This is a genomic window from Mesorhizobium amorphae CCNWGS0123 (assembly GCF_001686985.1).
GTDB lineage: Bacteria > Pseudomonadota > Alphaproteobacteria > Rhizobiales > Rhizobiaceae > Mesorhizobium > Mesorhizobium amorphae.
Genome location: NZ_CP015318.1, coordinates 3276282 through 3330928 on the forward strand (window position 1 = coordinate 3276282; position 54647 = coordinate 3330928).

Below are 54647 nucleotides of genomic sequence, written 5' to 3' on the forward strand. Positions count from 1 at the left end.
ACCGACAATCTCGGCACGCTGCGCCTCGTCGACGAAGCCTATCGCTGGCGGCGCCCGAGCTGAGCCGGGAGGTGCCTGTTGCTGTTCCCGCGGCGGCGGGCACCTGCCTGCGCATCGGCGCGTCGGGCCTTCTCAGGCAAGGCGTTCGATCTTGGCGCCCTTGCCGATCATCGCCGTTGCCACCACAATTTCTTTGATTTGCCGACGTCTTGATCAGCATGGGAAATGATCAAGAAGAACGCGGCCCGAACGATATTCTTCTTCGAGGCGTGTGGATGCACCTTGCGTGCCGCTTTGATCAATTGCTTGGGAGTCATCTGCGGCGTCACTATCCGGATGAGAGTGTCGCTAATCGCCCGCAATTCGGCTGCTTCCATAGGACATCTCCATCTCTTAGCTCGGGTGGGCTGGCGAATGGCGCGATGATCGTAGAGACCCAAAGTCCGGCAGGGAACTGCAAATTCTTCAGCCTAAGATACGGCGCCCCTATCATTTTGGCTGAATTGTGCGCTCGAAAACGCACCGATAAACTAAACGAAGCGGAGGGGCGTACACAGAGCGCCGGTTTGTCGATCCTTGTTGGCTGTCCGATCGGCAGCCGGCGTCGTGCCGAGGCGTACCTCACGGATGCGCCTCTGGGCTCATCCGATTTGACGCCACAGAGGAACCAAACACCGCCGTTTTGCCAAGTAGCCCCGATGCATGGCCGGCCTGTAAATCGCCAGCCGGCGAACCTACCCCGTTTGCTGGTTAGGCCCGGCGGTCGACCCCAGCCGCCGCGCCCCGGACGCCGGGCCGCTGGTCGTAGCTAGCCGATTCAGTTGTTCGTGGGACGCAGAATCCGCTGAACAATCGCTGCGTCTTTTCTCCTTCCACCTTAAGCCTTCGGCTTTGTAGCCGCCGACATTGCCCCCCGGCCACGGCTGGGGGACACGGATCAGATCCACCTCGGCCCTCCCGGTGGTGGTACGAGGAAAAAATAACCACGTCCTCCGCCGAGATGTCGCCGGCCTGTTTCGAGCGGAAGCGACAAAGGAAGCCCGGTTTTGCACCGGGCTTTTCTCTATTGCCATCGGCGCTTTAGGCCGAGTGAACCAGGGCATTCAGTCTTAATTGAGCTGTTTCTAATATATCTATAAATTGATCCGCGCGGGGGGCTTCTTCCTATCCCGCAAATGGCCGGTGCGGTGCGATAGATCTAGCAACGAGCGCCCGACCGCACCGGCCATTTCATTCCTTTGAGCGGAGTGTACCTGGGAAGACAACCATGTCCGGCAAGCCAGCTGTCTTTCCAGCGCTCGATCACTTGCCGACCCAAGCTCGAGAGCATGTTCCGCCGGTTCCTTTCGATATCGATACTGCGTTGGCAGCAGCGAGACCGACAGAAGCGCCTAGGCTCATCCGATTGGATGGTTGGGAGAACCGAAACACAGCCGTTTTGCCAAGTGAGCGGTAATGCACGGCCGGACTACAATCATTTCAGCCGGCGAACCGTTGCTGGTCAGGCCCGGCGGCCGATTCGAGCCCACGAGCCCTCCCGGCCGCTGGGCGGCTCGGTCGCCGAGCCTCAAGCCTCGCCAGCGCGCGTTTCGGCCAAAGTGCCGGAGAACGCATGATCGCTATCTGGACCAATGCCGGAACAATCATCGTGTTCGATCCCGAAGTCGGCACTGCATCTGGCCGTTCCGAGCATGAAGCATGGAAAGAGATCGAGCGCCGCAAGGCGATGAAGCAGGAACGGCGAGCAGTCCTACAGTGCTGAAGCGCAGGTTCAGAGCGCGGGCACTAGCGGGAAGGATGCAGCTTTCATTCAATGGCGCGGGACAGGGCCGGTAGGCTGAGGCCTGATGGCCCGGTCTGCTTCGTTGGGTTGCCACAGGATTTGCAGGCCGGGCCGCGCCCCCCGGCGGCCTCGAAAGCCGGAGCCCCGAAAGAGATTGCTCCTTATTCGGCGGTCAGACAAATCACGGTTGATTGCGCGATGGAGAGGGCGGAAACCCGCGTCTCTCCTTGTACGGGGAGACGCGGGCCAGGTTGCCACCTGTTGCACGTCACCAGCGGTGAAATGCAACCGGACAGAACCATTACCCATCGCTAATGTCTAGGCCGGGATTGCGCGATCGAGAAGGAGCAGCGGGGACCGGGTGGGGGCTAGGGGTAGGTCCCCGCTGCCTTGAGCTGCCTTCGCAGGGTGCAGTGGCAGCACAACCAAATAGGCGACTGAGCAATGAAAGAACGAATGACAGGGAGCCGTTTTGAACGTCCTGTCAGTCCTCTTACACCGGCCAATGCTGGGGCCGGTGTCTCAAGGAGTGCGGCCGGGGACGGACCTTCAAGACGTTGCGATTTCCGTAACCCCAACCGCACACCCGGCCTGACGTACGTGCCCACCCAATTGACCCCAGCGTCAAGCGACAGATCGATAGTAGCCGATGTGGATCGCCCCCAAATCGGCCGCTTGAGCTAGCGCGGATAGACAATTCGGGTCAGCGAGGTTCGACGCGGAGAAAAGAAGGTCGCAATATCCGTGCCGCCGCCAGCGCGCGTCCTTGCCGGCCCTGTAGGCAACTGACTTCAGTCCCAACTGCACCGGCCGTTTGTTAACCTCTACCGCTGGGCAGCGCTAACCCATCACGCCCCATCGCGATGCGCACTCATTGACCGCGTTGCAAACAATTTTAATAAATTAGCTACAGCTAATAAAATCCGCTACAATGCGCAATCAGCCGGCAACCTTCTACCCCCCGTTTGCTGGTTAGGCCTGGCGGCCGATCGAGCCCCCCTCACGCGGCCGCTGGGCCGCCCTGGTTGGCCAGCCTCTGGCGCAGTTCGAAAACCGATTGGAGAAGGGAGGGCAAGGGGATGGCTGCCTATCTGATTGCAGATGTCGATGTCACCGACGCTGCCACATTCGATGAATACAAGCGCGAGGTCCCGGCGACCGAAGCGCGCCATGGCGGGCGATATCTCGCGCGCGGCGGCGCAACCCAAGTGCTCGAAGGCGATTGGGATCCGCATCGGCTGGTCATCGTCGAATTTCCCGACATGGGCGCGCTCACTGCCTGGTACGATTCTCCGGAGTACGAGCGCCTGAAGGAAATCCGCTTCCGCAGCGCCAGGACGCGCATCATAGCGATCGAGGGAATGCCGCCAGGCTCCCGCTAGCGCCTCGGTTGCCGGCCCCGGTAACGGATTCTTCTCTGCTTTTGTGCACATTGTCCGCGACAGGGTGGACAAAAGCCGGGCATGGCAGACGACAAGACACGCAATGGAGAGTTCTGGGCGCTGGCGCTCGAGCGCGCCCATCTCGGCGTCTGGGACTGGGATCTCAAGAGTGGCGCCTGCTATTATTCGCCGACCTGGTCGAAGATGCTCGGCTATGGCGAGGGCGAGCTTGCCGACGCAGCCGACCTCTGGCTGCAGTTGACGCATCCCGACGATCGCGAGCGGGCGAAGGCCAGCGGCGACCGCCACATCGCCGGCCTGACCCCTTCGATCGAGACCGAGCTTCGCCTGAGGCACAAGGACGGCCACTGGGTCTGGGTGCTGGACCGGGGCGGCATTGTCGAGCACGATGAAAACGGCCAACCGCTCAGGCTGATGGGCGTGCAGACCGACATCACCAGGCAGAAAGAGGCGGAAGCCGCGCTCGAACAGGTCAACATCCGCTTCCGCCTGGCGCTCGCCGCCAGCGGCACCGGCATCTGGCACCATGATATCGGCACCCACAAGAGCTATTGGGATGCCCGCACCAGGGAGATTTTCGGCCTCGTCGCCGACACCGACGAGGTGACGGCCGACCTCTGGCACACCTATCTGCATCCGGACGACAAGGACGCCACCGAGCGCGCCCACCAGGTGCCTCTCGGCTCGGATGCCGTCATTGCTTCGCAATACCGCATCGTCAAGCGCGACGGCGAGATCCGCCATGTCGAATCCCTGGTGCGCTTCATCGCCACCGGTGCGGCGGGCCAGATCCTCGGCACCGTGCGCGACATCACCGAGGACAAGAAGCGCGCCCAGGAACTGGCCTATGCCGCCAACCACGACGCACTGACCGGGCTCTTGAACCGCGCCGCCTTCGACAGGCTGCTGGCCGACCATATCGCCACGTCGCGCCGGCTGCCGCTGGCGGTGTTCTATGTCGATCTGGACTACTTCAAGGCGCTCAACGACTACGCCGGCCATGCCGCCGGCGACCTTGCGCTGAAGGGCGTTGCCGCCGGCATCGTCGGCAGCCTGCCGCCATCCGCGCATGCCGCGCGCCTCGGCGGCGACGAGTTCGCGCTGCTGGTGCCGAATTGCGCAACGAAGCAGGCCGAGCGGCTGGCCGGCGCCGTTCTCGCCGCCGTCCGCGACGCCGATCTCGGCACGATGACTTCACGCAAGCTGGCGGCCAGCGTCGGCATCGCCTTTGTCGCCGACCACAACACCACCGTGGCCGACGCGCTGGCCTGCGCCGACGACGCCTGCTACGCCGCCAAGGCTGCCGGGCGCAACCGGTTTGCCGTGTTTTCGCCGGAGACGGCGTCGGGCTCCGGCGGGCTCAACGCGGCACGGCTCGCTGCCGATCTGGTCGACGCCATGGAGGACGGCAGGCTGAAGCTGTTCGGCCAGCAGATCCATCTGCTCGGCAAACCCTGGCAAGAGAGCCGTCATGTCGAGGTGCTGGCACGGCTGATCGGACGCAATGGCCGGATGATCCCACCTGGCGAATTCATCCCGGTGGCCGAGCGCTTCGGCCTCGCTTCCAGGCTCGACCGCTGGATCATCAGGACGGCGCTCTCGCTGCATGGTCAGGCGATGCGTTCGAGCGCGATTTCGCTCGGCTTCAACCTGTCGGCGCAGACGCTGAGCGACCCGCAACTGTGGGACTTCGTCGACGCCGCCATCGCCGAGACCGGGGCGCCGCATTCGGGCATCGGCTTCGAGATCACCGAGACTGCCGCGGTCACCAATTTCGACGCCGCCGAACAGTTCGTGCGCAAGGCGCGCGAGCGCCGTTGCCGCGTCAGCCTCGACGATTTCGGCGCCGGCATGAGCTCGTTCGAATATCTGCGGCGCTTTCCCGTCGACGCCATCAAGATCGACGGTTCCTTCATCGAGAACATCGCCCAGAACAGTTTTGACCGCGAGATCGTCTCGGCCATCTCAGGCATTGCCAGAAGCCTCGGCTGCTCCGTGGTGGCCGAGAAGATCGAGCAGCAGGCCGCGCTCGAAATCCTCGAGGGCATGGGCGTCGCCTACGGCCAGGGTTTTCTGCTGCACCGGCCCGAACCGCTGGAAGCGATTGTTTCGCGAGCGACGTCTCAGGCGGTTCTGCCGAAGAGGCGGCTGGCGTAACCCTCTTTTTGTCGGCTTTCTCGAACGTTTCGGAATTGCGCAGCCTTGACGACACCTGTTGACTCCTCGACATTATACATTATATGCAATTGTATATTGAAAAGAGGAAGCGCATCGATGCAGCCAGTCAGGATCATCAACAATCTCCCGGTCACGGGACAGCCGCCCGTCGCGCGGCCCGTCGTCTGGGGCCTGTTCGATCCGCGCAGTTCGAGCATTCAGTATGTCGTCTCCGATCCGGCGACCAGGCGCTGTGCCATCGTCGATCCGGTTCTCGACTTCGACGAGAAATCCGGCGCGACGGACACCCGCAATGCCGATGCCATCCTTGCCTATGTTGCGGACAATGGCCTGACGGTCGAATGGATCCTGGACACCCATCCCCATGCCGATCATTTCTCGGCGGCCACCTACCTGAAGGGCAGGACGGGCGCGCCGACCGCGATCGGCGCCCGCGTCGTCGACGTCCAGCGTCTCTGGAAAAATATCTACAATTGGCCCACGCTGCCGGCCGACGGCTCGCAATGGGACCGGCTGTTTGCCGATGGCGATCGCTTCAAGGTCGGCTCGATCGACGCGCACGTGCTGTTCTCGCCGGGCCATACGCTGGCCTCCATAACCTATGTGGTCGGTGACGCGGCCTTCGTGCACGACACGCTGTTCATGCCGGACAGCGGCACGGCGCGGGCGGATTTTCCCGGCGGCAGCGCGAAGGTTCTGTGGGGATCGATCCAGCGGATTCTTTCGCTGCCGGACGGGACGCGCCTGTTCATCGGCCACGACTATCAGCCGGGCGGCCGCGAGCCGCGCTGGGAAAGCACGGTGGCCGAGCAGAAGCGTTCGAACCCGCATATCGCCGGGATCGACGAGGTGGCCTTCATCGCGCTTCGCCAGGCGCGCGACCGCACGCTGCCGATGCCGAAGCTCATCCTGCACGCGTTGCAGGTGAACTTGCGCGGCGGGTGCCTGCCGGAACCGGAAGACAATGGCCGGCGCTATCTGAAATTCCCGCTCGATGCGCTTGCCGGCGCGGCCTGGGGTTGATCATGACGATGCTAGCCAAAGCCGCGATGACTCGCGCCGACATGGAAGGCAAGGCGGGGGAGGTCGCCGGCCTGCTGCGGACACTGTCCCATCCCGCCCGGCTGATGATCGTCTGCACGCTGGTCGAGGGCGAATACGCCGTCGGGCAGCTCGAGGAGGAGCTCGGCATCCACCAGCCGTCGCTGTCGCAGCAACTCACCGTGCTGCGCGACGCCGGCATCGTCGAGACGCGGCGCGAGGCCAAGCAGATTTTCTATCGCCTGACGGAAGCCAGGGCCGCGCGCCTCGTCGAGGCTCTCTACACGATCTTCTGCGCGGAGGCGGCCGCCCCATGACGCCCTATTGGCCTTCGCTTTTCGGCGGCATGCTGATCGGCCTCTCGGCCAGCCTGCTGTTGCTCCTCAACGGCCGTGTCGCCGGCGTCAGCGGGATCGTCGGCCGGCTGCTGCTGGCGCGCGCTTCGACGAACGCTGCCTTCGTCATCGGCCTGCTTGTCGGCCCGCTGCTGTTCCTCGCCGGCTTCGGCCGCTGGCCGTCGGTGACCATCACCGCCTCGCTGCCGATGATCGCCGCCGCCGGGCTGCTGGTCGGGTTCGGCTCCCGCATGGGCTCCGGCTGCACCAGCGGCCATGGCGTTGCCGGGCTCTCGCGCCTGTCGCCGCGCTCCTTCGTTGCCGTGCTGACCTTCCTGTCGGCCGGGGTCGCGACCGTTACCCTGATGAGGAGCGCCGGACTGTGAATCTCCAGACACTGCGTTTTCTTGCCGCCCTGGTCTCGGGCGGGATCTTCGGTTTCGGCCTGTCGCTTTCCGGCATGCTCGATCCCGCCCGCGTGCGCGGCTTCCTCGATGTCGCGGGCGACTGGGATCCGAGCCTTGCCTTCGTGCTCGCCGGCGCCGTCGCCGTGGCGATGCTGGGCACGTTGCTGTCCAGGCGCATGAAGCGGCCGGTTTTCGACCCGGCATTCCATCTGCCGCCGGATACCGGCATCGACCGGCGGCTGATCCTCGGCTCGGCGCTGTTCGGCATCGGCTGGGGCATGGCCGGTTTCTGCCCCGGCCCCGCGCTGGCCAGCCTGACGCTCGGGCTCGCGCCTGCCGTCCTGTTCGTCGCCTCTATGGTTGTCGGGATGACTGTCCACGACCGCCTCGTTGCCGACCGCAAGGATCAGGCGGGCTCGCGGTAATTTCCATTGAGGATATCGCGTGCAGCGTTACGAACGCCCTCTTTGGCGGAGCCATTGGCCGCGAGATGCTCAAGCTCATCCGTCAGGCAGCCGGCGAGGGCAGGAGAGTAGGCAACGACGCTGACGAGTATCCAGTATATCCAGATGTCGTCGTTACCGCGCAGGATCTGGCGCAGATGCGGCGCGAGCGGTGGACCGATGCCGGCCAGGAGCGGCTGCAACACTTGCGCTACCGGCCAATTGATGTCCTGAAGCCATTCGAGAAGCTGCGGCAGGATCGGCTCGATTGCTGGATAGCCGAGCGCCGTCAGGGCAGAGGCCTTGTCGGTATCGAGCTTGTCGACAGGCACCAGATCCGCCAGGTTTTGTTCAAACGAGTTCACCGGGCAATCCTACCGTCGGCATCGGAGCAAACAGGTCGACCTAACGCCCTCTTGCAGCCACGCCGGCCTTTTTCGCCTCTCCATCACCTGCAAGGTGGTAAGGCTGGATAAGCACCTCCGCAGGGATGCGCCAGTTCTTGTGAATCCGGTGCGCCATGTCCATCGTCAGCAAGCGCTTCCTGTTCAGGATTTCCGAGGCCCGGGACGCCGATCCGATGATCTCGGCGAGGGCCAGTTGCTTGAGCCCCGCCATTTCCATGTGGGCGCGAATGGCTGTGACCGGGTCGAGTGTCTCGATCGGGTAGTGCCTGGCCTCATAGGCCTCGATCAGATCGGCCAGCACGTCGAAGCGATCGCCATCGGGAGAGCCGACCTCGGGCTCGTTCTCGAAGTATTTGGTGATCTCCGCGATGGCCCAATCATAGTCGTCTTCGGTTTTAAGAGGGCGAATGTTTTCCATCACACTGTCTCCGCATCGATCCTGTCGTACTCGGCGTGGGTGCCGACGAATTTGATCAGCACCCGCTTGTAGGTATTGCTGACATGCACGATGACCCGATATTTGTTGCCGGCGATGTCGAAGATCGCGCGGTTGTCGCCTACGAAATCCACATTCGCACCGGGAACAAGGGGAAAGTTCCCAAAATGGGAAACCGTTGCGGCTTTGGCGGACGCTAAGGGCTTATGCGACCCGTCCGGCGCGGGCACCGCGCGCGGAAACTACTTCTTGCGCCGGCCGCCGGAAGCCTTCGCCATGCTCACCGAACCTTGCGCCTCGCGCATCATCCTCAGCGCTTCGTCCCTGGTCAGCCCGCATTTGCGCGCAAAATAGCTCGCCTCCTCATAGGCTTCCGCCTGGGAGACCGCCGATATGCCGGAAGCTGCCGGCTTGGATTTCTTCTTGGCCATCGCATCGTCAACGCTGAATCATTTTAGTCAGCTAATATAGTATCATTGTTTGCCAATGCAAAAGGCGGAGATTGTGATGCCTGATGGCGGGCAGGGCCATCCGGCGGGCCCTGCCGGTGATCAGCGCCAGGCGTTTCCGGCGCCGCCTGGACCTCCGCCGGACACCGGCGCCGGCAGCCCATCCTTGAAGGCCCATTGAAGCGTAATTATATCAATGACTAAGCGTGCGGTGCACGCGAAACGCAGTGCTTTTGTCAAGCTTCTCTATGGAGGTTGTCATGGCAATGAAACTGATGGAAGGAAGAAAGGGCCAGGATTGGATCAATCTGGTCCTTGCGATCTGCCTGTTCATCTCACCCTGGATCATCGGCTTTACCGCCGAAACCACGCCTGCGTGGAATGCCTGGGTTGCCGGCTTCGTGCTCGGCGCCCTGGCCCTCGCGACGCTTTCGGCGTTCGCCGAATGGGAAGAGTGGGCGAACCTCGTTATCGGGCTTTGGCTGATCGTTTCGCCCTGGCTGCTTGGCTTCATGGCCAGCACCAACGCGATGGCGACCCATGTCGTCCTCGGCGTGCTGGTGGTTGCCGCGTCGGCCTGGGCGGTCTGGGACTTCCGCCACCCGCACGCGCATGCGTGACCGGTGACGGCAGGCTAGGCGGGGCCCGGCGCGGGAGCGGCGGGCTCCTTGGACTATCGGGGCAGGGCTATAACCGGAGCGGCTTCACGAATTGCTGCAACCGGAAACCGTTTCGTGCATTCTTGGGAATGGCCTCGATGCTCCACTCCGACAACCCGGCAAAATGCTGCTCCTATTGCGGCGGGCGAGACCATGACTACGAGGACTGCCCGAAGCGCAAGGCCGACGCCGAGAAGGAACAGGCTGCGCGCGAGCCCGGGCCGGCTGCTCGTGTGGAGCCTGGCCTGAACTGACCTCCGAACACCGGCCGCAGCCTTCCTTCGCGCCCCTTGTCCTGCCCGTCCACAGGCGAGAGTCGAGGCCCGACTTTTTCTGGGATGGCTTGAAAAACGGGCGTCGAACCGGTCTATAGTCGGGCGGGGGTACGCGGGTGGCGGATATCGTCTCAATCAGAATCGGTGCGGAGCCTGCCGGGCGGGTCTCGGCAGGACGCCTGCGGTTTTTCGCATTCATGGCGATCGCCGCATTCATGATCGCCGGTCCGGCGGCGGAGCAGGTCTTCGGGGTGCGAACGGCAGTGCTGCGCTCCTGGACCATGTTCAGTGCGATCGGGCTCGGTGTGATCGACGCTTCCTTCGAAATCCGTCGGCCCGACGGAACGCTTCTCCCGCTCGACCGGTTCGAGATGCTCGGCGCTCCTCGCGACGGCAGGCTGAAGCGGATCGAAAGCCGCGACGAACTCGCTTCCGTCATCAAGCGGCTCTGCACGGCCGCCGGGCAGGGCGCCGACATCCGTGTCCGCGCGCGGCAGGCCACGCGCAGTGGCTGGCAGATTATCCATGCCGATGCCGAAAATGCCTGCGCCGACTGACGCCATCGCTGACTGGCCCGGCTGGCGTCTGATGCACGCTGTTGCCGCGCGGTTCGTCGACTGGGCGGCCTATACGGAGGGCTCGTCGCGTTCGTCCGCGCTGGTCCGCATCGGCCTGGCGATGCTGTTCTGGTCGCGTTGGGCGGGCGAGTTGCTGCTCTACAGGGACCAATCGCCAGTCGGCCTGTTTCTGGCCGTCAACTTCTTCGTCGCCACAGCGCTGCTCTTCGTTGGCTATCATAGCCGCATCGCCGCCGTCTGGGCGGGCTTGGTCGGGCTGGCGATGTACTATTATTTCGGCCACCAGCTTGGTCGCGAGCCCTGGACTCACCATCATATCTATTTGCTTGCCGTCGCAGCACTTCTGATCGCGCTCACCCCCTGCGGCCGCTCCTATTCGCTGGACCGCTACCTGGCGGTGATGCGCGCCGGGCGCACGGGCGTTGCGCCGCCGGTGGAACGCGGCAATCTGTGGGGGTTGCGGCTGATCGTGGTGCAGCTCTCGGTACTCTATTTCTTCTCCGCCTTCGACAAGTCGAACTACGCCTTTCTCAGCGGCGCGCGGATCGAGCAGATATTCCTCTGGTACTACGCGGGTTCGGACTATCCAGCGATCCCCGGCCTTGCCTGGCTCGCCACGATCGTGTCCTTCGCCGTGGTCGCGCTCGAATATTGCCTTGCCTTTGGCCTGCCGTTTCGTCGGACAAGGCGCTATCTGGTCGTGCCGGGCCTGGCCTTTCACGCCATCATCTATCTGACGCTGCCGGTCTATACGTTCAGCGCCACCATGGCGTTGCTTTATCTTGCCTATTTCGATGCGGATGCCGTCGACAAGATCATCGCGCGGCTGCAGGGGAACGGATTGGCAGGGACTGCCAGGGGAATGTCGTGAAGCGCGGTTTGTTGTTTTCCTCCGTCGTCGCGGCGGCAATCGGTCTGGCCATGTTCTGCGGCGCGGCGCGAGCCGGCAGCGCGAAGGACTATTATCCCAGGCGCGCATGGGGCTCCTTCAACGGTGGCCAGATGAACACGTCGGTCCTCGTGTTCCGCGACCTCAACAGGAATGGGGTCTACGATCTCGGCGACCGGCCGATGCCGCATGTGGCCGTCGAACTCGGCAAGCCGAATGGCAACACCGTCATGAAATGGACCAATGTCAGCGGTTTTGCCAATTTCCGGATGTCGGTTATCCAGCGCGATCTCGAGGTTGTCGATCCCGGACATTACTCATTCCGGGTCGTGCCTCCGCCAGGCTGGTCCGTCACCACGGGGAACGCGTCGCAGGAAAGCGATTATGTTGTTTCACCTGGCTCGCCAGGCGACATGATCGCAATGCGTACGACGCACCCGGTCGGGCTTGCGGCAGATCTGACGATCAGCGGGGCGGTCACCGCCGGGTCGCGCATTTCCCTCACAGGGCCGGACGGAGCAACTGCCGCCGCCAAGGTCGACCCGGATGGGCGCTTCAGCGTACCCGCGACATCAGGCGAATGGCTGGTCGACGTTTCGACCGACGGGGCGACGCAGCGGCGCAAAGTTGTGGTCGGCTCGGCGCCGGTCGTGCTCTCCGCGTCTTCGGACAAAGGCGCCGAGGAGCCGCTGCCCAATCGGCATGTCGTCGGCTTCGACGACCTGCTGACGACGTCGGGCGTGTTCGAAGTTCCGTCCGGCTATGGCGGGCTCGACTGGTACAATCTCGTTGCCATGCACCAGCGCTTCACCGACGGCCCGGGCTACATCAACACCACCATGTCGGGCGAATTCATCGCCTACAACAGCTCGGGACACCCTGCGCAGGTGTTCAGCGACAAGCCGTTCGATTTCGCGGGCGCCTATTTCGGCGCCGGCTGGAACGACGCGGAGGGCGAGACGCTTGTTCTCAAGGCTTGGCGGGGCGACCAGCCCGTATATGAGGATTCGGTTGTGCTGTCCGCGAGCGGCCCGGTCTATTTCGCGGCCGACTACATGCGCATCACGCGGCTCGAGATACGGACACAGCACCACTGGCAGGCCGCGATCGACAATTTCGCCTACCGCACCGGTCCGTAGCGCGGTCCATGCAGCAAGCTGACGCTGCATTCCGACCGTCGCCGGTGGTTTTGAAGCGGCCTAATGCCTGTCGCCCAAAAGTGCGCAGCGGTTTTGGGAGAACGACATGCATAAAAACAAAGACTTAAAGCGCGTCGCCTGAATCCACTTCAGCGCGACGCGCTTTAAGGTCAAGCCGCGTCAGCAAGATCTCTGGGAGGTCCCGCAGGGGCGGCCACTATCCGAATGGCCGGTGCTGTCGTGATGGCTGTGGCTGCCGCCATTGCCGCCGGAGCTTCCATTTCCGCCAGAGCTGCCATTGCCGCCAGAGCTGCCGTTTCCGCCTGAGCTGCCGTTGCCGCCGGCGCCGCCATTTCCGGCACCACCGTCGCCGCCATTTCCACCGGCGCCGCCATTGCCGCCATTTCCGGCGCCACCGTTGCCGCCATTGCCACCGTTGCCGCCATTTCCACCGGCGCCGCCATTGCCGCCATTTCCGGCGCCGCCGTCGCCGCCATTTCCACCGGCGCCGCCATTGCCGCCATTTCCGGCACCACCGTTGCCACCATTGCCACCGTTGCCGCCATTTCCTCCGGCGTCGCCACCATTGCCACCGTTGCCGCCTGCGACTTGCGCCAGAAGAGCGCGCTTGCCCCTCTGCATTTGGGCTGTCGAACCTATCGACCGGTCGAATCCGTCTAGCCGCTCCGGCAAGACCGACGCCGCGCGGGTTGCCACAGGCAGCAGCATGGTCGACGCGAGCAGCGCCGCCGCCAGAATACTCCTGAACCGTGGGAAGGAACGGCGCGCGACATTGGCATTCGCCATGAATGCGAAAAACCCTAGGCGTCCTGCCGACAGCCGCCAGGCCGGCTCCGCACCGGTTCTGATTGAGACGATATCCACCACCCGCGTACCCCCGTCGCGCGTATCCCCATCCCGACTATAGACCGATTCAACGCCCGTCCTTCAACCATCCCAAAAAAAGTCAGGGCTCGACGCGCCTCATCTCCTCAGCGCATGCCCGACCGCATCGGCGAACGAGATATCGCCCTTGATCTCGCGCATCGCCATCGAGGTGATCGTGCGGCGCACGCCGGGCAGGCGGCTGAGCTCTTCGCGCAGCATCCTGTCCAGCGCCATCATGTCGACGGTCACGATCTGCAGCAGATAGTCGGCCTCGCCGGTCGTGGCGTGGCAGCGGCGGATCAGCGGATGGTTTTTCACCGCCGCCTCGAAGGCGTCCGACACCTCGAAGTCGATCGACACCTGGATGAAGGCCTCGATGCCGAAGCCGATGCGCGCCGGATCGATGCGGGTCGAGTAGCCGCGGATGATGCCGGCGTCCTCCAGCGCCTTGACCCGCTTCCAGCACGGCGTCTTGCTCAGGCCCACCTCGTCGGCAAGCACGGCAAAGGAGATTCGCGCATCCCGCTCCAGCGCCGCGACGATCCTTCGGTCGAGAGCATCCAGCACAGATCGTTCTCCCAGTTTTCAAAACAGGCGAACATCGTACTCCATTTCTTCTTATTCGGATAACAGAAAGGAACAATGTTCGAGCCGAAAGCGTCTATCATGGCGACCTGAACCGAATGGATGCCCCGAGCCGGAGGCCGGGCAGGGGAGAACACCATGCACAAGCCCGATTATCATGCCCGCATCGAAGCGCCGGAGATGCGCGACTACGGCGTCTACCTGCAATGCGACAAGCTTCTGCAATGCCAGAAGCCGCTGGCCGAAATGGTCAATGCCGACGAGCTGCAGTTCCAGATCGTGCACCAGGTCGAGGAGCTGTGGATGAAGCTCATCGCCTACACGCTAGTCGATGTCCTCGACTATCTGGAGAGAGAGGACACCCACCGCATCGTCACGCTGATGGGCAGGGTGCACCGTCTCATGCGCATGATGACGGCGCAGCTCGACCTGCTCGAGACCATGTCGCCCAAGGAGTACCAGCAGATCCGCCTGCAGCTCGGCAATGGCAGCGGCCAGGAATCGCCGGGCTTCAAGCTCATCTTGCGCCTGCCGCCGGACCTCTGGCGGGCCTTCAAAGCTTCATACCTCGACGGCCGTGGGCTGACGGTCGAGGACGTCTACGATGCCCATTACGACCATGGCGACGCCTATGTCGTTGCCGAGGCGCTGATCGAGTTCGACGAGCTGTTCCAGAAATTCCGCGCCAACCACCTCTACCTCATCCACCGCTCGATCGGGCTCGGCTCGAAATCGCTGAAGGGCCGGCCGGTCGAAATGCTGGAAGGCGGCGCCCGCCACCGCTTCTTCCCCGAGCTCTGGGACATACGCTGCGACATGACCGACCGCTGGGGCGCGGAGTACGGCAGGGTGAGGGACTCGATCAGCCACCCGGAGGCGAAGGCGGGGTAGGGGCTAGCTTGGGTTCCTCGCCCCGCGCGAAGCGGGAGGGTCCGAAGGACGGGCGAGACCCATGGCTCGCCCCGGCAAGGTGGCCGCGAAGCGGCCGGAGAGGGGCCTTCGTAAGGCGCCAGGGCCTGACACGTTCCCAACTGCTTCATTTTGCTACCGTCGGCGCAATCCCCCTCTCCGTCGCGGCTTCGCCGCGCCACCTCTCCCCCGCTCTGCGGGGGCGAGGAACTAGGCTTCGCCAAAACAAATTTCCCCACCCCTGTCGGAACCACCGCCCGTCCTCCGTCCTTGAGGCATAACCGCAAAACCCGGAGGACATCATGGAAACCACCCAATCGACCTGGCAGACCGCTGCCATCCTCATTGCCCGCCTGATCTTTGCCGCCAGTTTCGCGATGGGGGTGGCCTTCAAGTTCATGGACATGGGCATGACCGCCGGCTACATCGCCGCCGCCGGCTTCCCGTTCCCGCTGTTTCTGGCCTGGTGCGCCGCGATCCTCGAAACGCTGCTGGTGATCGCCTTCCTGACCGGCGCGTTCCTGACGCCGGCAGCGCTGATCGGCGCGGTTTACGTGGTCTTCCTCGGCTTTGCCTTCCACGGCCCGTCGCATTGGGCCGGCAACCAGGCCGAGTTCGGCGCCTTCATGTCTCATTTCCCGTTCGCCGCCGGCCTGCTTTACGCCGCCGTGCATGGACCGGGCAGCGTGCTGGCACTGCGCCAGGGCTGGCCGGGCAGGGCGTGAGGAGCCCGCATCGGAAAGGCGGGACGGGCCTCACATCTGATCGTTATAAGGTTCCTTCATCTGGCCGACCATGCGCGCCAGTTTCGAGAAGGACGGCATGTCGGCTTCCGGCTGGCACTGGTTGGCGAGTTCCAGCAGCCGGATCGGAAAATTGACGGCATCGCGGCTCGATGCCGACATGCCGCCGGAGCGCTCCTCGCCGGTTTCGCAGGCCTCCGCCTTGCGCAAGGCGATGTCGATCTCCTCGACCGAAACCAGCCCCTTGCGGACCAGCACCTGGTTGATCGACGCGACGGCCATCAGCAGGCCCTCAAGTTGCAGATTGGCGACGTTCATGGCTGTGTCTCCCATTGGTAAGGTTTCAACGCGCGAAGGCCTGATACGATCCGGAGCGGCGCGGATCGACTGCCTGCCGGCCAACGCGGATTACGCTCTACGGCTCCATCCAGCGTTGGCCATATTCGGCCCATAGCGCCTTGATCTCACGGCCGCCAAGCGGCGGCGTCGAGCGGTCGCCGTAGCTGATGGCGACGGCGCTGAGGTCGTACTGGCCGTCGGCCTGGACGATGAAGCGGATCGCCTGGCCGAGCGGCTTCGAGTGGAAGATCGGATCCGCCTGGCCCGTGCCAAGGCTGCGGACGCCCGAAATGGTTGCTGGCTGATGCCGCATCCTGAAGACGGATGCCATGGCAGGTTTGTCCATGCCGCTCTCCCCGAGTCCCCGGCGGAATGATTCCATAGGCGCCGGCTAATGGCCAGACGGGGAGAAAAGCTTGTTGTGAATACCCGGGCCGGCGGGCCTATCGGGCGGGATAGGAAAAAATACCTAATTATATACGTGACAAAGTATGTGTGATTTGATACCCAAGCCGGGACAGGCCGGCACTGAAAAGGTAAGGGAAGTCGAGGTCACGCCTCAGATGTTTCGGGCGGGCGTGGCACGTTTTTGCGATCTTCCTTTGGAAGAAGTTGATCCCACTTACGTGGTTTCGGCGGTACTGGAGGCAATGGGACTGGAGTTCGAGCCGCCAGCGGAATAACCCTGCCGAAAAGGGCGATATCGGCCATTTCCTGCGCCATTCGCCTCAAGTCCGCAACGCTGACATGGAACACGTAGTCCTTGCCCCCGAACTGGTTGGCCCGCTTGCTAACCCTCATGGCGCCGACCTTGCCATCGCTTATGATATCGGCGTGGGCAATGAAATTGCGGTTCTCTGCGCATATATTCGCATAGTGTAGGAAGGTTCCTATGGCTTCATGCATCTCTGGGCGGGTTCGCCTCAGAAGTGCGGTTGAAGTTCGGATAAGCCCGACCTTTTGGGAGTTGGTGAGCGTTGCCCTCAGGAAGCCGACCTGAGAGAATTCGAATTCATGATAGAGGAACTGCTCATAAACATTCTCGATCCGCGCCCACCAGGATGTGATACATCCAACGGCGTGCATCGCGTTGTCTTGGTCGCTAGGATAGTCAGGCCAAATAGCCTGCCCATACATGGAGTCCTTATCTCGCATGGATAAGTCTGCCCCCTCAGACGAAAAGCGGTTCAACGAAACCCTGAAGCGGATGCTGAAGACGCCGCCGAAGCAGCATGCGCCGCAATCTGGCAAGCCTCGCGCAAGCGAAGCAGGACATAAATCGAAACCGGGTGGCCATCCCGTCAAGAAGGACCACCCGGAAGCTCCGTAGCCAAGGCTACTTACTTTTTGACCGTTTCCACAACGTGGGTTCTCGGATGGGTCACTGCGGTTTTCACCGTCGTGAAGCGCCCAGAACCGGCGTTGCGGCCGATCTTGACTGACTTGCTCATAGCTTTCACCTCCTTCCCCCAGGTTTTGCCCGTGCGTAGTGGCGCCCTGCGGGTCAGAAGGAATCAGTCAGTCAGATACAATGTAGATACAGAATGGGGGAGAGTCTAGCGGTCAGCCGTCGATGCAGAGAATTGCCTCAATGCGCCCGACGACCTCCCACATGAGTTCTTCATTGGCTTTTGAATGGAAAGAAGCGTTTCGCGCTATCCAGTCCAGCGTGCGGAACTGATACGATTGAATGACGCCAGTCAGTTTGACGCCGCGAGGAACCGGAACCTCGAACTTGCTCCCGGTCAACGTGTTGGTGATCGGACAAACGGCTGCCAAGCCCGTTGCGATGTTAAAATCGCGAGGAGAAATGACGAGAGCAGGCCGGCGACCGGCCTGCTCTGTGCCTGACTGCGGATCAAAATCCAGATAGATAAAATCGCCTCTGTCAGGCTGATAGGCTACGTCGTCTACCAAACTTCGTCACCCTTCGGTTGACCCCAATCAACTTCACGGTTGCCAGTCTCTTGACGAGTTTCGCCTTTCAGAAGTTCGGAAAGCTGAAAGCGTTTGCGTGTCGGTGTTACCCTGATTGAACCGTCTTCGATTTCAACGTTTACGCAAACTCCTTCGACCAGCCGTACCTCCTCTGTCACGTGCTTTGGAAGTCGCAGCGCGAGGCTATTGCCCCACCTGCTGATCGTTGTTTGCATCTGCCCATGCTCCTCATTTTGCCACGGTTGGCTTGATATACATAGTAGATACGCGCCAGAATGGCTAGAGGTTCCTTTAGGTTCGGTTAAGATTGCGACACTTTGCGCTGCTTTTTGCGTATGCGCATTAGCTTTCGTGCCTTCTGCCTAGGCGTTCGAGGCTTCACCAATCCGCCGATAGGTAAGGCGCTTGCCTTCGATCATCGCAAGCAACTGGTCATGGCGTTCGGTGTCGGTCACCTTGAGCGCTGCACGGCGATTGTAGCGGAAGTCGAACTCGGCAAGGTAGCGATGCAAATGAGCTTCGCCGCAATGCTGATAGACGCCAACCATGCCGCGCTTGAAGACTGAGAACACGCCTTCAATGGTATTGGAGTGGATCACGACATCGCCTTCGCGGCGGGCGTATTCGCCAGCGGCGTGGTTGGTCGTCTTATGCGCAGCGTATTCCTCGCCAGTGCGCGTGTAGATGCGCGAAGAGTCGGTGAACAAGGTGGTGTCGCGAGACACGTTGCGAACCAGAACGTCGCGGACAGTCGTGGCCGTGGCGTCGTTCAGATGGAACATGCGGGACTGTCCGCCACGCTCGACCAGACCAACCACGATGCGCTTCTGCGCGCCACCGGACTTGCCCGACTTGGTGTAGGTAGGAACGCGACCGCGAGCGAGTTTGCGAGGTGTCTCACGCTTGCCGATGTAGGTCTCGTCGGCTTCAACGATCTTGCCTTCGCCGCCAATCGGGCCGCTCGACTTAACGTCTTCCTTCATAGCTTCGCGGATACGGTGCGCCATGAACCATGCGGTCTTGTAGGTGACGCCAAGCATACGGTGCAGCTGGTGGGCGCTCATGCCTTTCTTGGACGAAGCCATGAGGAACGTCGCTAGAAGCCACTTGTTCAAGGCGATCTTGGAGCGCTCGAACACGGTGCCGACAGTGACGGTGAACTGTTCGCGGCATTCCATGCAGTTGTACAGGCCAGGACGATGCGCCTTGCCTTCCATCTTGGTGATGCGGTCAGGACGAGCGTTGCCGCAATGCGGGCAGTTAGGACCATGCGGCCAACGCTGCGCTTCCAAATGGATGCGGGCGGCTTCGGCGTCTTGGAAGATTGGGCTGTCGAGTTTCATGGCTAGGTGCTCCCTGCCATCTTTCTAGCAAATCGCCCGTGCTTTGTCACGTATATAATTAGGAAAAAATACCTTGCCAGGTGACGGCAGCTATGCTACTATCTTGTCCATGGTGCTGATTTGCGCCAACGACCCGCCGCCGAGGCGGGTTTTTGTTTTCGGCTTCCCTTCGAACGAAAGTGCATCCTGGCCGGTGACGTGACCGTGCATGAGGGCCGTCCGCGCCCCTGGACCTTGGCAACCGCAAAAATGGAACTAGATACTCCGCTATCGCAACGTAACGGAGAGTGTCCAATGATCTCGCGCGAAGGCCTGATCGCAAGGCAAGAGGACGCGAATGTCCGGTTGCACGAAGATACTCAATCCGTGCCGGAACATCCTGACGAGGTTCGCGCCACCGATAACGACAAGTGTGTGAACCTCAGTGAGGAAATCATAGCTGACAATCTCAGGATGATCGCGAAGCTTAGAGGGGTCATAGCTCGTGTCGAGGATGACGACCAAGCCGCCTTGCGACGCCGCCAGTAGCCGTTAAAATCGACTGAGGGCTTTCGCTTTAAGGCGTTGCCGGCGACGCGCTGGACCTGTTGGCCGTTGGTGCTGCGGCTGTTCCTTCGCGCGCCGTGCCGCTCTCCCCGAGTCCTCGGCGGAATGATTCCATAAGCGCCGGCTAATGGCCAAACGACCGGAAAAGCTTGTTGTGAATACCGGGCCGGCCAGGCTGCGGCAACGCGGCGAACGCAATGGAGGCGAATAGGAAAAAATACCTTGCCGGGTGACGGCAGCTATGCTACTATCTTGTCCATGGTGCTGATTTGCGCCAACGACCCGCCGCCGAGGCGGGTTTTTTGTTTTTAGTTTTCCTTTCGAACGAAAGCACCTCTGACGCCGACATTGAACGCTGGCGGGACAGCGCCCCCCTCTGTCCTGCCGGACATCTCCCCCACGAGGGGGGAGATTGGCGGCCTCATCGCTCCGCTCAATCCAGCAAACGTTGGCGATTGGCGAAAGCGGCGACGACAGTCGATCTCCCCCCTTGAGGGGGAGATGTCCGGCAGGACAGAGGGGGGCGTGACGGAACGCCATCCTTCGCCGCCAAGCCGATGACACATTCCGCAACACCCGCGAGAACCCCATGCCACGCTACGCAAGCATCATCACCGGCGATGACGGCCAGGAAATTGTCAGCGCCATCGGCGAATTCGAGGCCGCGCCGCGGGCACGCGCCGGCGGTTTGGAAGCCGTTCCCGCCGGCGTACTGATCGGCATGGTTCGTGGCGGTCCGGTCGATGCCGCCGGCGGCTTTGGCTTTCCGCCGGGTTCGCAAGGCGCGGGTGACAGGGCGGTCGGCGTTGCCGCGATCCAGAAGGCCAGGGCCGGCCTGGCAAGGGCCGATGCCGTTCAGCGCGAGGCCGCCCCGACTGCACCGGCGACATCGGCGACATCGGCCACGGCAAAACCCGAGACGACCAGGCCCGCCCGCAAAGCCGCAAAGGCCAAGGGGCGCCGCAAGCCCGGCAAGGCCAAGGCGGTGCGTGCAAGGCAGGCGAAGCCGGCGGGCAGGGCAGGGCTCGACGGGGTAACTTATGGCTGACGCCACGCCGCCTCGGCAGCGCAAGCCGAAGGCGGCCGCCGCCGTTATCTCGTCCCGCCGCAAGCGGCCGAAGAAGACGCTGGGCGACGATTTCGTCGCTGCCGTGCGCGCCGATTTCAAGACCCATGGCGCCGGCGTCATCGCTTCGGTGCGGGCCGACAAGCCCGACCAGTATCTGAAGATCGTGCTGTCGGTGCTGCCCAAGGATTTGCATGTCAACATCAACGAACTGGACGCACTGAGCGATGACGAGATCCGGAGCCGAATCCGCGGCCTCGAAGCCGTCCTCAAGCCTTTCCTCGAAAGAACGGGCCTCGAAAAACCGGTCGCTGACAGGCCAGTCCTCGAAGAGCCGGGCAGCGCTGATCGCGGCGCGCAGCGACTATCTGGCGCTGCTGAGGGAGCTGGACCGCAGGCGCCGCACTAACCAGCTGGCCGCCTACCGGCCCTATCCCAGGCAGGCCGAATTCCATGCCGCGGGCGCGGCGAACCGCGAGCGCCTGTTCATGGCCGGCAACCAACTCGGCAAGACCAGGGCCGGCGGCGCGGAATGGGCCATGCACCTCACTGGCCGCTACCCCGACTGGTGGCAGGGCAAGACCTTCGACAGGGCCGTGCGGCTGTGGGCGGCCGGCGTCACCGGCGAAGGCACGCGCGACAACCCGCAGCGCGTGCTGGTCGGCCCGCCGCAACAGCAGGCCGCCTGGGGCACCGGCATGATCCCGGCCGACGCCATCGTCCACACCACCATGGGACGCGGCGCGCCGGGTGCGCTCGACAGCATCGTGGTGCGCTGGGGCGGCGGCGGCGATATCCAGGCCGACGAAAGCGTGCTGTCGTTCAAGAGCTACGAAAAGGGCCGCGAGAAGTGGCAGGGCGAAACGCTCGATGGCGTCTGGTTCGACGAGGAGCCGCCGCTCGACATCTATTCCGAGGGCCTGACGCGAACCAATGCGACAGGTGGCATCACCATCGTGACGTTCACGCCGCTCTTGGGCATGTCGGATGTGGTGCTGTTGTTTTTGTCGGCGAGAGAGGTGGAGGGGATGGGCAAGTCGTGAGCGGCCTGCCTTTCTTCTCCCCTTGCAAGGCAGGGCAATCGCATATGGCGCTCCCCCACTCCGTCTCGGCTTCGCCGAGCCACCTCTCCCCCACATTCGTGGGGGAGAGGAAACGCCAACCGCCGAGGTCGCGGCCTTGAAAGGCTTGGGTTTCCTCTCCCCCATGGACATGGGGGAGAGGTGGCCGCGCAGCGGCCGGAGTGGGGGCTGGCGCCACCATATGCGATTGCCCTGCCTTGCAAAGGGAGAAGGAAAGAGTGCCGCTCCTGTGCAGCTCCTGGGATGACGAAGATTGGCGGTTTCGCTCAAGGGTCAAAACCCGATCCGCATATCGCGCACGCCCCCAATATGCCATAGTGGGGACGTCGCGAACCAGCCTGTTCGCTCCCACCTTCAAGACCGCGATCACGAACGCTGGCCAACGGAGGAAACGAACCATGAAACACGGATCAACAGACACAGCGAGGGTTGAACCTGCCGCTGGTCGGCGACCGATGAGTCGCCGCGATGCGCTCAAGGCCGCAGGTCTGGCTGGAGCCGCCGCCCTGTCAACGGGTGCCGTGTCGGTCTGCGCCGCCGCGGCGTCCGCCGACCCAATGGAAGACCTGGTTGCGGCCGCCAAAGCAGAAGGGCAGCTTACCGTCATGGGTTTGCCTCGCGACTGGTGCGGATACGGCGTCGTCATGGACCGGTTCAAGGCGAGATACGGTCTGGCAATCAACGAACTCCGGCCGGGAGCCAGCTCAGCCGAGCAGATTGCGGCGATCAGGCGAGGCAAGGCCGACGCCCCTGACGTGGTCGACGTCGGCATGCCCTTCGCTTCATCCGCGATGAAGGATGGCTTGTTGCAGCCGTACAAAGTGTCAACGTGGGACACGATTCCGGAAGCGGCCAAGGATGCGCAAGGGTATTGGTATGGCGGCTATTGCGGTGTCCTTGCGTTCGAGATCAACGGCGACCTGGTAACCAGAATGCCGCGGGATTGGGCGGATCTTGCCGCGCCCGAGTATAGGAACTCGGTCGGCCTCGCCGGCAATATTTCTTCAAATCAAGCGATCCAGAGCGTGTACGCCGCGGGCTTGTTGGCGGCAAAGGGCAATTTCGAAGAAGCCGCTGATCAGGGTCTGAAGTTCTTCGCCAATCTCAATGAAAAGGGCAATTTCGTTCCCATCATCGGCGATGCCAACTCGCTTGTCGACGGCCGCACGCCGATCCTCGTTCGCTGGGATTACCTCGCGCTCGGCGACCGCGACCGCCTTGCAGGGACGAGGATCGAAGTCATCAGGCCAAAGACCGGTGTCGTTGCGGGTGTCTATGCCCGGGCGATCAGCGCCCATGCTCCACATCCAAATGCTGCTCGGCTGTGGATGGAGTATCTTTGTTCAGACGAGGCACAGCTCACCTGGTTGAAAGCCTCCCACCTGCTCGACCTCAAAGGGGACGATGTCGCCCCGGTCTTTCCAACACTCAAGGACCAGGAGAAGGCGAGAGACATCATAACCAACGGATGGGACGATATCGTTGGCGTCAAGGTACAGTGCTTGCCTTCTGAGGAGTACCTTGGCCCGATGTCTTTCAACAGCAGCACGGCCAGGCGAAGCGCCGGTTCCTAAGTAGCCCATCTGAGGTTGGCGCCAGCCTGCGCCCGGAAACCGCGCTGAAACCATGATCTGCAATGCCGCTTGGATTGCAACCGAGAGGCGAGTAGCTTCCGGCGACTGTCGGAGGCCTGACATGCACGGACATGACTTGCGTAGGCTGCTCCTGCTTTGCGGGCTCATCGGTCTCGCCGCCTGCACCGAGAAGGACTGGCGCGCTGCGGCGATCGCCAAGGCCGAAGACGAGGTTCGTGACCAGGTGAACGATCCGGTGGCCCAGTTCAGCCATGTCCAGGTCACCGGCAACAGTTCGACCGGGCAGACCTGCGGCTACGTCATGGCCAAGAGCGGCATCTTCATCAAAGGCGGGCACTTCATCGTCTATATCGATGGATCCACACCGCGTATCGAGGGCGGCATGGGTCGGCAATCCTGGTCGAAGCAGGAGTTCGACTTTCAGTGGCAGAATGACTGCCTCAAGGAAGGCTACAAATCCTGAGCGGACATAGCCGGACCTGGGTTCCTCGCCCCGCGCGAAGCGGGGAGCAACAATTTCACGTCTGCCGCGCTGCCCCTCATCCGCCTGCCGGCACCTTCTCCCCGTATAGTGACGGGGAGAAGGGGCTTGCCGCAACCTTGGCGCCCCGCCCACAACGCTGGTGACTGGCGAAACCGTCGATGAGAGCGCCCCTCTCCCCGTCACTATACGGGGAGAGGATGCCGGCAGGCAGGTGAGGGGCGGCGCCAACGCCGACGGAAATCATATGCAAAAACAATGCGCTACAACCGCATCCTGAATCGATCCGTGCGGAGAAACAATGACCCGTCACGTCACCTTCATGACCATCGACGACGCCGAGCACTATTCGCCCGGCCAGCGCGCGGCGATCGTTGCCGCCTATCCCGCGCATGAGCGCGAAGCCCGCGCAAAAGGCATTCCAGTGCTGGGCTCCGGCCGCATTTTTCCGGTGGCCGAGCAGCTGATCGCCTGCGAGCCGTTCCGCCTGCCGCGCTACTGGCCGCGGCTCGGCGCGCTGGATTTCGGCTGGGACCATCCGTCGGCTGCGGTCGAACTCGCCTGGGATACGGAGGCCGATATCGTCTATGTCACCAAGGCAGCCCGCGCCGCGCAGCAGACGCCGGCGATGCAGGTGCTGACGCTGAAGCCGTGGGGCGAATGGCTGCCCTTCGCCTGGCCGCGCGACGGCCGACGCGAGACGCTGGAGGGCGCTGGCGTGGCGCTGGCCAAGCAATATGCCGCGCACGGGCTGAACATGCTGTCGCGCCACGCCCAGTTCGCCGACGGCTCGGTCTCGGTCGAAGCCGGGCTGATGGAAATGCTCGACCGCATGCAATCCGGCCGCTTCAAGGTGTTTTCGACGCTGTTGCCCTGGTTCGAGGAGTTCCGCCTCTACCACCGCAAGGACGGCCAGGTGGTGAAGCTGCGCGACGATCTGATGGCCGCGACCCGCTATGGCGTGATGATGTTGAGGGAAGCGGTGGTCGATCCGGCGGAGTTCAGGAGCGCACGGCGGCCGGCGGGGCAGGCCGATCCGCTGGGGGCTTTTCGGTAGGAGGCACAGTTTTACCGTCGGGAGGAATGAAGACACGACAAACGCTCAGCAATTTGTGCAACTTTTTCCGAGCCCCGCCTATGCACCATCGTTGGGATGTCCCATATCTCGGACAGGGTAGGTGTGAGTTGCGAGGCCTTACGCTATTGTGCCGGAACTGGGATTGTTTTTTGTAGGATCTGTGTAATCAATAGCCCTAACTCAGACGATTGCGACCGCCTCGATGAAACGCCCCAAGGATCTTCCTGAATTCGACAAGCCCCCGCTAGATGAGCTAGTTCTAGGGGTTCAATTCACACCTCCGTTCACATATAACGACACCTATGCTCAACGCGTCTGGGATCTCTTTAAGGCCGATTTTCCCGTGTACGCGGAGCAGCCTCGGCTATTGCCCTCTTTTGAAACCTTTGGAGGTAGTGGAGCGGAGGGCCTATCTCTCCAAATAAATCTTCAGGGCCAAGTTAATCGAAACAGATATTGGTTTTCATCGAAAGACGAGACCCACCTCATTCAGTTTCAGGACGATCGGTTGCATTTGAATTGGCGGCGAAGGCCTGCCAGAGAAAATCAATACCCTAGATTTGATCGCATTCAAACAATCTTCCAAGGACTGCTAGAGAAGCTTTCTTCTTTCTTTGAGGGAGAGGGCTCTCGGTTAATCATACAGCAGTCCGAGGTTTCGTACATAAACGTCATTCTTTTCGATGATGGTGTTCCCCTGCGAGACTGGTTCACGTTCATTAACCAATCCCCGTTGAAACTAGAGTCTCTAAATGCCATCTTTACTGAGGTTGTCAGGTCGGAGACGAATCAGCCTATTGCTAGGATGTCCTATGAGTTGAATTCAGTGGTCTCCGTACCAGAGCGAAAGCCAGCAGTTCGGCTCGCTATTACGTACAGAGGAAAGCCTGCGGGGGAGACGACTATTTCGGCCAGAGATTTTCTCTTCACTGGTCGAGAACGGATTGTCCGCAGATTCTGCGAACTGACCAGCGCAAAGGCTCACGAACGTTGGGGAAGAAAAAATTGAACAGAGCCCTGCAAACCGCTGCATTTTCCCGCGAAGTTGGCCCTGCCGGCGCTTTGCCGTTTGGGAATCGTGATCGCTCCTCAGTGAAGCGTCTCATTGTCCAGGGGTTCGAATTCCCGTGGCGTGAAAGGATAAATGCTCGCTTGACCGCCTTGGTCCAATTGCCAAAGGGATGGGACGGTTACCAAGGTCGACCCGTCAGCTTTCCGACAGCATATTTTTGTATGTCGATCCTCGAGAAGATCGCCGCCCCAGGCACGCCGCCGCCTACTTTGGTGCCTGGCTCTGATGGTTCGCTCCAAATCGAGTGGCATGCCCACGAGTTCGATATTGAAGTCGATATTCTTCGCGTCAATGAAGTGAGTGCTTGGATGTTTGATCATCGCACTGACGTCGAGACCGAGCTCGAACTCACGAACGACTTTGCAGAAGTGGCGAAATGGGTCGAGGATCTGGCACGCAGAGCGACAGGCAATGCTATCGCAGCCGCCGCGTGATAATGCCGGTGTTGTGAACCCTCACGACCATGGGGAAATCCTCGGGGATGACGTCATAATTCGGCGAGTGAACCCCGCCGAGCATGTGTATTTCGACGAAAACCATCAGGTGAATCGGCTGTCGACTAAGGTCATGCAGCCGTCTAGTGAGCCGAAGGGCGGTATGTCGATCGACCACGAACCCACGCTTGTGGAAATGGGCATTGATCCCAGAGCCTTCGTCACCAGCCCTCCAATGACAGCTTCGGTTTGGCTTCGAGCCGGCGCTGCTCGCGAAATAGGGCTTCAGGTCGGATACGATCCGATTGATCCCCACAACATGGCGCATTGCGAGGTTTGGGGGCCAATTGAGCGGCCGAACAGGTTCAGTAAAGGCCAGCAGCGAAAGCTTCTTGCGACCAGTGAGTGGTACGTCGAACTTCCCGGCGTAGTGGTGTGTTTAGCTGACTCTGGTCAGGATCAGTGAACATCGACAGATAGGGCAAAAGGGGGCGTCCGTCTTTGCTCTCGTTTGATGATGGCTTCGCTTCTGACTGATGCAGGTCCATCCATGACCGTCCGCATCAATCCCGCCACGCTGTGCGACCTCAGCTACATCGCCACCAATCTCCGGCCTAATGACCATGCCGAGATCGACTGTCAGCTTGACCACTGGACGCCGGGGCTGGCGCCGATGCCGACCAATGGGCAAACGCCTACTCCACAATCTTCCAATAAGAATCCTTGCGAGTCACCTTGCCGTCGCGGAACGTGTAGAAGTCACAACCCCGCACTTCCTTCTTCACCCCCTCGCGGGTGGTGCCGGTGAGGGTCCATTTCGACATGCCGGTGTCGGCAGCCTCGTCCACGAAATGCTCTGATTTGCCGTAGTGGACATCGGGCAAGCCTTCAAAGCGGGTTGCCAGCGCTGCTCGGACGTCTGCTTTGCCCTCGAGACGAGAGCCCCAGGGCTTGCTCCCCCTCGGCATCTCCAGGACACAATCGTCGGAAAAGCACGCCATGATGCGATCGAGATCATGCGCGTTGAAGGCCTCGCATAGCTCGATCAGTGTCGATCGAATGTCCATTCGCCCGCCCCCCGTCCAGTTGCATGGCCATTATGCCGATATCGGCACAGCGATGGAACATTTTAGCCTTCGGCTGTCGCCAAATTGGTGCTGAGCTCGAAAGCCAGTCCCGATCCATCGGCGTAGGGGTGCAGCGCGGGCGCACTTTCGCTCACGATGGCCTCCACGACGCGCTTGCGTTCCTGATCGCCCATGTCTTTGCCGACAGCACTCATGCCGACCAGCGCCATCGTGTTCAAGCGCAGGAAGGGTGCGCCGTCCTGGAAGCGTATTGTGCGCGATATCGTCGCTGACCGGACTTCGTGGAAGCCGGCGTCCCGGAGCAGCGCCTCCAGCGCGGCTGCGTCGCCAAAGCTGTACCGCTGATCCGCGATGGCGCCCAGGTGGCGCTCCGCCACCCGGCGGAGCTCCCGAAAGAACGGGATTTCATCGTCGGATCGCCATGTGGCTACCGCCAGCCTGCCGCCCTTCGCCAGCGCCCGCCGCATCTGCGCCGCCGCCGCGGGCTTGTCGGGAAAGAACTGCAGTCCCTGCTGGCAGACGACAATGTCGAACTGCTCTCCGTCATGCAGAGGCAGGGCGCCGGCATTGCCTTCGCGCCAGTCGATGCCCGGTGCCACGGCGCGCGCAACGGCAAGCATATTCGAACTGACGTCGATGCCGACGACGTATCCGGCGTCACCGAGCCGCTCCCTTGCAACGCGGGCCACTATTCCTGTTCCGCAAGCGATGTCGAGGACACGATCGCCTGGAGACAACTCCACCTCTTCGAGAGCCAGTTCGGCCCATGGCTGGAAGAGAGGGCCCGCGAGCCACCGCTCGTACATCTCCGGGAAACTTGCCTGGCTCATCGCGTAATTGGGCAGGGGCATCATTGCCTCCAATGGATCGATCCCGAGATTGGCATATTTTATGCCGACATGCCGCGCCGGAAAGTCCCGGCAAACTGCGGGTTCCAGCTCCCGGCATAATCCGGCACTCGGCATCATGTTCGTGCGCGTTCGACCTACGAAGTTAGCTCACCAGCGATTGCGCCGGTCAAGGCCGCGGGGGGCTCCGCTGCCAAGATGAGGCGCCCCCTTATGGCTGTGGCCCTTGCATGACCCTCCGCATCATCCCCGCCACGCTGCGCGACCTCTCCTACATCGCCGCCAATCTGCGCCCCGAGGACCGGGCCGAGATCGACTGCCAGTTGGACCACTGGTCGCCGGCGCTGCTGGCGCTGACGGCGCTGCAGGGCTTTGCCTATGTCGCCGAGCTCGACGGCAATCCGGAGGCCGGCTTTGGCGCCGCCGAACAGCGGAGCGGGCTGTGGATCGCCTGGAGCTGGGGCACGCGCCGCATGCGGCGCTGTGTGCCCGGCATCACGCGGTTTTTTCACGACGTGCTCGCCCGCCAGGTCGCGGCGCGCGGTGCCTGGCGGGTCGAGGCGAGGGCGCTGGCTGAAAACGAATTGGCGCTGCGCTGGCTCGGCCGGCTCGGCGCCACGCAACGCTGCCTGCTGCCGGGCCACGGCCGCAACGGCGAGGACTTTTTTCTCTACGACTGGACAAGAACCTCTCAACCCGGGGAAAGCCATGTGTCTCTTTCAAAAGCCACCGGAACTGAAGCCGCTGCCGCCGACACCGACGGCGCAGGACAAGGACGTGCAGGCGCGCGAAGCTGCCTTGCGGGCTGAGCTCGAACAGCGCCAGGGCACGGCGAGCACGGTGAAAACCGATCTCGCGCCCGGCGATCTCACCGGCCGGCGCCGCGTGCTGCTGGGAGTGTGACGCGATGACCGCGATGAAGCGCAGTTTCAGGAAGCGCGTGCTGGCGTGGTGGTATTGGCGGCGGCATGCGCGGTTGCTGAGGCGGCGGTGATTAGCCAATCTCCCCCCAAGTGGGGGAGATGCCCGGCAGGGCAGAGGGGGGCGCGAAGGAACGCCGACGGTCGCGTGTTTCTGTCAAGAATATCGCTGTGGGCGCGACCAGGATACAGGTCGGCGGGACAGCGCCCCCTCTGGCCTGCCGGCCATCTCCCCCACGAGGGGGGAGATCGGCAACTTCACCCTACATCTGCCCGTCCAGCCACTCGCGCAGGGCCTTGTCTTCTTCGCTTTCGGCAACAGGCGGGGTGCGCCGTCTCCAGACGTACCAGAGGGCGGCAAGCACGCCGGCGCCCCACAGGCCGGCGAACAGGTTTCCGATGAAGTCGATCTGACGATCCTCCCAAGCCGGGCAATATTAGCACGGCCTCAATGAGGAGGACAGGATCGACGTCGATTGCGCGGCCGCGGCTGCCTGCCGCGCCCGAGGCCGGATCAGCTTGGTTTGCGGGCGAAGGCCCAGACCATCAGCGGGTATTCCTCGTCATTGCTGAGGTCGCGCCAAAGGCCGTAGGCGCGCACCGGCCCGCCGATATGGGCTCTGGCGCAGGCCTTGTTGCCCCAGCCATGCACCTTGATGTTCGCTTCGGGAAAACCGCCCTCGACCATCAGCTGCTTCAGCCCGGCAGGCGTCCAGCGGTTGTAGTCGTGCGGCCTGGCATGCACGCGGAACAGGAAGGGTGTGGCCACCATCGCCCAGCCGCCCGGCCGGGTCATGGCATGGATGTTTTCGGCCGCAGCCAGCGGTCGCTGCACATGCTCCAGCACCTGGTCGGCGATGACGATGGAATACTGCTCTTCGGTGCGGTCCTTGCAGATGTCGAAGTCGGGGAAGTCGACCGAGGTGTAGTTGGGGCAAATCGTCTTCCAGTAGCGGTTCCAGCCCGGCGAAATCTCGATCACGTCGGAGGATTTGCGCCCACCGGCCTGCAGGAACTCGGTGAACGCCTCGATCTGGCGGATGCGCAGCCAGTTGCGCGAATCATAGCCGATCAGCCGCTTCACGGCGCGTTTGCTTTGGTTTGTCAGGGTACCGGCAAGGCTTGTCGTCACAATCGACCTCCTCCAATGCCCCGCCGCGCTGCCTCCTTAACATGGCAAAGCGCAAGAAATTTGACTGCTCGCAAGCAAGTGAACGACAGCGAAGAAAGATTGCCACCATGAGCGATTCCCGTGCCCGCGATATCCTGTCGCGCCAGGCCGAACTCGAGAGCGAACGCGCCGAATACGAGCCCGTCTGGGAGGCCGTCTCGGAATTCTGCGATCCCGACGCGCCCGATGTCTGGAGCGGCCGGTGGCAGTCCGGCCGAGGCTCGCAGGCCGAGCGGCAGGAGCGGCGCGGCGCCCGCGTCTACGCCAACACCATCAACTCGGCCGCCAACCGCCTGGCCGCGGGGCTCGAAAGCCTGATCATCCCGCAGTCGGAGAAATGGCACGGGCTGACCACCGCCGAGATGAACGACGAGGAGACCGACGAGGAAAAGGAATGGGCGGAAGCCTTGCGCGATTTCCTGTTTGCGCTGCGCTACTCCGCCAATTCGAATTTCGTGCCGGCAACGCAGGCCTGCCTGCGCAACGTCGTGCGCTACGGCCCGGCCTATCTCTATGCCGAGGAAGGCTTTGGCGGCACGCTGATCCGCTATGCCTCCATCCCCGTGGTCGAGGGTTATCTCGCGCGCAACCGCTGGGGCCAGGTCGACACGTTTCACCGCCGCTACGAGCGCACGGCAAGGCAGGCTGCGCAGCTGCTCGGCTACGAGAAACTGCCGGCGCGCATCAAGATGCTGGTCGACGACCCCGCCAAATGCGACGAGAAGATCTCGCTGATCCAGTGCATAAAACCGCGCGACGAGCGCCGCATGTACCGCAGCGGCGGCGCCTACCAGTATCTCGATCAGGCCTTCGCCTCCTGGCACGTCATCGAGGACGAGGAGGAGATCGTCAGGGAGAGCGGTTTTCGCACCTTCCCGGTCTCGACGTTCAACTGGCGCCGCTACGAGGGCGACGCCTACGGCATCTCGCCGGCCATCGAGGCGCTGACCACCGTGCGCGAGGAGAACGCCGTGCGCCGCTCGGGGCTTCGTGCGCTGCAGCAGGTCACCGATCCTGCGACCGCCTCGAAAGCCCGGCTCGACTATGTGCCGGTGCTCAATCCCGGCGAGAACTATCCCGGCCTGATCGACGACAATGGCCGGCCGCTGATCGCGCCGATCTCGACCGGCCAGAACCCGACCTATGCCTTCAACTATGCGGCGAGCCGGGCCGAGGAAATCCGCGACATGATGTTCGTCAATTTGTTCCAGACGCTGGTGCAGAACCCGCAGATGAGCGCGACCGAAGCGCTGATCCGCCAGGAGGAAAAGGGCGCGCTGCTCGGCCCCTCCGGCTCGATCATCCAGGCCGGCTTCGCCACCAATCTCGACCGCGAGCTCGGCATTCTCGAGGACAAGGGCCTCTATGACGAGGACAGCCGCTTCCTGCCGCCGGCAAGTCTTGCCGGCAAGGCGGTGCGGCCGACCTTCACCGGCCCGCTCGACGTGCTGAGGCGCTCGGCCGAGGCGCGCGATACCATCCAGGTGGTGACCACGGCCATGCAGATGGCGCAGTTCGATCCCGGCATCATGGACAATATCGACGCCGACGAGGCGCTGAAGATCGTGCAGAGCGCCGGCCGCAGCCCGCAGCGCATCTTTCGCCGCAGGCAGGAAGTGGCCGGCATGCGCGATGCGCGTGCCAAGGCACAGCAGGCACAGGCCGGCATGGCGGCGATCGCCACCGCCGGCAAGGTGGCCAAGGACGCCGTGCCTGCCGCGGTGCAGGCGCGCGACAGCGGCCTGCTCGACAGCTTGCAAGGCATGCTGATGGGCGGGCAGGGGGCGCCGGTCGACGCAACGGGCGGTCAGGTTATGGCGGCGGCTGGTGCTGGCACTGGTGGTCCTGACGTGGCAGGCAGCGCATGAGCCGCAAGCGCTTCGCCCATTCCACGCAGACCGGCGGCCCGGCCAGGGCGCGCGACGCGCTGGCCAAGGCCTATCTCAGGGTCTTCTCCGGCGAGGACGGCGAAATGGTGCTGGCCGACCTCGCCGCAGTGACCGGCTACTACCGCCGCCCGTCCTACGGCGAGTGGATGGCACGGACCAAAACGCCAAACGGCTTCGAGCTGCACAGCGCGCTGAGCAACGCGCGGGCCGAGGTGGTGCAGCACATTATGAGGTTCCTGACGCTGGACGAAGCGCAACTCGTGGCGCTGGAGAAGGCGGCGAGGATGGAGGAGAGGTAGGCGCTGAAGCTGCGTCCTTCGCCCAGTTTACGGGGAGAGGACGTGGGTCCACCCTCCGCAATTGCAACGGAACGCCATCCGCTGGGCGCTTCTCGGGCTTGACCGGCTTGACCCGAGGATCCAAGGCCGCGACCGTCGCCAAAGATTGCAACGCATCAGAATTCTGAATCGCTGCAACGCTCGAAGGTCACGGAGAGGTTGTTGTCCACCATGCTGCGGAGCGACAGTTATGGACCAGATATCCAAGCTTCGTTGCTGAAGACGACGAGCACTCTCTTCAGAATCTTCGCGGCATACCAAAAGGACTAGATAACCTTTTGCACAAGGTCATTTTCCGGTTCGAATGGGATCAATTTTACGGGTCGCATCCTCAGCCAACTCGTCAGCAAGTACTGGACTACGTGAGTTACATCGACAAAAAATACGGGCATCTGTTCAATCCTCCAAAAGGTGAATGATGGAATATTTTAAAATACGGCCAAACGTGGCTGGGGGGCTCGGCAAAAACACCGTTCTCGAACGGAGCGTCCATCCTCCGATCGTAACGAAGCTCCACTACGAGGTTGAGGGCTGGTTTGGTGATGTGATCGTTGCGACATTCCCCTGTTTCCTCGTCACTGAAGAAACCCAACACGCACTGCAGAAGATGGGCTTTTCAGGTGCGACGTTCGACGATGCCGAGGTGACTACCTCGGAAGAGTGTCAAGAGGATCAACCCGGCCTGGAGCTGCCACCTTTCGTCTGGTTGAAAGTAAATGGAAAGGCTGGCCGCGACGATTTCGGGATCGCAGTGCCCTTCCGCCTCGTCATCTCGGAACGCATTCTCGATTTGTTAGAACCGTTGGGCATTCCGTTTGCGGTGGTCGAACCTTACGACGGCGACTAGCAATTGGATTGGAGGATAGCCGCATAAGCCGCGCCGCTTTAACAGTGCCTGCACAATTTGAGCATGGGACGGCAAGCGAACTTCAGCTTCGCGATAGCGCGTGACCTCACCGATCTATTTGCTCGGTTGGCGGACTGAAAATGAGCGACCAAAATAGATGTTTGCGCCGCAAGGTCATCGCCTTGCGCATGGACTTGGCTTTTGAGCGATGTCTTGGCGGCAATGGCGTGTGCGGCATTCTCAAAGCTCGGTGACGGTCGAGGAGAGCGCCCTACGGCGCCCCCCTCTGTCCTGCCGGACATCTCCCCACGAGGGGGGAGATTGGCAGCTTCGAGGTGCCGCCTCAATAATCGCCGTTGTAATAGCGGTCGTCGCAGGGTGCGGTGTAGATGCGGCCGTAGCGGTCCTGGTAGCGGCAGAGCTGTTCGCCGCGCCGCTGCGGCGTGGTGGCGCTGCCGACGACCGCACCCAGCAGGGCGCCGCCGGCGGCGCCGATCACCGTGCTCTTGGTGTTGCCGCCGATGGCCTGGCCGACGAGAGCACCGCCGGCACCGCCGAGCAGCGCGCCCGTGGTGGCTCTCTGCTGCCCCTCGGTCTGCGTCTCGCAGCCTGCAAGTGCTGCAGTCATGAGCACGGCCAAAATGGCTTTCTTGATGATCATCTTAAGGTCTCCTTTGAAGACGTGGAATTGGCGTGTTGGATCAATGCCTTGCCAAGTGCTGTCGCATTGCGGCGGAACGGCGGCACCGTTGCTCACGAAATGAGACATGGTTTCTCGGCTCTTGAAGATCATGGTCGCCAAACCGGAAAGAGCTGGACGAACAGGGCGATAGCACCTTGGCTTGAATCAGGTTGCGAACCCACTACGCCGCTTCGGTCCGCATCGCCTTTTTTGCGGCCGCGGTCAGGAATCCGGAGCGGCTGTAGCCGTGGCGTTCCGCGTACTGATCGATCTGGTGAAGGACGTCCTCCGGAATGGTGACGTTGACGCGCACCACCTTCGTCGCATCGGTCTTCAAGGCGACCAGTATGGCGACGCCCGTCAGGTTGTCCTTGTCGGCCATCACCTCTTCGAGGGAAGACGGTTCGGGAATGGCTTCACCATCCTCGACAAGGCCCTCGACGTGGAAGGCCAGTGCCTCCTCCGCCATGCCGCGTGCGTCGTCCAGGCTGGTGCCGGCCGTGACCACGCCCGGAAAGTCCGGAAAGGATACGCCGAAGTCGCTGTCCGCTTCCTTGTGGATCAGTCCGATATAGTGACGCATTTCTCTACCTCAGCTTCAGACCGGATTGCTTTTCTATGCTCTTCAACGTGCCGATCGGGATGTCGCGCCTGGGATGCGGAACCGTCACCCGGCCGGGTTTCGACGCGTGCTTGAACTGAGCGTGACTGCCCTTCCGAGCCACCTCGAACCAGCCATCAGCCAACAGTCTGTCGATGACATCGGCGCTCTTCATGTTGTGTATTGATACACACAATTCAAGAGCGCGTCCATAGACATGCCGACAGTCTTCCTGCCCGGAAAAATCCGCCCAAGAAATTCCGCCCAAGAATGGAGAAATGCCATGACCCGAGGTCTTCCCCGCACACTTGTCCGCGCAGCCGCCCGCGAGGCTGGTCTCGCCCCGCCCAGGCTCGGCCTGAAAGCCGTGACCACGGGGCAGGGCGGATCGTACCGCACCGTCTTCACCTTCGCCGGCATGCAGGTGCCGGTCACCGATGCGCTCGCCTATGCTGCCCAAAAGATCTTCGACTTTTCCGACGGCAAGGTGCGCATCAAGGGCGGCACGGCGCGGCTGCAGTTCGCGGTGCTGACCGCCCGCGCGTCGACCATCAACGACAATGCGGCGCTGACCTGGTCGCTGGGCTCAGCGGCCGCGTCGAGCGCGACGCTGGCCGGCACCATGGTCAATGTGCTGGCTTCGACCGGCCGCACGCTGGACGGGGCGGGTGCTGCCTTGTCCACGGCTTCGACCGCCGACATCGCCGCTGCAGCGACGCTCGACGGCACGGCGACGCCGGTCGACCTCTATCTCAACCTCGCCTTCGCCACCGGCACCGACATCGACGCGGATGGTACGCTTGCGGTGAGCGGCACGATCACGCTGCTGTGGGAGAACTGGGGGGATATTTAGGCTCCCCCTTCTCCCCCTGTGGGAGAAGGTGGTCGCGCGAAGCGCGGTCGGATGAGGGGTGCTCCAGCTCGGCGAACCCTCATCCGAATCGGCGACACGATCGCCGACGTCTCACTCCGTCCAACACCCCTCATCCGTCTCGGCGCTGACGCGCCGATCCACCTTCTCCCACAGGGGGAGAAGGAGAAGAAAGGAAACATCACATGACAGATCTGGCAGACGCCGGGTCCGCCCCGCCTGCGGCCAAAAGTTGGTTTGACGGTCTTTCCGAAGGCAACCGCAAGCTTGCTGAAACCAAGGGCTGGACCAAGCCTGAAAGCCTCGATCGGGTTTTCACATCCTATGCGGAGCTGGAGCGGCAGCAGGGCGAAAGCCTGCGCGTTCCGGCCGCGGACGCCCCAAGGGAAGACTGGGAGAAATTTCACTTCCGGCTGCCCGAAGCGATGCGTCCGCTCACCTCGTCCGAGAAGGTCGAATACAGGCGCCCGGAAGGATTGCCCGAAAACTTCGCCTATTCGGACGAGCTCGCCAGTGCCTCCAAGGCCTGGGCGGTCGAAGCCGGTGCCACGCCGAAGATCGCGCAGGCCTATCACGACAGGTTCGTCGGCTACATGGCCGAGCAGGCCGCGTGCCAGGAGATCGCGCTTGCCCGCTCGGTCGAGGCCACGCATGACGAACTGGTCAGGGACTGGGGGCCGACCGACAGCGATGGTTTCCGCCAGAAACTCGAGGTCGCCAACCGGGCGATGAAGAAGCTCGGCCTGGTCGACGCCTACAAGGCGAAGGGCATCCTTCTGCCAGACGGGGCGTTGACCGATCCGCAGATCGCCAGGGCCTTCCAGGCCATCGGCGAAGCGATGTTTACCGAAGACACGATCGACGGCGGCGCGGCCTTGCGGGGAGGCAATCCCTTCAGGCGCAACGCCGTCGGCGACCGCAACGTTTCGGCGATTTCAGCCCTCGTCAAAAGCGACCCAGTCCGCGCCCGGCGGCTGGCACGCGAGGCCGGCGAGAACCCGGACCTGTGGATGCCGAACAACCCTCTCTAGTCCGCTTGGAAACTCTACTCCGGCGGCCATCTGGCGGCGTTTTCTGCGCTTCCGGTGCTCACGGACCTCAAAGTCCGCTGCGCTCCGGTTCTCGAAACCACCACCACCTGGCTCGTCGGAGCGAGTTTCGAAGCGGCCTTTGAAGATCAGCCGCCAATCAACCAACCCTGAAGGAAGAGAAAAAATGGCAGACGCCTATACCCGTATCGCCGACGCGATCGTTCCGTCCGTCTATGCGCAATACTCGTTCGAGGAGCACGTCCAGTCGCTCGAGATCTACCAGGCCGGGATCCTGTTTTCCGACCCGTCGATCGCCTCGAAACTGTCGATGGGCGGCCGTTCCGTCGACATGCCCGGCTGGAAGGACCTCGGCAACGATCCGTCCGAACCGGTCAATGACGATCCGGCCGATTCCATCGAGATGAAGAAGATCGGCTCGCGCCGCGAGGTCGCCGCCCGCAATGTCCGCGCCCAGGCGTGGGGCGTTCCGGACCTGACCTCGATCCTGGCCGGCGACGATCCGCAGAAGCTGATCGTCAAGCGCCAGACCGAATACTGGCAGCGCGCCAACAAGCTGACCTTGCTCGGCATCCTGAAGGGCGTCGTCGCCGACAACATCGCCAACGACGCCGGCGACCTGGTGCGCGTCACGGGCGCTTCCATCGTCGATACCGACATCATCGAGGCCGCCTATCTGATGGGCGACCGTGCCGACAAGTTCAAGACGATCTGGATGCATTCCAAGCAGATGAAGGCGCTGAAGCTCGCCGACCTCATCGACTATGTGCCGTCGTCCGAACAGGGCGGGCCGCTCATCCCCTACTATATGGGGCTGCGCTGCGTGGTCGACGACGACATCCCGGTCGCGGCCGGCGTCTACACCGCCTTCATGTTCAAGGACAAGGCGATCCTGTGGAACGAGCTTCCGGTCAACACCGAGGGCGGACCGCTGGAGTTCGACCGCAAGCCGCGCCAGGGCCATGGCGGCGGCGTCACCGAAATGGTCGGCCGCCGGCACTTCGTGCCGCACGTGCCGGGCACTCGCTTCCTCGACGCCTCCTCGGCCGGCGAGTTCGCCACCGATGCCGAACTGGCGCTGGCGGCGAACTGGGACCGCACCGCCTCGAGCGTCAAGAACATGACCTTCATCGCGCTGAAGACGACGGAAGCTTAAGCAGCGGAAGCGAAGCTCCCGTCTGCCAGCGGCGGGAGCGCAGCTCCCGTCCGCCAGCGACGAACCCAGCGGCGAGAGCTTGCTCTCGTCCGCCAGCAGCGGAAGCGCAAGCTTCCGTCCGCCAGCGATAAACCCAGCAGCGGGAGCGAAGCTCCCGTCTGCCGAGCGAGAGCTTTGCTCTCGTCCGCCAGCAGCAAGCAGCGACAAGCTCCCGCCCCACAAGAAAAAGGCGGACCCGGGGGACAGTGGGTCCGCCTTTTGCTTGCCGACGGGCTTCGGGGGGAAGTTGGGTGCCGGCAAACATTCCGATAGCTGGATCAGCACGCGTTGGAGGCTTACTGGGCTTCGGAAAATGGAGTGTGAGCGCGTTTCGCGTTCCGCACAATTAGTCCGATAGGCCTTAGCTCGATAGGCCTAGGGTGATGTAGCGGCCTATGTTGCGGGCTTCACAGTCAACGGCACCAATCGGTTACACAAAGGAGCGAGCATATACCTGTGGTGGCAGAGGTAATCGTGGAGATGACTTACAAATCAGTTCAGGAACTGCTCAGAGAAGCAGGAATTGTCATGAGCAAGAAAGGTGAAGTCCACCGCATAAACTTCTTTGGTGGGCTGGAAGACACCGCGCACTACACGACAAGCTTGGAGGAAGCCCTGGACAGGGGATTGAGGATGGCGAGGCCGCGACGTTCGTGAGTCGAGCTGTGCTGATCCGATAGGTCGATAGGGCACTACCGATTCCGACCTAGGAATCCATCGCCATCCTTGGCGTAATCCTCTCGGGCACGTCTTCGCGCCCCCTTGGCCTGCCGGCAGCTTGCCGCCGGCTCGGCTTGCCCGCACGCGCCGCAAAAATTCCCAGCCGCTTCGCAGCGGCTTTTTTCATGCCCGGAGACACCATGACCCTTGCTCGACCCATCCCCCTGAGGGGGCGCTGACCCATGGCCATCACCCCGCTCGACATCGCCAACATGGCGCTCGCCGTGCTCGACGAGGCGCCGCTCGATTCACTCGACCAGGACGTCAAGGCGGCGCGCCTGCTCAACCTGCATTTCGACCTGACTCGCGAAGCCGAACTGACCAGACACGCCTGGGTGTTCGCCATCCTGTCGGCAAGCGTTCCCGGGTCTGACACCGGCAGCGGCGGCTGCACCTTGAATGTCGCCTATGAACTGCCGGCCGATTGCTTGCGCCCGCTGCCGCCGACCCACAATGGCGAACCGGACGGCGTGCCGGTTTCCTGGCGCCAGGAGGCCGGGATCATCTATTCCGACCGGCCCGGCCCGCTCGCCATCCGCTACATCGCCAACCTCACCGACCCGAACGATTGGGACGCGCTGTTCACCGAAGTGCTGGTGGCGGCCCTTGCCGTCAAGATCGCGCATCCGCTGACCCACAAGGCCGGCATGATCGACATCGCCCGCTCGGCCTATGACCGCGCGCTCGACGCAGCCTTTTCGGCCAACGCCATCCAGCGCGGCGGCCGCGCCTACACCGCGTCCTGGGCGATCCGGCGCGGCGACAACAGGTACGCACGCTGATGGCGACGCTCTATCCGGTCCAGGACGTCTTCACCCGCGGCGAGATCTCGCCGCGCCTGCACGCGCGCGGCTCGCTCGATCTCTACCGGGCAGCCCTGTCGAAGTGCGAAAACTTCGTCACGCTGCCGCATGGCGGCATCCGCAAGCGCGGCGGCAGCTATTTCGTCGGCGAGGTGAAGAATTCGGCCGTGAGGACGCGTGCCGTCCCCTTCATCTTCAGCGCCGACCAGGCCTACTGCCTGGAGTTCGGCAATCTCTATATCCGCGTCTATGCCTACGGCGCCCGCGTCGGTACGGTGGAAGTGGCCTCGCCCTATCTCGAGGCCGACCTGTTCGACCTCGCCTATGTGCAGTCGGCCGACCAGATGTGGATCAGCCACAAGGATTATCCGCTCAAGGTTCTCACCCGCACCGCGCACACGACCTGGACGCTGGAGGATTATCCTTTCGAGGATGGCCCTTACGACGATATCAACGACACCAGCACGACGCTGACGCCCGCGGATCATGGCTCGCTTACGCCACAGATGACTTCGAACACGGCGCCATCGGGCACGGTGTCAGGTTTCGGCGGCAGCGGCAGCGCCTGGCAGGTCTTTGATAAAGACGTCGGCACCGGCGTGGGGAGCGGCGGGACAACAGGATCGGTCCAGTACCGGCTGCCTGGCGGCGCGCAGGCCATTGTCGAGAACTACTATCTTACGGCAATCACCGCAGGCGGTCTCGACAAGATACCAGTCTCCTGGAAGCTCGAGGGATCAAACAACGGCTCGTCATGGACAACCCTGGACAGCCAGACGGGGCAAGGCGGGTGGACTGCCGGCGAAACCCGCTACTACGAGTTCTTCAACAAATCGCCGTTCGAATATCACCGGCTCAGCTGGACAGGCGTCAATGGCGCGGTCGACAGTTCCTTTGCCGAATTGACCATGAACAAGGCTGCCGCCAGCCAGGCGCCATTCAATCTGACCGCATCTTCGACAACCGGCATCAACAACAACACCGGGTTTCAGACCTCCGATGTCGGTCGCGCCATTCGCTTGCTCGGCTCTGATGGCCGCTGGCGCTGGGCCAAGATCATGGCGCGCACCAGCACGACTGTTGTCACGATCCAGCTGTATGGCTTCGCTTTGCCCGATCTCAGTCCGATCACCCGCTGGCGCCTCGGCACCTTCGTGCCGGGCAGATATGTCGAGAGCGGCTCGCTATGAGGAGCGCCTGGCTTTCAGCCGCAAATTCTCGGTCTATGCCTCGGCCACCGGCGATTTCGACAACTTCGCGCTTGGCGAGGAAGACGACGACGCGCTCGAATTCATCCAGGCCGGCGGCGGCCAGGCCAACGACATCGTCTGGATCGCGGAGTCCGATGGTGCGCTGCTGATCGGGACGCTCGGCGGGGTGCGTGCTCTTTCCGGCTCCGGCATCGACGAGGCGCTGACGCCGTCCTCGTTCAAGAACCGGCGCTCGCGCACCTTCGGCTGCGCCCGCATCCGCCCGGTCGATGCCGGCCAGTCCTTCCTCTATGTCACGCGCTCGCGCCGCTCGATCGCCGAGCTGACGCAGACCTCGGCCGGCAGGTTCTCGTCCGAAGACATCGGCCAGATATCCGAGCATATCGCCAAGCAGGGCGTGGTCGAACTCGCCTTCCAGACCGATCCCGACCCGATGCTGTGGTTTCCGCTCGAGAATGGCGAGCTTGGCGGCTACACGCACCAGCCAAGCCAGGAGGTGCGCGGCATGCACCGCCATCGCTTCGGCGGTGCCTTCGCCGGCGCCACCTGGGCGGTGGTCGAAAGCGCCGTGGCGACGCCCGGCCAGAATGGCGTCGACGACATCTGGCTGATCGTCAAGCGCACCATTGCGGGTGTCACCAAACGCTATATCGAAATCATGACGCCGCCCTTCGAATATGGCGCGCTGGACGACGCCTTCCAGGTCGATTGCGGGCTGACCTATGCGGGCGCCGCCGTCAATGTCGTCTCGGGTCTTGGCCACCTCAACGGCCAGTCGGTCGACGTGCTGGCGTCGGGCAAGGTCTACCGTGGCCTCACCGTGGCCGCCGGCCAGGTGACGCTGCCCGGCGGCGCCACCGCAACGAAATGGCAGGTCGGGCTTCCCTGCCAGGCGCAAGCCGACACGCTGGAACTCGACGTCGGCGGCCAGGACGGCTCGATCGTCGGCCGCCGCAAGAAGGTGGCGAAAGTGATCCTGTCGCTGCTCGAGGCCGACACTACGGGGCTCGAAGTGCAGTCGCTGATCCGCGGTCGCTGGGAGGCGGTGAGGATGCCCTCGATGGTCGCGCCGGACGGCAAGGCCAGGCTCTACACCGGCAATGTCGAGGTGCCGATCGACGACAGCTGGGAAGGGCAGGGCAGGGTCAGGATCCGCCACGTCAACCCGACGCCCTGCACGATCAGGGCATTCACGCCGGTGTTCGACGCGGAGCCGTAGCGCCGCGCTCCTCTGCGCAAATCATTCTCGTTCTCCGAAAGAAGGACACTCCCATGACATCCCCCCATGCCGATGCCCTCGGCAAGGCGCGGACGGCTGCCGATTTCGCTTCCGTCATCGCCTTGCTCGACACCGACCTCAACGGCGCGCTCGCCCGCAGGCGCGACCTGCAGCAGGCCGAGGATCGCGCCATCTTCGGCGATGGCGTCCTTAGCGAGGCGCGCGCCGCGCTCGACGCCTGCAACGCGACAATCGCGCTCATCGAAAAGACCGTCGAGGCGGCCGCCAGGCGCCGCGCCGCCGCCGCCGAAAGCGAGGCCCGCGCCGACATCGCGGCGCTCGGCGAGGAGATCGGCGCCAGGGCCGAGGCGCTCGCCGCGCGCTGGCGCAATGTTGCCCGCCTGGTCGAACTGCTGCGCCAGGAGCTGTTCGAGGCCGATGCGCTCGCCCGCGCCATTGCCACCGCCAACGGCCTGTTCGACGCCGCCGGCGTGCCCGACCTGAAGGTCAACCTGACGACAACCCGCCGCGCCGCCATGGCCGGCGCGCGCGCCGCCGCACCCGCCCGCCTCAGCCGCCCGGCGATCCAGGCCGACAGGATGCTTCTGTCCTTCCTCCGCCCCGGCGGCGCGCTCGACCCGCGCCCGGCGCTTGGCGCGCCGGTCGATGGCGTCAGAAGCAAGTTCATCCCCATTGCCGGCGCGCGAGGCTGACCAATGTGCACACTTGCTCTTCTCGGCACCGTTCTTTCCGTCGGCGGCGCGCTGGCCGAGGGCCAGCAGCAGAAGCAGATGGCCGACTATCAGGCCAAAGCCTATGAGCAGCAGGCGCTGGCCGACGCGCAAAGTGCCGCCTTCGAACAAAGCCAGGAACGCCACAGGCAGGATCTCCTGCAGGCGCAGGCGCGCGCCCAGGCCGGCGCCTCGGGCGTCGGCATCGCCGGCTCGCCGGCCGAGGTGCTGGCCGCCAATGCCAGGCAGGGCCAGCTCGACCTCAAGGCGCTCCAGTACGGCTCGCAGCTGCGCCAGAACAATCTGACCACGCAGGCCGCCATCTCGCGCTTTTCCGGCAGGCAGGCGGCGACCGCGTCGATCTTCAAGGTCGGCGGCAATCTCGTGTCGGCTCTCTACGACCCGGCCAAGGCCGTGACCTTCGGCAAAGGCGCCTTCCCGCCGGCACCGCGCGGCTTTTCCACCGGAGGCCTCTACTGATGGCGACCATTCCTCTCCATGTGGCCCGGCGCCGGCTCGATACCGGCAATGTCGTCTCCTATCCCGACGGGTCGCCGGTCGGCGCTGCGATGCAGGGCTTTGGCGACGAGCTTTCCGCTGTCGCCGAGCACTACCGGCAGATGAAGGAGCGGCAGGAGGCGTTCGACGCCGAGCTGGCGCGCCGCCGGTTCAACGGCCGGATCGCGCAGGCGGAAGACGAGGTGGCAGCAAATGCGCCGGCCGACGGTGCCGGCCTTCACGACACCATGTATGGCCGGGTCGATCCGCGCAACGGCCGGGTGGTCAAGCCCGGCCTGTTCGATACGCTGTTCGACGATGCCTTGCCGAACATGCCCGAAAGCCAGCGCGCCGCTTTCGCCAGGCAGAAGGAAATGTTGCGCGAGGTTGGTGCGCGGCGCATGGCGCAGCGGCAACTCCAGCGCCGCAAGGACTACGAGGAGGCGCAGGTCGACGCGGCGCTTAAGACCAGCGCCATCGCCATCGGCAACGCCAACCCCGACGATCCTGTCACGTTCGAAGCAGCCCGCCAGGAAGGGCTCGATCTGATCGACAAGATGGGGCTCGACCCGGGGATCAGGCTGCAGAAGGTGAAGGACTGGTTCGGCACCGCTGCCAAGGCGCGGTTCGAGGGGTTGATTGCCAAGGATCCGAGGCAAGCACTCGCAATGTTCGGTTTGGCCCAGGCTGGAAGCCCGACAAAGGGCAACACTGCCGAGGCTGTTGGCGGCCGGCAAAAAACCGGTGCGGAGTCGCGGGAACGAGGCAGCCAGTGCTGTGAGTAGCACGGCGACGGCTCCTTTGAATGCCGGCTCCAGAGCGCCGGCCGCCGCGGTCGACAGAACAGCTGTCGTGGCGGCGGCTCCATGGATTGCCGATCTGCCGCCGAATGATCTGCAGGATCTTGGCCAAAAGGCCCAGGTCGCAATGACGGCGCAACTCTTCGACGCGCGCACCAATATCCAACTCGCTCACCAGAATGCGCCGGACGACCTCATGTACGCCGGCAACTATTCCGGAAAGAAACCGGAAGATGGGGATTTCGCCGCGGTCTATGGCGTCGAGGAGGGCGGCAAACAGTCCCTGGACCTCGAACGGACGTTCAAGGTCGGTCACCAGGCATTCGCCATGGTCAGGATGCCGGAAAGACGCCATTGAGGCGAAGCTGCTTGCAGCCAAGCCCAAGCCGGGCAGTGCGACCCCGGAGCAGGACCAAGCACAATTTGACATAACGGCGGCCGCCGCCAGGCAAGTTTTGCAGGCGCGTGCCGTCGGTCCCGCCGATTTTGTTCGCAAAATCGACCCGACGGCGGACGCATACTGGAACGCGGTATCGAGCGAGGACAGCTACGATCCTGCTGCCTACCAGAAGGCGATCGCCCGCTCTGTCGCCGGGCAGCTGCAGCTTGGAATCAACCAAGTTCAGCCGCTGCCGCCGTCTGTCGTCAAGAACCTAGTCGATACCTTGAACGAAGAGAGAGTCCCGCAACGCGAGCGGGATGAAGTGCTGCGGGACCTGTTCGCGAGCACGTCTGATCCGGGAGTTCTGGCAGCCATGGCGCTGCAACTGAGCGACGAGAACCAGTCTCGGATCGCGCGAAGCATTGCGAACAACGCAGTTCCAATACCCGCGGAGGAACGTGTCAGTCGAAATCTGGCGGCCTTCGACGCCCTGCCGCTGCCCCTGAAGCCGCTCGTAGCGCTCAATGACACCGTCCGTCTGATGGCGGACGGCGCGACATTCGGATACGCGGACAAATTCGCCGCCACCATGAATTCGCTGATCTCGGGCAGCAGCTACGAGGAAGAACTCGCCGCTGCACGAGCCGGGACACAGGATGCTCGAGACCGGGCCGGGTTCGCCGGTACCGCGTCGGAGATGCTTGGCGCGTATCTGAATGGCAGTGGCCTTGGAAAAGCGGGCATTACACTCGCTGGGCGGTTTGGCACAGCCACGATGGAGGGCTTGTCCGGCCTTCTCGCTCGCGCCGGCCTTATGGGCGTTGAGGGTGCCGGGTACGGCATAGCGGAGGCCACCGGTCGCGACCAGCCCATTGGCGGCGGAGCGGCTTCAGGCTTCTTTGGCGGGGCTGGAAGCAATGTGGTTGCCGAAGGCCTTGGCGTCGTCTCGCGCAAGGCGACGCAATGGTTGAAGCGGCGTGCGTCCTCTTCCGAAGAAATTGTCGAGCCTGCGGGGGCAGAAGCTACTTCAGATCCAGCGATCGCGGAAGCCACCCCAACTCTGCCTGCACAAGGCGCAGTCCCAACCAGCCCGGCCTCCGCCGGCCATGATTTGCACATAACTTACATGCCTCATTGGAATGCCGCACAGCGGGCGGCCGCGGACCTCAAGGTGAAGATGCTGACGGAAGCCGTCACTGTGGTTAGCCAGGCTGTGCGCAAAGGGACATCCGCGAGGAAAATTTTTAAAGCCGCCGGATTTCTAATTCCATTCGGTCACGATATTGATCACGTAATAGACCTGCAATTGGGAGGGCTTCACCAGTTGTCGAACTTTGCCATACTGGATTCTAGTGTTAATCGAAGTGCGGGTAAGCAAATTTATGATCTAATCAAAAATCTACCCATTGGAACTGTCATAAATAAGGTCACGATTGGAGAGCGATAGTGTTCGAGACATTCCGACAGAATTTTCCCATCGAAAGCAGGGCGCCGACGGACGGAAATCCTCTCCTGAACACACGCATTCCGGGGCTGAATGAGTTGCTCGACAGCTTCGGCGGCGCCTCATTCAAGCAAGGCCTGTATCGGATCATCAGAGCGCAGGATCTCGCGGCATGGAACGCGAGGGTCAACCTCGGCTTTCCCGAGGCCGCCGGGCGGATCACGTGCTTTGGTTATGACTGGCAGGGCACCGCGTTTGCAGTCGACTCTGAGAGATTGGAGGAAGGGCAGCCCGGTGTTCTCATGTTTGAGCCCGGCACAGGCGAGATTCTTGAGATACCGGCGAATATCGAAACCTTCCACGATGCGCTGGTCATAGAAAATCCTGATGCTGCGCTGACAGCCAACATATACGTCGAGGACTGGCTTGCGTCCGGCGGGGCACAACCTGCCTACGATCAGTGCATCGGCTACAAGAAACCGCTGTTTCTTGGGGGAGAAGATGACATTTCAAACCAGGAATTGACCGACCTGGAAGTCTATTGGCACATCATGGGGCAGGTCATGGCCAAGGTAAAAGGCCTGCCGCCGGGGACTCCGGTAGACCTCAAAGGTAGCTGAGAGAGCTTCCTTTGGACGGGTGGGGGATCGTGGTGCTGAGGCGTTGGATTGCCGCGATCAGGTGGACCCGGCTGGACACCCGCCTGCAGGGCCGACCGACAAATCGACTGAGCGGACGCCGGCACAGCCGACCGACAAATCGGCTATGAGATATTATGAAGTTAAGCCTCTGGTAGCCGGCGAGCTGAGCGAGGGCACCGTCATGGACACCAGCGTCCATCCGCCTATCGTGAGCAAGCTCCACTACCAATTCGATGCCTGGCTTGGCGATGTCCTTGTGACCTCGTTTCCCTGTTTCCTCGTGACCGAAGAAGCCAAACGTGGATTGCTCGCTATCGGCATCTCTGGCGCCACATTCGCCGATGCGGAGGTGACCATATCCGAGGATTTTTACCTAGTGCAGCCCGATGTCGAACTCCCGCCGTTCGTTTGGCTCAAGGTGGACGGCAGGGCAGGTCACGATGACTTCGGGATCAACCAGAACCTGAACCTCGTGATGTCGGAGCGCGCCTTCGATGTGCTTGATGAATTGCTGGGCCTCCCTTCCGCATCCATCAAACGGTTCGACGACGGCAATAAGTAATGCTGAGGTCGGGAAGCAGCGCGGAGGCTTGTGGAAGCGTCTGGTCCTGCCGCCTGCCTTTGCGTCTTAGACGCACCTATTCCCAGCCGGTTTGGAAGGGCTCTTCCTCGTGCGCCTGGGGATTGCCGTTGATTACGGTGACAGTGCACTTTTAGTGGTCGCACCCACGTGACTGGAGTGAACCTCCGGACTGGCTCATGGAAAAGAGTGTACTGTCACCGCAATTCGCCCCCGCACCCGGGCCGATCACATGAAGCGCCACATGGACGCTAGAGACTTCGAGCGCCGGACTAGGCAGAGACTGCAAAATCTGGAAGGGAGCCGGCTATGGTGAACGAAGCCAAACCAGACCTTGCGACTGTAGTGCGGCTGCCACCAGTAAATGTCAGCACAGGCGAAAACGAGCTTGACTCTGCCCGCGTTGAGGCACGCAAACACCTCGAATTCCACGATTGGGTGTTGTCCATCAAGGGCGAGTATCTCGGATATGACGCCGAAGGCATTGTCTACATCTTTCTGTTTGAGATTGAGCCTGGAAGGCCAGACGTGCCAGAATGGATTTGGGTGATCGTGGGCGATGTGCCACCGACATATATCCCGGCTGACGACACCAGGACTCCCTTCGAGGCTCTCGATGGTTATATCGGTGCGCTTGAAGACTGGGTCGAGGCTGCACGCCACGGAAAGTCCGTAGCGAAATTGATACCAGTCAATGTCGACGCGAATCCCGCCAACGCCGAGATGCTGGCGAGCCGGCTCAAATTCCTCGACGAGAAGATACTGCCGCTGATTCCGCACTGATCTGCCGCGCCTGCGGCGGCAGAACCTATTCAGATCCAGCGATCGCGGAAGCCACCCACCTCCGCCTGCGTCTTAGACGCACCTATTCCCAGCCGGTTTGAAAGGGGCTCTTCCCGTGCGCCTGGCCCTATCCGGTTGCCTTTCCCTCAGCCTTGTTTATGCCGCACAGGCCGAGGACGGCTTAGCGCCCTCGGCCACCATCAGATCGTTTGACGGCCAATGGGAGCGGGCTGGATCAAGAGTGCCCCGACGGACCGCGACAAGTAGAAACACGCCGTGCGCAACGACTGCGCCGACCCAAGTGAGAAACAGCCGCAACAGCGGCCCAATTCCTCAAATGTCCAAGCCTCGCTTTCGCGGGGCTTTTTTATGGAGCAAGCCTATGGCCCAACCTGCAACTGCCGCCGTCCGTCTTCTCACGGGCGAACGCGAACCTGTACGCCTCGCCACCACGGGGAATATCGATGTCGATACCGGTGGCCTGCTGACGATCGACGGCGTCGTGACGGAAGTCGGCGACCGCGTGCTGGTCAAGGACCAGACCGACGGTTCGGAAAATGGCATTCGCACGGCTTCGGAAGGGCAGTGGTATCGGGCGGCCGATGCGCGTACCGCGCGCACCATGCAGAAGGGAATGACTGTCCGCGTGCAGGAGGGCGCCACCAACGCCGACAAGGTGTTTCTGTTCAACACCGACGATCCTCAAGTGGGTGACGATGATATCGATATCATCCCCGATACCGTGGCCGGAATTGTGCCAGGCGCCACCGGCCTCGTTCTTCTTGGCAAGGAGCTTGTCAGCGACGTTCGGAACTATCTCGATACCGCACCCTACGTTGCCACGCGTACGGCTCTGAAGGCACTTGACACCACAAAGGATATTGTTGCGCTCCTGACCGAGCCGAATAGGGCTGGCATCTTCGTATGGAGGGCTGGCGACCTTTCGACCCTAGTGGCGCTTGATCCTGGCGAAGCTTTGTGGATCAAAGCTGATGCGATCGCCACTACTGCTGGCGCGTGGGTGCGTCAGGTGGACGGCCCCTATAATCCGCTTTGGTTCGGTTGCACAATCGATGGCGTCGCCAGCGATACGGCCTTCGGTCGATTCATCGACGTGCTCGTGGCCACGAGCAACCCGGGCCAGCTACCGACAGGCACCATTACGCTTGCCTCCAAGATCACCAAGAATATCGGCCAGTCTCCGCTTCGGCTTTACGGCAGCGGAACCGATGTCTCAATTCTTCGCTGGACAGCCGCCGATGGCGGTTTCGATATCACGTCGACGCGTGTCACTGGTTTTGTACAATGGAGCCGCCAGATTGACATCCGCGACTTCAGCCTGAAAACAAACCAGGCCAGCGGCGGCACAGCGTTCAAGCACACGCTCACCCCGGCTTCGATTTCGAACTGCACTAGTGTTGCCAATTTTGCAAACCTTAGCTTCATTGGCGAAGACACGAATGCAGACTATTGGACAAAGGGCATCCATATAGTCGACGGTTGGAATACCACGATCGAGCGATGCGATTTCAAGGGGGTGGATGACGACGGGCAAACGCCATTTCTTCAGACGCACGGCGTCTACCTAACGCGATGCAACGATTGCCACGTTCTGAGCAGTCATTTCTATCACATGATCAATGGCATCGTGAGCGATAGCGACACGCCTTCTTACGGCGATGGCGTGGCGGTTATCGATTGCCGCATCGTCGGGGTTGACAACGGAATTATCCTGACGACGACGACGACTGCTTCGGCAATGGCGATCTTCGGCAACCATGTTAATGCCTATGTTCAAGGCATCTATATGAACGGGTTCGCTTATACTGAAGTTCGCGATAACCAGATTTTCAAGACGAACCCATCGGTAATTACTCCCTGGTACGGCATCGAAGCTATCGGCGGGTTCTTTAACGTCTTCTCCGGCAATGATATTGCTATGCCTGGGACTGCGGGGGTGACTACGAACTTCGGCATCCACCTTTCGGGCGGCAATGGCCATATCGTTACTAGCAATAAATTCCATGACACGACGAGCACGTTCTACGGCGTGTACCTGACTGCTGGCGCGGCCGGATGCACGGTTATCGGCAACCGGGCCGATTCCACCGTGGACGCTGTGGTGGGCACCAGCGGAACGGTGGGCACCGGGCATCATATCAGGAACAACTACCCCGTTACCGTCGTCCTCACCTTCACCAGCGGCGACACCACGCCATCGGTCGGTGCTGACCTCACGGGCGTCATCAAGACAGCAAACGCTGGGGCAACGAGCATCACGACCTTCGACGATGGCTACGACGGGCAGGAGTTCGAGCTTCTAGTCACGGACGACAACACGACGCTTGTGAATGGCGCAACGCTGTCGCTCCTCGGCGCACAAAACACGTTGGTCCCCAACGGTGGCGTCCTGCGCTTTCGTAAGATCGGATCGGTCTGGTACGAGACCTATCGCAGTTACGCGGTCGGCAATCTTATCGTCGGCAGCTACACCAAGCCGCCACAAAGCCCGGTCCATGCCTACGCCGCGGCCAACTCCTTCCAGATCGTAGAAAGAATCGAGAACGACAACGTCGGTGCCGGTGTGGCGGCATTAGGGTTCTCGGTCACCGGATCGGGCGCCGAAACGAGATCCGCTAAGGCTGGGCTTGGCTTTACACGGAACGCAAGCAACGGCCGCGGCCTGCTCGATGTCTTCCTGCGAACCAGCAATGATACGTCGGACTTCGATGCAACCGACATTAAGTCTGGTTGGAACGGAACCGGCATATTCCACAACTTCAAGGGTGCCGATGCTGCTAGCGCAGCAACCGTCGTGCCCACCGGAAACCTGTTCCATGTGACCGGAACTACTGGCATCACGTCGATTAGCGGAACGAACATCCGGGCCGGTACGACAATCCGCATGATCTTCGACGGCATCCTCACGGTCACTGCAGGTAGCAACCTCAAGATGGCCGGAAACTTCACCACCTCCGCATCGGATATGCTGGTCATGACTTGGGACGGCACCAACTGGTATGAGGAAGGCCGGTCAGCGAACGCATAATTTATGCCGGCTGAAGAATCAAAACATCCTGGCCGTCGTCGAACTTGTCGTAGAAGCCCGACCACTGTCCGTTGAGAATCGGCTTGGCCAACTTCATGCTGCCGGCGATCAACATCTTCTGCCAGAGCTCCCTTGTGAAGGCGACCGCACCAAGAGGGTATTCAAGGCTATTGATCCGGCACCCCTCGTGCAGTTCATGCTCGAACCGGAGATTGAAAATCGTCCTGTTGGTGCGGCGCGCGCTCTCCAGAATGGCGTCGTCGTAGATGAAGGTGGTCGCATAGACCAGGCCATCCGGTTTCAAGACGCGGCGGAACTCGCGCAAATAGTGCTCGATGTCCTTCTGGTACATGTGCGTGAAGACGGAAAAGAGAAAAATCCTGTCAATGGACTGATCTTCAATCGGCAGGACGATCGCTTCTGTGCGCGTCGTTCCATCTGGATTGTGAAGCTGGTCGTCAACATCGTAGTGGACGAATCTGAAGTTGGGGTGCCTGGCTCCAATGTAAGCAGTGCACCAGTCGATCGATCGCCCGATGATGTCGACGCCGACATAGCTGCCTCGCGTGAGGGTTGTCGAAAGCGGGATAGCATCGCGGCCGATGCCGCAGCCGATCTCGAGGATGCTGTGCTGAGGCTCGATGCCGATCCACTTCGCCAGGTTCTTCTGGTGCATGGCGGAAATCTCTTCAAAGGTCTCCGGCCCGCCACCAGTCATCCGCATCAGGTCGACAGGGATGTCATAACCCCTGAAATGGAAAGTTGCCTGCGCTGCCGATGCCTGCGCGGCCGCTGCCGCCGCTTGCGCTACCGCCGCCCGCGCAGCAGTCAACTCGGCCTCATATTTGGCGGTAACATCGCTGAGGGTCCCTTGCAGTTCGGCAATCTGTTTGTCCAAAAGCGTTCTATCCAAAACAAGCTTCGGAAACATGGAGCCCTTCAGTTTTCGAAGCAGTGTCGTGGCGCCCATAGGACCCTCCCAGCATCGCGGTTGAGGCGCCTAGTAACTCGACCTATCCGCAGACACAACCGGCCTAATGAACTGTGCGCAATGGTTGCCTGGCAATCCCCACAATCCGAGAGATCCCATGACCGCATCCCCTCTATGCGGGCGAGACGGCTCAACCAGGCAGCGAATAGCACAAACGATCCTCAGCAAGGGGTGCTGTCGCACCAGAAACGCTCAGGGAAAGGTGGGGAACTGTCGCGGGTGGCCGACGCCCCACGTCGTGCCCGAAACGGTTATCCGCTCGTCCTCGTCAAACGTGTTCCAAAAGTCCGTGTTGTTGTCGCCGACCAGCAGTCCGGATTGAGAGCCAAGGCGGAAGGTCTGGCTTTCCACCCATCGATCGGTTTCAAATGCTTCGCCGGCGGAGTTGATGACCAAAAGACGCCCGGTTGCAGATCTGGACAGACCGCGCTCGCCGCTCTCGAACAAAAGACATGCCTCCCTGTCATTGTCACCATCGAGGGGTGTGGCCAAAAGCGTTTCGCGGCTTGTTAGAAATGCATTGGTCCTGATGTGGGGATTTGGGAAAGAAGGAAACCGATAGAGCCAGCTTGTTTTCGGCACGGCTTCGTCCCAATACCGCTCGAAATCATCCGCGACGGTTTGAAGGCGCGGGCGGCGCTGGCAAAAATCTGCGATGAATCGGCGCGCCCTGTTCATCCTAGAATCGCCTGCCGTAAGCCACTCCGCGCTGCGGCCGACTGCGATAAACCGGAATTCACGCGCGATGCGGGCATTGAAGCGAGGTGTTTTAGCCAGAACCCAATCAACCTTGACTGAAAGCTTGTAACTGTCGCGAAAGCTCTCGTGAGATCCCATCGCTCCAACCACCGCGACGCCAGGCCGGGTAATGTGGCTGACCATCTTCGCCAGCCAGTCCGCGGCTTTGATCTCGGCGTACGTATTCAGACAAAGGATCAGGTCGGCATCGATCCTCTGCGCCGCGTATTTGTAGGCATGAATATCCTGGCCGATGCTTTCAGGAACGACGATGGGCCTGTGCCGGAAGTGGGACAGTGGCTGGCCCCCGGCAAACCATGAAGCGCCTTCGCCTTTGTGAAGGATGATCAGCTCATGGTCGGCGCCGGCCGGAAATTGCTTATAAGACGCGGCAAACCGCGCGATGTGATCGCCGCTCTTGCGGGCCAGGTACAAGACGGCAATTTTCATAATTCTACCTATGCGCCGAGGCGTCGTTTGGTTCGAAGCGCCAGAGCGCGCGCCCGCGCTCTCCACGGCGGCGAGGTCCATGCCTCAGTCGGGTTGGACAGCTTGCCGGATCGGGCGAACTCAAACAATTGTTCATCGAGGGCATTGTGTCGGCGAAGGAAGGACTCCATTTCCGGCTCACGAAACAGCTGCGGGTCAAAATGGTGCGAGCTTTCATTTTCCCGCCTCACCACGGGTACCTTCTTGCCGGTCATTGTGTACAGGAGCTCCGTGAGCCGGTCTGGCGTGGCAACAAATTTGAACGAGCCGAACGCGCCCGCTACGGGAGGGTCATCCCTGGCTAATAACAAAGTCTGACAGTTGAGGAAATGCGACTTGTATTCGAGCAAATTGGCCTGAATGGCTGGTATGCTGTAGCCGGACTTTCGGATTTGCTCCGACATGCTTTTCACCCAGTCGGGGTTGTTGTCGTAGCCGCTGCGATGGAAAATCTCTATCAGGAAGTTGTAGTGCGACCGGACCCGATCCGTAGGATCTCGAACACAGGCAAAATACTCAACACGGCGGTTGGTGAATTGCCGGATGCGAGTGCTGGCCCTGGAATAGGTGATGTGGCCTGAGACCCACGAAAAAGTGTCCAGCCGGCACATATTGGCATCGTCGAAGAACCACCCTTCAGAATGGATTGATCCGTCTGAAAGCAGTTCCATCAGATGCGAGTTGACCGTCGATCCGGCGGTCTTTGGAACATGCACGAAAAAGATGAGTGGCGCGCGCTGATGCCGCTTCTCCCGATAGCCATGCTGCTGAAAATGGCGCAGGCCGCTGGCGAGAGTACCCTTTTCCACTGCCGCTCTGACATCCGGATTGGCGATCAGATAGTCGTCTTCGCAAAAATTCTGATCTGTAACGGCTTCCAGTCTCATAGTCCCTCGCTCGACGGTCGAGAATAGAGCACTGTTCCCCTAAAAAAAAGAACTGGTCACCACAACCCCAGGAGAGGTTCCACAACCGCATCTCGTGAAAAGAAGCGTCCTCTCGCCCCGTGAAGAGCGACCAACGGCCGGCGTCGACCAGATGGTTGTCGCCTCTTTCCTAACGCGTGTGATGTACAGACATGCCTGCGATCCTCGAAAGCCCGCGCGGTGGGCTGCCATGGAGGTCCGATGGACCGAAGGCCGCTTCGGATCTTAGCAGCGATGTAGGCGGATCGCCTGTGAGCTTTGTCTCGTCGGTCACGAAACCCATGAAAAGCGGCTCGAAAGCTACTCTCTGCCTTGTCCGACAGGCTGTCCTGCCCAGCCACCAGGCCAGCGAGCGCAGCGCGAGATTTGCCGGTGCCGCAGCCAGTGCATCGAGCAGAAACTCTCGTCGGGCGATCATCAGATCGAGGCAGGGAAGATCGACGCAATGTGGCTTCCAGATATTGAACATATGAGCGTTGTTGCCGATAGCCGGCCTGCCTGCGCTCAGGTCGCTGAATCTACCGTCGAGTCTCACCACTGGACCGTGAACAACGGTCCCCAACTTGCTGGACAGCATGCCGCTCACGACCTGGACCGATGGCACCAGTTCGAGATGCTTGAA

66 protein-coding genes and 2 pseudogenes (2 of these 68 cut by a window edge) are annotated in these 54647 nt (G+C 62.0%); 45 read left to right on the forward strand and 23 right to left on the reverse strand.

Translation table 11 applies throughout. The annotated features are described in order from the left end of the window. Positions 1-63: the final stretch of a Gfo/Idh/MocA family protein gene (locus A6B35_RS15300; protein ID WP_006205674.1), read on the forward strand. Its footprint begins 930 nt before the window's first position; the window shows 63 of its 993 coding nt (coding positions 931-993); its start codon lies off the left edge, out of view; the stop codon is at positions 61-63. 104 nt (positions 64-167) lie between these two features. On the opposite strand, the gene A6B35_RS15305 is transcribed toward A6B35_RS15300, so the two are convergent. Next, the gene (locus A6B35_RS15305) at positions 168-377 is read right to left on the reverse strand and encodes a hypothetical protein (RefSeq protein ID WP_006205675.1); all 210 of its coding nucleotides are present in this window, start codon (positions 375-377) and stop codon (positions 168-170) included. A gap of 1235 nt (positions 378-1612) precedes the next feature. Between A6B35_RS15305 and A6B35_RS36225 the strand changes: the two genes are divergently transcribed. The 7 genes and pseudogenes from A6B35_RS36225 (at position 1613) to A6B35_RS15335 (ending at position 7572) form a co-directional block, all read left to right on the forward strand. Further along, the gene (locus tag A6B35_RS36225) at positions 1613-1762 is read left to right on the forward strand and encodes a hypothetical protein (protein ID WP_006205676.1); all 150 of its coding nucleotides are present in this window, start codon (positions 1613-1615) and stop codon (positions 1760-1762) included. 1100 nt (positions 1763-2862) lie between these two features. Further along, entirely contained in the window at positions 2863-3165 is a 303-nt protein-coding gene (locus A6B35_RS15310) for a DUF1330 domain-containing protein (RefSeq protein WP_006205677.1), read from the forward strand. 81 nt (positions 3166-3246) lie between these two features. After that, positions 3247-5343 carry an EAL domain-containing protein gene (locus tag A6B35_RS15315; RefSeq protein ID WP_006205678.1) on the forward strand — a complete coding sequence of 699 codons (2097 nt, stop codon included), beginning with the start codon at positions 3247-3249 and terminating at the stop codon, positions 5341-5343. A gap of 174 nt (positions 5344-5517) precedes the next feature. Next, a pseudogene (locus A6B35_RS15320) lies at positions 5518-6387 on the forward strand (MBL fold metallo-hydrolase); the annotation flags it as partial. A 2-nt stretch (positions 6388-6389) separates the two neighbouring features. Then, entirely contained in the window at positions 6390-6722 is a 333-nt protein-coding gene (bigR, locus tag A6B35_RS15325) for a sulfite-sensing transcriptional repressor BigR (protein WP_040583870.1), read from the forward strand. Beyond that, complete coding sequence (locus A6B35_RS15330; protein WP_006205681.1) at positions 6719-7126, forward strand: YeeE/YedE family protein; 408 nt, start codon at positions 6719-6721, stop codon at positions 7124-7126. Before bigR ends, A6B35_RS15330 begins: the two co-directional genes overlap by 4 nt. Beyond that, positions 7123-7572: a YeeE/YedE family protein gene (locus A6B35_RS15335; RefSeq protein WP_006205682.1), complete on the forward strand. Its 450-nt coding sequence runs from the start codon at positions 7123-7125 to the stop codon at positions 7570-7572. The genes A6B35_RS15330 and A6B35_RS15335 overlap by 4 nt, the downstream gene beginning before the upstream one ends. Here A6B35_RS15335 and A6B35_RS15340 read toward each other — a convergent pair. The 4 genes and pseudogenes from A6B35_RS15340 to A6B35_RS15355 form a co-directional block, all read right to left on the reverse strand. Continuing rightward, positions 7554-7955, reverse strand: coding sequence for a DUF5071 domain-containing protein (locus tag A6B35_RS15340; RefSeq protein ID WP_006205683.1), 402 nt, complete (start codon positions 7953-7955; stop codon positions 7554-7556). The two genes, A6B35_RS15335 and A6B35_RS15340, sit on opposite strands and share 19 nt — an antisense overlap. Before the next feature lie 40 nt (positions 7956-7995). Next, a complete protein-coding gene (locus A6B35_RS15345; protein ID WP_006205684.1) occupies positions 7996-8415 on the reverse strand; it encodes a helix-turn-helix domain-containing protein in 420 nt (139 codons plus the stop codon). Then, positions 8415-8576, reverse strand: a pseudogene (locus A6B35_RS34505) (type II toxin-antitoxin system HigB family toxin); the annotation flags it as partial. The pseudogene A6B35_RS34505 and the gene A6B35_RS15345, both read right to left, overlap by 1 nt. Before the next feature lie 99 nt (positions 8577-8675). Then, on the reverse strand, positions 8676-8864 hold the full coding sequence (locus tag A6B35_RS15355) for a hypothetical protein (protein ID WP_006205686.1): 189 nt from the start codon (positions 8862-8864) through the stop codon (positions 8676-8678). A 278-nt stretch (positions 8865-9142) separates the two neighbouring features. On the opposite strand from A6B35_RS15355, the gene A6B35_RS15360 reads away from it, so the two are divergent. From A6B35_RS15360 to A6B35_RS15375, 5 genes are all read left to right on the forward strand, one after another. After that, complete coding sequence (locus A6B35_RS15360; protein ID WP_040583857.1) at positions 9143-9502, forward strand: SPW repeat protein; 360 nt, start codon at positions 9143-9145, stop codon at positions 9500-9502. A gap of 137 nt (positions 9503-9639) precedes the next feature. Next, on the forward strand, positions 9640-9795 hold the full coding sequence (locus tag A6B35_RS35570) for a hypothetical protein (RefSeq protein ID WP_156788618.1): 156 nt from the start codon (positions 9640-9642) through the stop codon (positions 9793-9795). Positions 9796-10013: 218 nt separating this feature from the next. Next, complete coding sequence (locus tag A6B35_RS15365; protein WP_040583858.1) at positions 10014-10373, forward strand: hypothetical protein; 360 nt, start codon at positions 10014-10016, stop codon at positions 10371-10373. Beyond that, a complete protein-coding gene (locus tag A6B35_RS15370) occupies positions 10357-11265 on the forward strand; it encodes an HTTM domain-containing protein (protein ID WP_065518209.1) in 909 nt (302 codons plus the stop codon). The genes A6B35_RS15365 and A6B35_RS15370 overlap by 17 nt, the downstream gene beginning before the upstream one ends. Continuing rightward, the gene (locus A6B35_RS15375; RefSeq protein WP_006205691.1) at positions 11262-12422 is read left to right on the forward strand and encodes an SdrD B-like domain-containing protein; all 1161 of its coding nucleotides are present in this window, start codon (positions 11262-11264) and stop codon (positions 12420-12422) included. Before A6B35_RS15370 ends, A6B35_RS15375 begins: the two co-directional genes overlap by 4 nt. Before the next feature lie 170 nt (positions 12423-12592). Here the strand turns inward: A6B35_RS15375 and A6B35_RS35575 are convergent, their stop codons facing one another. Then, positions 12593-13015 carry a hypothetical protein gene (locus A6B35_RS35575; protein WP_156788620.1) on the reverse strand — a complete coding sequence of 141 codons (423 nt, stop codon included), beginning with the start codon at positions 13013-13015 and terminating at the stop codon, positions 12593-12595. Positions 13016-13406: 391 nt separating this feature from the next. After that, positions 13407-13877, reverse strand: a complete 471-nt coding sequence (locus A6B35_RS15385; protein WP_006205693.1) for an Lrp/AsnC family transcriptional regulator — start codon at positions 13875-13877, stop codon at positions 13407-13409. A 156-nt stretch (positions 13878-14033) separates the two neighbouring features. On the opposite strand from A6B35_RS15385, the gene A6B35_RS15390 reads away from it, so the two are divergent. Both A6B35_RS15390 and A6B35_RS15395 read left to right on the forward strand, forming a co-directional pair. Continuing rightward, complete coding sequence (locus tag A6B35_RS15390; protein ID WP_065518210.1) at positions 14034-14786, forward strand: tryptophan 2,3-dioxygenase family protein; 753 nt, start codon at positions 14034-14036, stop codon at positions 14784-14786. Between the two features lie 320 nt (positions 14787-15106). Beyond that, a complete protein-coding gene (locus A6B35_RS15395; RefSeq protein WP_006201671.1) occupies positions 15107-15529 on the forward strand; it encodes a DoxX family protein in 423 nt (140 codons plus the stop codon). Positions 15530-15559: 30 nt separating this feature from the next. Here the strand turns inward: A6B35_RS15395 and A6B35_RS15400 are convergent, their stop codons facing one another. The 6 genes from A6B35_RS15400 to A6B35_RS15420 all read right to left on the reverse strand — a co-directional run bounded on the left by A6B35_RS15400 (position 15560) and on the right by A6B35_RS15420 (position 19167). Continuing rightward, on the reverse strand, positions 15560-15865 hold the full coding sequence (locus A6B35_RS15400; RefSeq protein WP_006201670.1) for a hypothetical protein: 306 nt from the start codon (positions 15863-15865) through the stop codon (positions 15560-15562). Between the two features lie 97 nt (positions 15866-15962). Further along, the gene (locus A6B35_RS15405; protein ID WP_006201669.1) at positions 15963-16232 is read right to left on the reverse strand and encodes a hypothetical protein; all 270 of its coding nucleotides are present in this window, start codon (positions 16230-16232) and stop codon (positions 15963-15965) included. A gap of 206 nt (positions 16233-16438) precedes the next feature. Then, a complete protein-coding gene (locus A6B35_RS15410; protein ID WP_006201668.1) occupies positions 16439-17041 on the reverse strand; it encodes a hypothetical protein in 603 nt (200 codons plus the stop codon). Between the two features lie 408 nt (positions 17042-17449). Beyond that, positions 17450-17803, reverse strand: a complete 354-nt coding sequence (locus A6B35_RS15415; protein WP_006201666.1) for a type II toxin-antitoxin system PemK/MazF family toxin — start codon at positions 17801-17803, stop codon at positions 17450-17452. Further along, complete coding sequence (locus tag A6B35_RS35580; RefSeq protein WP_006201665.1) at positions 17797-18039, reverse strand: AbrB/MazE/SpoVT family DNA-binding domain-containing protein; 243 nt, start codon at positions 18037-18039, stop codon at positions 17797-17799. The genes A6B35_RS15415 and A6B35_RS35580 overlap by 7 nt, the downstream gene beginning before the upstream one ends. A 147-nt stretch (positions 18040-18186) precedes the next feature. Further along, the gene (locus A6B35_RS15420) at positions 18187-19167 is read right to left on the reverse strand and encodes an IS1595 family transposase (RefSeq protein ID WP_006201664.1); all 981 of its coding nucleotides are present in this window, start codon (positions 19165-19167) and stop codon (positions 18187-18189) included. A gap of 294 nt (positions 19168-19461) precedes the next feature. Between A6B35_RS15420 and A6B35_RS15425 the strand changes: the two genes are divergently transcribed. The 10 genes from A6B35_RS15425 (at position 19462) to A6B35_RS15465 (ending at position 26987) form a co-directional block, all read left to right on the forward strand. Further along, positions 19462-19695 (forward strand): hypothetical protein, encoded by a 234-nt coding sequence (locus A6B35_RS15425; protein WP_006201663.1) that lies wholly within the window; start codon positions 19462-19464, stop codon positions 19693-19695. Between the two features lie 607 nt (positions 19696-20302). Then, positions 20303-20761, forward strand: a complete 459-nt coding sequence (locus A6B35_RS15430; RefSeq protein WP_006201662.1) for a hypothetical protein — start codon at positions 20303-20305, stop codon at positions 20759-20761. Then, on the forward strand, positions 20754-21188 hold the full coding sequence (locus tag A6B35_RS34520; protein WP_006201661.1) for a hypothetical protein: 435 nt from the start codon (positions 20754-20756) through the stop codon (positions 21186-21188). The genes A6B35_RS15430 and A6B35_RS34520 overlap by 8 nt, the downstream gene beginning before the upstream one ends. 79 nt (positions 21189-21267) lie before the next feature. Continuing rightward, positions 21268-21822 (forward strand): terminase large subunit domain-containing protein, encoded by a 555-nt coding sequence (locus tag A6B35_RS15435; protein ID WP_006201660.1) that lies wholly within the window; start codon positions 21268-21270, stop codon positions 21820-21822. 494 nt (positions 21823-22316) lie between these two features. Beyond that, positions 22317-23435, forward strand: coding sequence for an ABC transporter substrate-binding protein (locus A6B35_RS15440; protein WP_006201659.1), 1119 nt, complete (start codon positions 22317-22319; stop codon positions 23433-23435). Between the two features lie 121 nt (positions 23436-23556). Next, positions 23557-23919: a hypothetical protein gene (locus tag A6B35_RS15445; protein WP_006201658.1), complete on the forward strand. Its 363-nt coding sequence runs from the start codon at positions 23557-23559 to the stop codon at positions 23917-23919. A 319-nt stretch (positions 23920-24238) separates the two neighbouring features. Continuing rightward, positions 24239-24994, forward strand: a complete 756-nt coding sequence (locus tag A6B35_RS15450) for a phage terminase large subunit family protein (protein ID WP_006201657.1) — start codon at positions 24239-24241, stop codon at positions 24992-24994. Positions 24995-25217: 223 nt separating this feature from the next. Then, on the forward strand, positions 25218-26024 hold the full coding sequence (locus A6B35_RS37520) for a TIGR04255 family protein (protein WP_065518211.1): 807 nt from the start codon (positions 25218-25220) through the stop codon (positions 26022-26024). Continuing rightward, the gene (locus tag A6B35_RS35585; RefSeq protein ID WP_139032183.1) at positions 26021-26521 is read left to right on the forward strand and encodes a hypothetical protein; all 501 of its coding nucleotides are present in this window, start codon (positions 26021-26023) and stop codon (positions 26519-26521) included. The genes A6B35_RS37520 and A6B35_RS35585 overlap by 4 nt, the downstream gene beginning before the upstream one ends. A 67-nt stretch (positions 26522-26588) precedes the next feature. Then, complete coding sequence (locus A6B35_RS15465) at positions 26589-26987, forward strand: hypothetical protein (RefSeq protein WP_206076572.1); 399 nt, start codon at positions 26589-26591, stop codon at positions 26985-26987. A 229-nt stretch (positions 26988-27216) separates the two neighbouring features. Here the strand turns inward: A6B35_RS15465 and A6B35_RS15470 are convergent, their stop codons facing one another. After that, positions 27217-27588, reverse strand: a complete 372-nt coding sequence (locus A6B35_RS15470; RefSeq protein ID WP_006200546.1) for a nuclear transport factor 2 family protein — start codon at positions 27586-27588, stop codon at positions 27217-27219. Between the two features lie 62 nt (positions 27589-27650). After that, entirely contained in the window at positions 27651-28577 is a 927-nt protein-coding gene (locus A6B35_RS15475; RefSeq protein WP_081482074.1) for a class I SAM-dependent methyltransferase, read from the reverse strand. A 110-nt stretch (positions 28578-28687) separates the two neighbouring features. Between A6B35_RS15475 and A6B35_RS15480 the strand changes: the two genes are divergently transcribed. Continuing rightward, the gene (locus tag A6B35_RS15480; RefSeq protein WP_006200548.1) at positions 28688-29266 is read left to right on the forward strand and encodes a GNAT family N-acetyltransferase; all 579 of its coding nucleotides are present in this window, start codon (positions 28688-28690) and stop codon (positions 29264-29266) included. Then, a complete protein-coding gene (locus A6B35_RS37175) occupies positions 29235-29360 on the forward strand; it encodes a hypothetical protein (RefSeq protein WP_280110129.1) in 126 nt (41 codons plus the stop codon). The genes A6B35_RS15480 and A6B35_RS37175 overlap by 32 nt, the downstream gene beginning before the upstream one ends. Before the next feature lie 531 nt (positions 29361-29891). On the opposite strand, the gene A6B35_RS15485 is transcribed toward A6B35_RS37175, so the two are convergent. Next, a complete protein-coding gene (locus A6B35_RS15485) occupies positions 29892-30509 on the reverse strand; it encodes a methyltransferase domain-containing protein (RefSeq protein ID WP_006200551.1) in 618 nt (205 codons plus the stop codon). A gap of 107 nt (positions 30510-30616) precedes the next feature. Between A6B35_RS15485 and A6B35_RS15490 the strand changes: the two genes are divergently transcribed. The 3 genes from A6B35_RS15490 (at position 30617) to A6B35_RS15500 (ending at position 33622) form a co-directional block, all read left to right on the forward strand. Next, positions 30617-32416: a portal protein gene (locus tag A6B35_RS15490; RefSeq protein WP_006200552.1), complete on the forward strand. Its 1800-nt coding sequence runs from the start codon at positions 30617-30619 to the stop codon at positions 32414-32416. After that, positions 32413-32736, forward strand: a complete 324-nt coding sequence (locus A6B35_RS15495; protein ID WP_006200553.1) for a Bbp19 family protein — start codon at positions 32413-32415, stop codon at positions 32734-32736. Before A6B35_RS15490 ends, A6B35_RS15495 begins: the two co-directional genes overlap by 4 nt. A 454-nt stretch (positions 32737-33190) precedes the next feature. Further along, positions 33191-33622 carry a hypothetical protein gene (locus A6B35_RS15500; RefSeq protein WP_244425878.1) on the forward strand — a complete coding sequence of 144 codons (432 nt, stop codon included), beginning with the start codon at positions 33191-33193 and terminating at the stop codon, positions 33620-33622. A gap of 343 nt (positions 33623-33965) precedes the next feature. Here the strand turns inward: A6B35_RS15500 and A6B35_RS15505 are convergent, their stop codons facing one another. The 3 genes from A6B35_RS15505 to A6B35_RS15515 form a co-directional block, all read right to left on the reverse strand. Further along, positions 33966-34283 carry a YMGG-like glycine zipper-containing protein gene (locus A6B35_RS15505; RefSeq protein WP_006200557.1) on the reverse strand — a complete coding sequence of 106 codons (318 nt, stop codon included), beginning with the start codon at positions 34281-34283 and terminating at the stop codon, positions 33966-33968. A 202-nt stretch (positions 34284-34485) separates the two neighbouring features. Further along, the gene (locus A6B35_RS15510) at positions 34486-34887 is read right to left on the reverse strand and encodes a type II toxin-antitoxin system HicB family antitoxin (RefSeq protein WP_006200558.1); all 402 of its coding nucleotides are present in this window, start codon (positions 34885-34887) and stop codon (positions 34486-34488) included. 4 nt (positions 34888-34891) lie between these two features. Then, positions 34892-35080 (reverse strand): type II toxin-antitoxin system HicA family toxin, encoded by a 189-nt coding sequence (locus tag A6B35_RS15515; RefSeq protein WP_006200559.1) that lies wholly within the window; start codon positions 35078-35080, stop codon positions 34892-34894. Between the two features lie 108 nt (positions 35081-35188). On the opposite strand from A6B35_RS15515, the gene A6B35_RS15520 reads away from it, so the two are divergent. From A6B35_RS15520 to A6B35_RS15590, 15 genes are all read left to right on the forward strand, one after another. Beyond that, a complete protein-coding gene (locus tag A6B35_RS15520) occupies positions 35189-35758 on the forward strand; it encodes a hypothetical protein (protein WP_006200560.1) in 570 nt (189 codons plus the stop codon). A 203-nt stretch (positions 35759-35961) separates the two neighbouring features. Next, positions 35962-36807, forward strand: coding sequence for a hypothetical protein (locus A6B35_RS15525; protein WP_006200542.1), 846 nt, complete (start codon positions 35962-35964; stop codon positions 36805-36807). A gap of 184 nt (positions 36808-36991) precedes the next feature. Further along, positions 36992-37981, forward strand: a complete 990-nt coding sequence (locus tag A6B35_RS15530) for a Coat protein (protein ID WP_065518212.1) — start codon at positions 36992-36994, stop codon at positions 37979-37981. Between the two features lie 941 nt (positions 37982-38922). After that, entirely contained in the window at positions 38923-39522 is a 600-nt protein-coding gene (locus A6B35_RS15540; RefSeq protein WP_006200538.1) for a phage connector family protein, read from the forward strand. Continuing rightward, complete coding sequence (locus A6B35_RS36605) at positions 39522-40733, forward strand: phage tail protein (protein ID WP_006200537.1); 1212 nt, start codon at positions 39522-39524, stop codon at positions 40731-40733. The genes A6B35_RS15540 and A6B35_RS36605 overlap by 1 nt, the downstream gene beginning before the upstream one ends. Next, a complete protein-coding gene (locus tag A6B35_RS36610; protein ID WP_006200536.1) occupies positions 40711-41973 on the forward strand; it encodes a phage tail protein in 1263 nt (420 codons plus the stop codon). Before A6B35_RS36605 ends, A6B35_RS36610 begins: the two co-directional genes overlap by 23 nt. Positions 41974-42026: 53 nt before the next feature. After that, positions 42027-42686: a hypothetical protein gene (locus tag A6B35_RS15550; protein ID WP_006200535.1), complete on the forward strand. Its 660-nt coding sequence runs from the start codon at positions 42027-42029 to the stop codon at positions 42684-42686. A 3-nt stretch (positions 42687-42689) separates the two neighbouring features. Then, positions 42690-43184 carry a hypothetical protein gene (locus A6B35_RS15555; RefSeq protein WP_006200534.1) on the forward strand — a complete coding sequence of 165 codons (495 nt, stop codon included), beginning with the start codon at positions 42690-42692 and terminating at the stop codon, positions 43182-43184. Further along, positions 43184-43987 carry a hypothetical protein gene (locus A6B35_RS15560; RefSeq protein WP_006200533.1) on the forward strand — a complete coding sequence of 268 codons (804 nt, stop codon included), beginning with the start codon at positions 43184-43186 and terminating at the stop codon, positions 43985-43987. The genes A6B35_RS15555 and A6B35_RS15560 overlap by 1 nt, the downstream gene beginning before the upstream one ends. Before the next feature lie 67 nt (positions 43988-44054). Beyond that, complete coding sequence (locus tag A6B35_RS15565; protein WP_156788622.1) at positions 44055-44360, forward strand: hypothetical protein; 306 nt, start codon at positions 44055-44057, stop codon at positions 44358-44360. A 97-nt stretch (positions 44361-44457) separates the two neighbouring features. Further along, complete coding sequence (locus tag A6B35_RS15570) at positions 44458-45831, forward strand: hypothetical protein (protein ID WP_006200531.1); 1374 nt, start codon at positions 44458-44460, stop codon at positions 45829-45831. Next, positions 45831-46448: a T6SS immunity protein Tdi1 domain-containing protein gene (locus A6B35_RS15575; RefSeq protein ID WP_006200530.1), complete on the forward strand. Its 618-nt coding sequence runs from the start codon at positions 45831-45833 to the stop codon at positions 46446-46448. Before A6B35_RS15570 ends, A6B35_RS15575 begins: the two co-directional genes overlap by 1 nt. Before the next feature lie 202 nt (positions 46449-46650). Continuing rightward, positions 46651-47031: a hypothetical protein gene (locus A6B35_RS15580; protein WP_244425877.1), complete on the forward strand. Its 381-nt coding sequence runs from the start codon at positions 46651-46653 to the stop codon at positions 47029-47031. Between the two features lie 327 nt (positions 47032-47358). After that, positions 47359-47832 carry a hypothetical protein gene (locus A6B35_RS15585; RefSeq protein WP_006200528.1) on the forward strand — a complete coding sequence of 158 codons (474 nt, stop codon included), beginning with the start codon at positions 47359-47361 and terminating at the stop codon, positions 47830-47832. A gap of 382 nt (positions 47833-48214) precedes the next feature. After that, entirely contained in the window at positions 48215-50881 is a 2667-nt protein-coding gene (locus A6B35_RS15590; RefSeq protein WP_006200527.1) for a right-handed parallel beta-helix repeat-containing protein, read from the forward strand. A gap of 1 nt (position 50882) precedes the next feature. Here A6B35_RS15590 and A6B35_RS15595 read toward each other — a convergent pair whose 3' ends face one another. The 4 genes from A6B35_RS15595 to A6B35_RS15610 all read right to left on the reverse strand — a co-directional run. After that, on the reverse strand, positions 50883-51851 hold the full coding sequence (locus A6B35_RS15595) for a class I SAM-dependent methyltransferase (RefSeq protein ID WP_006200526.1): 969 nt from the start codon (positions 51849-51851) through the stop codon (positions 50883-50885). Between the two features lie 213 nt (positions 51852-52064). Beyond that, positions 52065-53060 (reverse strand): hypothetical protein, encoded by a 996-nt coding sequence (locus A6B35_RS15600; protein ID WP_006200525.1) that lies wholly within the window; start codon positions 53058-53060, stop codon positions 52065-52067. Positions 53061-53068: 8 nt separating this feature from the next. Beyond that, entirely contained in the window at positions 53069-53986 is a 918-nt protein-coding gene (locus A6B35_RS15605; RefSeq protein WP_006200524.1) for a sulfotransferase family 2 domain-containing protein, read from the reverse strand. A gap of 169 nt (positions 53987-54155) precedes the next feature. Continuing rightward, a protein-coding gene (locus A6B35_RS15610) for a glycosyltransferase (protein WP_006200523.1) crosses the window boundary here: on the reverse strand, positions 54156-54647 show its final stretch. Its footprint extends 1023 nt past the window's final position; the window shows 492 of its 1515 coding nt (coding positions 1024-1515); the start codon falls outside the window, past its right edge — the gene reads right to left on this strand; the stop codon is at positions 54156-54158.

Coding starts and splice junctions, on each gene's coding strand:
- A6B35_RS15305 (WP_006205675.1), bottom strand. CDS start 377: ATGGAAGCAGCCGAATTGCGGGCGATTAGCGACACTCTCATCCGGATA.
- A6B35_RS36225 (WP_006205676.1), top strand. CDS start 1,613: ATGATCGCTATCTGGACCAATGCCGGAACAATCATCGTGTTCGATCCC.
- A6B35_RS15310 (WP_006205677.1), top strand. CDS start 2,863: ATGGCTGCCTATCTGATTGCAGATGTCGATGTCACCGACGCTGCCACA.
- A6B35_RS15315 (WP_006205678.1), top strand. CDS start 3,247: ATGGCAGACGACAAGACACGCAATGGAGAGTTCTGGGCGCTGGCGCTC.
- bigR (WP_040583870.1), top strand. CDS start 6,390: ATGACGATGCTAGCCAAAGCCGCGATGACTCGCGCCGACATGGAAGGC.
- A6B35_RS15330 (WP_006205681.1), top strand. CDS start 6,719: ATGACGCCCTATTGGCCTTCGCTTTTCGGCGGCATGCTGATCGGCCTC.
- A6B35_RS15345 (WP_006205684.1), bottom strand. CDS start 8,415: ATGGAAAACATTCGCCCTCTTAAAACCGAAGACGACTATGATTGGGCC.
- A6B35_RS15355 (WP_006205686.1), bottom strand. CDS start 8,864: ATGGCCAAGAAGAAATCCAAGCCGGCAGCTTCCGGCATATCGGCGGTC.
- A6B35_RS15360 (WP_040583857.1), top strand. CDS start 9,143: ATGGCAATGAAACTGATGGAAGGAAGAAAGGGCCAGGATTGGATCAAT.
- A6B35_RS35570 (WP_156788618.1), top strand. CDS start 9,640: ATGCTCCACTCCGACAACCCGGCAAAATGCTGCTCCTATTGCGGCGGG.
- A6B35_RS15365 (WP_040583858.1), top strand. CDS start 10,014: ATGGCGATCGCCGCATTCATGATCGCCGGTCCGGCGGCGGAGCAGGTC.
- A6B35_RS15370 (WP_065518209.1), top strand. CDS start 10,357: ATGCCTGCGCCGACTGACGCCATCGCTGACTGGCCCGGCTGGCGTCTG.
- A6B35_RS15390 (WP_065518210.1), top strand. CDS start 14,034: ATGCACAAGCCCGATTATCATGCCCGCATCGAAGCGCCGGAGATGCGC.
- A6B35_RS15395 (WP_006201671.1), top strand. CDS start 15,107: ATGGAAACCACCCAATCGACCTGGCAGACCGCTGCCATCCTCATTGCC.
- A6B35_RS15400 (WP_006201670.1), bottom strand. CDS start 15,865: ATGAACGTCGCCAATCTGCAACTTGAGGGCCTGCTGATGGCCGTCGCG.
- A6B35_RS15405 (WP_006201669.1), bottom strand. CDS start 16,232: ATGGACAAACCTGCCATGGCATCCGTCTTCAGGATGCGGCATCAGCCA.
- A6B35_RS15410 (WP_006201668.1), bottom strand. CDS start 17,041: ATGCGAGATAAGGACTCCATGTATGGGCAGGCTATTTGGCCTGACTAT.
- A6B35_RS35580 (WP_006201665.1), bottom strand. CDS start 18,039: ATGCAAACAACGATCAGCAGGTGGGGCAATAGCCTCGCGCTGCGACTT.
- A6B35_RS15420 (WP_006201664.1), bottom strand. CDS start 19,167: ATGAAACTCGACAGCCCAATCTTCCAAGACGCCGAAGCCGCCCGCATC.
- A6B35_RS15425 (WP_006201663.1), top strand. CDS start 19,462: ATGATCTCGCGCGAAGGCCTGATCGCAAGGCAAGAGGACGCGAATGTC.
- A6B35_RS15430 (WP_006201662.1), top strand. CDS start 20,303: ATGCCACGCTACGCAAGCATCATCACCGGCGATGACGGCCAGGAAATT.
- A6B35_RS34520 (WP_006201661.1), top strand. CDS start 20,754: ATGGCTGACGCCACGCCGCCTCGGCAGCGCAAGCCGAAGGCGGCCGCC.
- A6B35_RS15435 (WP_006201660.1), top strand. CDS start 21,268: ATGGCCGGCAACCAACTCGGCAAGACCAGGGCCGGCGGCGCGGAATGG.
- A6B35_RS15440 (WP_006201659.1), top strand. CDS start 22,317: ATGAGTCGCCGCGATGCGCTCAAGGCCGCAGGTCTGGCTGGAGCCGCC.
- A6B35_RS15445 (WP_006201658.1), top strand. CDS start 23,557: ATGCACGGACATGACTTGCGTAGGCTGCTCCTGCTTTGCGGGCTCATC.
- A6B35_RS15450 (WP_006201657.1), top strand. CDS start 24,239: ATGACCCGTCACGTCACCTTCATGACCATCGACGACGCCGAGCACTAT.
- A6B35_RS37520 (WP_065518211.1), top strand. CDS start 25,218: ATGAAACGCCCCAAGGATCTTCCTGAATTCGACAAGCCCCCGCTAGAT.
- A6B35_RS15470 (WP_006200546.1), bottom strand. CDS start 27,588: ATGGACATTCGATCGACACTGATCGAGCTATGCGAGGCCTTCAACGCG.
- A6B35_RS15475 (WP_081482074.1), bottom strand. CDS start 28,577: ATGATGCCGAGTGCCGGATTATGCCGGGAGCTGGAACCCGCAGTTTGC.
- A6B35_RS15480 (WP_006200548.1), top strand. CDS start 28,688: ATGACCCTCCGCATCATCCCCGCCACGCTGCGCGACCTCTCCTACATC.
- A6B35_RS15490 (WP_006200552.1), top strand. CDS start 30,617: ATGAGCGATTCCCGTGCCCGCGATATCCTGTCGCGCCAGGCCGAACTC.
- A6B35_RS15495 (WP_006200553.1), top strand. CDS start 32,413: ATGAGCCGCAAGCGCTTCGCCCATTCCACGCAGACCGGCGGCCCGGCC.
- A6B35_RS15500 (WP_244425878.1), top strand. CDS start 33,191: ATGATGGAATATTTTAAAATACGGCCAAACGTGGCTGGGGGGCTCGGC.
- A6B35_RS15505 (WP_006200557.1), bottom strand. CDS start 34,283: ATGATCATCAAGAAAGCCATTTTGGCCGTGCTCATGACTGCAGCACTT.
- A6B35_RS15510 (WP_006200558.1), bottom strand. CDS start 34,887: ATGCGTCACTATATCGGACTGATCCACAAGGAAGCGGACAGCGACTTC.
- A6B35_RS15515 (WP_006200559.1), bottom strand. CDS start 35,080: ATGAAGAGCGCCGATGTCATCGACAGACTGTTGGCTGATGGCTGGTTC.
- A6B35_RS15520 (WP_006200560.1), top strand. CDS start 35,189: ATGACCCGAGGTCTTCCCCGCACACTTGTCCGCGCAGCCGCCCGCGAG.
- A6B35_RS15525 (WP_006200542.1), top strand. CDS start 35,962: ATGACAGATCTGGCAGACGCCGGGTCCGCCCCGCCTGCGGCCAAAAGT.
- A6B35_RS15530 (WP_065518212.1), top strand. CDS start 36,992: ATGGCAGACGCCTATACCCGTATCGCCGACGCGATCGTTCCGTCCGTC.
- A6B35_RS15540 (WP_006200538.1), top strand. CDS start 38,923: ATGGCCATCACCCCGCTCGACATCGCCAACATGGCGCTCGCCGTGCTC.
- A6B35_RS36605 (WP_006200537.1), top strand. CDS start 39,522: ATGGCGACGCTCTATCCGGTCCAGGACGTCTTCACCCGCGGCGAGATC.
- A6B35_RS36610 (WP_006200536.1), top strand. CDS start 40,711: ATGTCGAGAGCGGCTCGCTATGAGGAGCGCCTGGCTTTCAGCCGCAAA.
- A6B35_RS15550 (WP_006200535.1), top strand. CDS start 42,027: ATGACATCCCCCCATGCCGATGCCCTCGGCAAGGCGCGGACGGCTGCC.
- A6B35_RS15555 (WP_006200534.1), top strand. CDS start 42,690: ATGTGCACACTTGCTCTTCTCGGCACCGTTCTTTCCGTCGGCGGCGCG.
- A6B35_RS15560 (WP_006200533.1), top strand. CDS start 43,184: ATGGCGACCATTCCTCTCCATGTGGCCCGGCGCCGGCTCGATACCGGC.
- A6B35_RS15580 (WP_244425877.1), top strand. CDS start 46,651: ATGGACACCAGCGTCCATCCGCCTATCGTGAGCAAGCTCCACTACCAA.
- A6B35_RS15585 (WP_006200528.1), top strand. CDS start 47,359: ATGGTGAACGAAGCCAAACCAGACCTTGCGACTGTAGTGCGGCTGCCA.
- A6B35_RS15590 (WP_006200527.1), top strand. CDS start 48,215: ATGGCCCAACCTGCAACTGCCGCCGTCCGTCTTCTCACGGGCGAACGC.
- A6B35_RS15595 (WP_006200526.1), bottom strand. CDS start 51,851: ATGGGCGCCACGACACTGCTTCGAAAACTGAAGGGCTCCATGTTTCCG.
- A6B35_RS15600 (WP_006200525.1), bottom strand. CDS start 53,060: ATGAAAATTGCCGTCTTGTACCTGGCCCGCAAGAGCGGCGATCACATC.
- A6B35_RS15605 (WP_006200524.1), bottom strand. CDS start 53,986: ATGAGACTGGAAGCCGTTACAGATCAGAATTTTTGCGAAGACGACTAT.